The organism is Paraplanobispora takensis (assembly GCF_016863195.1).
GTDB lineage: Bacteria > Actinomycetota > Actinomycetes > Streptosporangiales > Streptosporangiaceae > Planobispora > Planobispora takensis.
Map to the genome: position 1 here is coordinate 1 of NZ_BOOK01000065.1, position 51,148 is coordinate 51,148.

The window sequence follows — 51,148 nt, forward strand, 5'->3', positions numbered from 1 at the left end:
CCGGCTGGGCTCGCAGGTGTCGGCTACGGATGTCCCGCCACCCGGCGTTGCCCGCGGGGCGCTCGAAAGGAGATCGGGCACGTAGGCCGGACGAGGCCGAACGGAACTCATCGAGCTTTCCGGCCTGCCGTCGACGCTTCCGGAAAGGTGATCACTTTGTCTGAGCCGCCTGCCATGATGACCCGCAATTGATCGAGGAGGTCACTGTGTCAGACATCCGTAGGTTCGGCTGGCTCTCCAGAAACGACGGTCCGCTGCACGACATCTACGGTGTGTCCTTCATCCGTGACCTCTCCCCTCACGAGGTGCTCATCCGTCTGGGCGTGGACACGGGCGCGATCGAGGAGACGACCTTCGACGAGTTGGACGAGCTCGTGACAGAGCAGGCACTGAGCTCGGAAGGTGAGGACATCGGTTACGTCGGCGCCGTGAAAGTGGACGACTGGACCGTGCTCATCGAGCCTTCCGGCTGGAGAGTCGCGGTCGACTCCGGTGTGCTGGAGCGTGTCTCACGGGGAACCGAAGTCGTGTCGATCAACCGGCACGACTACGCCTCGGACAGCTTCGTCCACGCGATCGACGGCGAGGTGATCGTGGCCTTCGACCCGCTGACACCACGTTTCCGTTCGGGGAGCGATTCCGAGCGCTGGGTCACCCAGATGCGTGACGTCGGGTTCGACCGGCGCACGTTCGACGACTCCATTCCCGATGATCGCATCGCGAGCGCATTCGCTCTGGCGAGCATCATCACCGGCATCAGCCTCTCCAAGGAGGTGCTGGACCTGACATTGCTGGGAGCGGCGGTCAGGGAGCAATGATCCGATTCTCGGCGATCTGTACGGCCGGCAGCCGCCTTGGGCCGGTTCCCGAGCTAGGACGATAACCGTCCCAATAGACCGGTGGGGAGCGTGCGCATATGGAGATCATGTATGCCGATGTCGACTGGCTCGCCCATGGCGACGCGCTCCTCGGCGTATGGTGCCTGACTTTCGTGCGAGGGCTCGACGAGGTTGAGGCACTGCAGCGCGTGGGCATCGAGGAAGGGAGCGTCCGGCCGCTCACTCACGGGGAGCTGATGGATGAGTGGCAGTTTCCCCCTACCCCTAACAAGGTCTTGGCGGGACGTCTGGGTGGCTGGACCGTGCTCATCGAGGTGTGTGCCTGGGCGGCGTTGGACGCTTTTCAGGCACTGTCGGCCGGGACGGAGGCCGTTTCGGTGCGACGGCATGATCACGCGACTGACAGCTTCGCGTACGCCGTTGACGGAGAACTGGCGACCGCCTTCGATCCGCTGCTTCCCGGGTGGCGATGGGGGAGTGATCCGGATCGTCTGATGGATCCGATGCGGGAGGTGGGTTTTGATCCCGCCTACGAACCGAGCCTCGAAGACGATGAAGGCGAGTTCGCTGGGCACGGCAGGCGCCCGATGCGGTGACGACCCGGAAGGCGGCCGGCCGAATGAAGATCGAAGCCCGCATCGAAGCCCGGATGAGGCAACAATGTCTGAGCCGGTCTTTTCATGCTGGGAGAGTGGTAAAGCCCAGGAGATTCGAACCCCTGACATCCTGCTTGCAAAAACGTACGCCGATCTTGGACGACAAGCGAAGCCGTCCCCGGTCTTCGGGAACGAAGCCGCGGACAGGATGTGGAAGGGTCCGGCCGTGACCGGAAGAGACCCCTCTCATGCTGAACGCCCGCTGCTCTTCCTCGACGTCGACAGGCCGCTTCTCCCCTTCGGCCAGGACCCGCAACACGCACCGCTATCAGTCTGTGACCTGGGATTTCACGTCTCGTACGGGTCAGGCAGAGCTATGGCCTCACGGACGGAGATCTCCCTGCGGGCTGCGACCTGCAGACGCTCCCGAACCTCTCGGGGCGTGCGCGGTCGAAAGCCCGGACCGTTGCAACCGCACGAGTGGAAGTCCAGCCCCGCGTAGAGGACGGCGTTCAATGCTCGCCAAGCCGGGCCGGCACATGCCGCAAGATTAGGCGAATGCCGGAGCGCCGCGCCGCCCACCCCGCCCTGCCTGGCGCTCCCATGTCAAGCGGGTGAGACTCGGAGATCGTTCAGGGTCGGCATGTGCGCATCCGCCAGTACGTCTACCTCGCCGTGAAGAGCGAGATCATGGACGCCGAGGACATGGCGGCCCGGATCGGGCTGGATCCGGACGAAACCATGGTGCGAGGTGCGCGCAGCACGAATCCGCCCCGCCCGGCGGCCCACGCATGGAAGATCGGGTGCCGCGCTCCAGGACTGCCGGTCGACGAGATGATCTCGCTTCTGAGGGCGCCGGCCCCAGCGTGACAGCGGGCCTGGGTGATGGCGATGCGGTGCAGGGCGGCGTCGAGCTGACGGTCGCCGCCGCGGTTGAGCCGATGGCGGTCGCCGTTGCCGCCGCAGACCGGAATCGGGGCGGTGCCGTTGTGCCGGGGGGGTAAGCCGGCCATGGGTGGTGACCTGCTTGAGTTCGCTCGCCGCGGCCACTACAGCCCGTCGGCTGGATCGGACGGGCTGCGCGCCGCCGATCATGACGGGATCGAGACCGAGGCTCCCGTCGGCTCTCTCGCCCACCCGATTCTCAACCGCAACGCTGTGAACCGGCCGGAAACCGATTTCCATCTGCTCAGAGCAGATCTGCCCCAGGCAGATCGTGTCGACGCCGGTCCTGATCGCCTCACATGATGGACGCATGAGCGGAGAATCGAATATCCCACTGTTCAACGAGCGGGTGAGGCGCGAACTCTACGACCAGCGTGTCCTCGTTCTCGACGGCCCTCTCGATGATGACAACGGGACGCTGCTGACCACGCAACTGATAGCACTCGCCGCGCAGGACTCGTCGGCGGATATCGCATTGTGGATTCACTCGCCGGGCGGGTCGGTTCCCTCGATGCTCGCGATCCGCGACATCATTCGAATCATTCCCTGCGACGTATCGACACTCGTCCTGGGCATCGCCTACAGCGCCGGGCAATTCCTGCTGTCATCGGGGGCCCGGGGGAAGCGCCGCGCCCTTCCGCACTCACGTGTCCTGATGCACCAGGGCTCGGCGGGAATCGGCGGCACCGCAGTCGACATCGAACTGCAGGCCGGGGACCTCCGGCATACTCGCGACACGGTGCTCGGTCTCATCGCCGAGGACACGGGGCAGCCCGTCGAGCGCATATTCGAGGACTCTCTGCACGATCGCTGGTACACAGCACAAGAGGCATTGGACTACGGCTTCATAGACGCGATCGTGCAAGATTTCGACGAAATCGCGCCGCGCAATCGCCAACGGCTCGGATTCGGCGTCACCGAAGGAGTCGGCCAGTGACCTCGTATACTATTCCGAACGTCATTACCCAGAATTCTCGTGGCGAGCGGATCATGGATGTCTACTCGCACCTGCTCACCGAGCGGATCATCTATCTGGGCACCGCGATCGACGCGGGCGTCGCGAACGCGCTCATCGCGCAGTTGATTTTCCTGGAGTCGGACAACCCCGACGGCGAAATACAGTTCTATATCAACTGTGAAGGCGGGGATCCGAGCGCGATGCTCGCGATATACGACACCATGCGCTATATCCGCCCACGGGTTTCGACAACCTGCGTCGGACAGGCCGTCGCGGTGGGTGCCGTCCTTCTGGCCGCGGGTGCCGAAGGAAAACGTGCCGCTCTCCCGCACGCACGAGTGATCCTGCACCAACCAGCCGCTCAGGGACGCGGAACGATCCCCGATCTCATCTTGCAGGCCGACGAGGTCGTCCGCGTCCGAGCGGACATCGAGCGCATCCTGTCGCGGCACACCGGACAGACGATCGAGACCCTACGCGCCGACACCGATCACGATCGCGTGTTCACCGCGGCCACGGCCTTGGAGTACGGGCTCCTCGATCAGATCATCGAGGAGCGTTCATAGGCCGGCGATAATCCCGGCAAGCCACGCTACGCGGCCAGAGCGTACGCCGCCGAGCAGGTGACACCTCTCGACGCGCTGCTCTGAGCAGACCGCACGCTCTCGGCGACGGCAAGGGTCAGATCGACCAGGGTCACATCCAGCGCGCCGGCGACCGCAGCGATCATTTCACTCGACGGCTCTTTGAGGCCTCGTTCCATCTCGGAGAGATACTGCGGCGAGACTCCGGCGCGACGTGCCGTCTCGCTCAGCTTCTCGCCCCGTTCGTGACGGAGGCCTCTGAGGCACTCACCGAGCGCGTGCCGCCACAGCGGCTCGCGAGCCGGAGACGGCTTGGAGCTGGTCCTATCGATCGCCGGACGTAGCGGTGGGATAGAAGAGGCCATGTCTCACTTTAGGTAGACGACGCGTTCGAGTTCGGCCGGATCCGCGCAGAGCGGAATCCTCCCGTCTCCTCCGGCTCGTCTGAGGGCGAATCGTGCGCTCACCGAGTGGTCACCACAGCGGAGACCATTCGGTGATGCCGATGACCGGTCCTGTCGGCCGGTGGCGTGGCCGGGCCGGATCGCGGCGATCAACGCCACCGGGCGCCGGGCCAGCCGTACGGGCCGCGAGCAGGACGGAGGACCCCCGCGAGTAGCCGCGACCGACGACCTTCCGGAGTTCTCCGGCTGCGGCTGCTCAGGCAGCTGCTGCTGTCCGCGATCCGGCGCGGTCGAGTGCCCTCGGCACAGCGGCTCCGATGTCCGGCTGCCTAGTGCGGTGACATCGAGGCGTCGATGTCGGCGACGCGGTCGTACCGGTCGAACTCCACGGTCGCCTCTAAGCCCGGCCCGGACAAGGTGAGCTTCGCGAAGTCGGGACTGAACACAGGATTGAGCTGTCGCCGCAGGCCATAGCTGTGCAGCGCGCGCCGGTGGTCCGTCACCCACATGTCGGTGAGTGCCTGCGCGATGACACGCATCGTGCGGGGCGGGTTGGGCGGCGGCAGCTGGAAGTCCGGATGCTCGATGAGGAAGGCGGCACGAGTGCCGCCTCCGGCATCGCCGTTGTAGGAGGTCCAGCGGCCCGTCACGGCCTTGGCGGCGTCGATGAAGAACCCGACGACCGTAGCCGGTTCGGTGGGTGAACCGGGCAGCGCGTCGAACGGGACCTCCGCGGAGGCGAGTTCGGCTATGCCGTGCCGCTCCCCGAAGTCGCGCAGAGCCGCGGACGCCGCCACCAGCGACTCGGGAAACCCGGACGGGTTCGCCCACGCCCACAGCCACGATCGCGGACCGGGAGCGGCGGTTCCGAGCAGCTGAAAGCCGGTGCAGGTGGTCGCGCGGGGGCCGATGAAATCGAACCGCTGCTGATGCATGTCAACGTTCCAGCTGTGATCGCCGACCAGATCCATGAGGTGAAGCTGGTGTTCGAGCGAAAGTATCGCCGCGTCGTCGAGAAGGTCCAGCAAAGTGATCGTTTCCGGCACGCGGGCAGCCTAACCAGCCAAGTTCGCTGGCGGCAATCGGGCTGGACGCCTTGGACCACGGGGGTGATCGGCCGAGCCCGGCCGCGTCGCCACCGTTGTCAGGCTCTGAGGTAGGCGAGGACGGCGAGGACGCGGCGGTGCAGGGCGTCGTCGGGTTGCAGGCCGAGCTTGGCGAAGACGTTGCCGATGTGCTTTTCCACTGTGCTGGCGGAGACCACCAGCCGTTCGGCGATGGCCGTGTTGGAATGCCCCTCGGCCATCAGTGCCAGGAGTTGCCGTTCACGTGCGGTCAGCGACCTCAGGACGTCGTCCCGGCGCTGACCGGCCAGCAACTGCGCGACCACCTGCGGATCAAGCACCGTCTCGCCTCTGGCGACCCGATCCAGTGCATCCAGGAACTCCTGGACCCTGGCCACCCGGTTCTTCAGCAGGTACCCGACCGCGCCGGAGCCATCGGCCAGCAGATCGCCCGCGTAGGAGGCCTCCACGTACTGGCTGAGCACCAGCACGGGAGCGCCGGGCACCCGCGAGCGGGCCTCGATCGCGGCGCGCAGGCCCTCGTCGGTATAGGTCGGCGGCATCCGCACGTCGACGATCGACACGTCCGGGCGATGCAGGAGCACCGCCTCGACCAGGGCCGGGCCGTCGCCGACCGCGGCCACGACGTGGTGACCGTCCTCGTGGAGCAGCCGAATCAGGCCTTCACGCAGCAGGACGGCGTCATCGGCCAAGACGATCCGGAGCGCGCCGCGCGCCGCTGATTCGTGCGGGTTCAGCAGCACGGCAGTTCCGCGGTGATCGTCGTCGGGCCGTCGTACGGGCTGGTGACCAGCAACCTGCCACCGCCCGCCTGCAGCCGCTCCTCCAGCCCTCGCAGGCCGTGGCCCTTGGCCACCGCCGCGCCGCCCACGCCGTCGTCCGTCACCCAGACGCGCATCCTTCCCTCCCCGTGGCGTACTCCGATGGTGCACCGGTCGGCATAGCTGTGCTTGGCCACGTTGGTCATGGCCTCGGCGATCACAAAGTAGGCGGCCGCCTCGACGGCGGCGTCCAGGCGGTGCTCCAGGGGGTCGGCGTCGAACTCGACGGGCACGGTCGAGCGCGCGGCCAGAGCGGACAGGGCCGCGTGCAGGCCGCGGTCGATGAGGATCGGCGGAGCGATGCCGCGCGACAGGGCCCGCAGCTCCTCCAGCGCCTCCTCGGTCTGGACGAGCGCGTCGGCCAGCGCCGTGCGGACCAGCTCGGGCCTGCTGACGAAGTTGTGCTGGGCGCGGCCCAGTTCGAGAGCCAGGCGGACCAGCCGCTGCTGGGGGCCGTCGTGGATGTCGCGTTCGAGCCGGCGCAGCGCCGCCGCCTCGGCGGTGACCGCGGCGACGCTCTGCGCGCGGGCGGTGTCGCGTTCCCGTTCCAGCCCGCTGACCCCGCGGTGCAGAGGGGATACCTCCGACAACAGCGTTCGCCCCAGCCTGGCCTGTACGGCGACGCAGGCACGGGTCACCAGCGGCATGGCGCACAGCATCGCCAGGCCGGTCACGGTTCCGAAGGTCAACCGCTCGGCCGGTGAGGTCAGGCCCAGGCTCAGGGCGAGATGGGATTCGGTGCCGCCCACGGTCAGCGTGATCGGGCGCATCGATCCAGCGGGCCGGAAGGAACCGCGCAGGGCGGAGGTGGCCGCACCGAGGCTGACGAACCACCACATCGCCGTCACCGTCGAGGTGACCAGGGCGACGGGGAGCGCGACGACCGCGTGCGCCACGCCGAGCCACCGCACCGACGCCGGCCCCCGGGCCAGGACGGACGGCCTGCCCGGCACCAGTCGGCCGGCCACGGCGGCACACAAGCCGGCGAGCACCACCAGCAGCCCGGCCGCGGCGGTCACAGGGGCGGTGAGCAAGTAGAGCGAGTCCACGATCGTACGACGGCCGAGGCGAAGGACGAACCTGACACCCGACCGCCGACCTGTGGGCGTCTCGGTCATGACCTCAGCCTATTGCGGGCGCCGGGACGAATCGGGCCCCGGCCGCACGCAGCGAGCATCGGGCGCGCGTAGGCGTCAGCGGTGGTTCGCGCTCCGGATCAAAAGGCTCTTGCGGGCCCGCAAGGTGTGGCAGGCCCCACCTGCAAGTGTCCGGTCCGCCCCGGTGACCGGGTGAGCGGTCGCGCGGAAGGGTGATCGGTACGGCACCGGCGCACCTCGCAGGTCGGCGGGCCGTACACACCCATTCGATCGAGTCGGGAAATCCCTTGCACACTCCTTCAGCCCAGCCGTCCGGCCGCCTGTTCGCCGTGCTCGCCACCCTCGTGGCGGTCCTCGCCACCGCCTTCGTCCTCGCCCCGCACACGCTGGCGGCCACACGAGCGACCGGTGGCTTCTCCGAGGTGAGCACTCTCCGCCGGACCCTCCGCCAGGCGTTCGCCGAGTACTGGAGTTCAGGCGAGCGCGACCCGACCCCGGGCTTGCAGACGGTCATCGACTACTGGTCCCGCTACCACCTGGTCAAGGCCGCAATCGCTGTGATCTTGCTGATCGTGCTCATCGTCCTCGGGGTTGTCGTGTGGAAGGCGTTTTCGAGGTCCGGCGGTCTCCGGGCGGCCGCTTTCGCCTCGGCCGGTGTTCTTGTCACGATGCTCGCGTTGTCCTGCGTGCTGCTGGTGGTGGCCAACATCCAGGGTGCTGTGGCACCCTTCGCCTCGCTGCTGCCGATGCTGGCGGCCGGCGGGAGCGGCGGAAGGCTCGGCGACACGCTCGGCCAGGTCAGGCAACGGCTGGCCGACTCCTCGACCACCGGCCCTCTCGAGGTGATGATCAGCGACTTCGTCCGGTATCACGCAGCGATGGCCGTGGCAGGCGCGGTCGTGGTGGCCGTCTTCGCGGGCCTGAGCGTGGCGTCGTGGAGGTGGTTGGCGAGAACGCCGCGCTCCGACAGGCGCACGAGACGCGTGCTGGGGTCCTACGGGGTGCTCTCCGCGGTGTTTCCGCTGTTCATGGGGGTGGTCGTGATGGCGAACACCGCCACCGCCATGGACCCGGCGCCTGCCCTCCTGGCCTTCTTCGAGGGCGGCTGGTGATGCGCCGCGGTTCGGCCAGGCGGCCCGAACACCTGCACCACCGTTTCAGCGCCGACCACCCCAGCCGTGAAGCCGGCCCGTCGCTTCTGCCCGGCTCCGGGCGGGCGCTCCGCGAAGCGCACTACGCGGGAGGCAGGACGCCGCGCCGTTCGCGAACGGCGCGGCGTCGGGAAACGTTGTTTCAGGCGTTCTCGGCCGCCTTCTTCAGGCGCTCGCCTTGAGGTCGCTGACGATGGTGAGCAGGTAGCCGTCGTCCTTGCTGGTCCCGCCCCGTCGGGCACGCGACGGGCACGGGAATCTTCTCGCTTGTCGCCCCGGCATCCGGCGGGTCGGGGCTGAGGAACGAAGTCCCGGACCGGTGATCGCCCCCACCCTGTACGGAGATCAGCCGCCACCGGGTGCTCGTAAGGGCGCAACCTGCAACCTTCATCAGAGGTTATGGACAGTACGGGCTAGGTTCGGCAGGCTTGCTCGGGATCATGACCGGGAACTGAGGTGGTTCTAAGTGAGTGGGTTCAGAGACCTTTTCGTATGGTTAGGCGAGGTACTGCCGTGGTTGTTCTCGCTGGCGGTATTGCTGGCGGCACTTTTCTTCGTGATCTACGGAGCGATACGGCTGGCGCTCGTACATGATCGCAATTACCGGGCGCGAGAGGTTGCGGATGCAGAGCTGAAGGAGCGCGTAGCGGCGGAGAGAGCGGCTCAAAAGCGTGAGGCGGAAGAAGCTGACGGCGTGTAGCGGCGGCGGGTCGGTAGCGGGCAGGTTGGGTACGGCGCGGTGGATATGCGGTAGGCGGGGCCGACCGGGACCGATCCCCAGGCCGCATGCCCGACGGTTCTCGCATAGCCGCATGCCCGAACGGTTCTCGCATAGCGGGAGCCGTGATGGCGGCGCGACGCGCCGCCCTTGATCAGCACTCCACCCGCGATCGGCAACGAGAGGTCGCCCGCAAGCTCGACGGCCTCGCCCATGGGGCACTCGGGAAACGATCGGGCACGCAAGCAGGACGAGACCGAATGAAGATCGAAGCTCAGGCGAGGCAACCGTGCCTGACCTGGTCTTTTTGTGTCGTGAGAGTGGTGGAGCCTAGGAGATTCGAACTCCTGACATCCTGCTTGCAAATCGGTCCGATCTCCGGCCGTACGGGCCGTGAGCTGGACGGAGGGCTCCCCGCGAGTGACCGTGACTGGCCGCTGTTGACCGCCCATAATGGCCCGCTAATGGCCCGGCAGCCTCTACTGCTGCCCAAGGCCCGGCGAGGTCGAGTGCCGCCGACATAGTGGTTTCACTGTCTGCTGCGACGCGGTTGATCACCATCTCCCTCCTCCGTACCTGACGACCGGTTTGGACGACTCCAGTATGGAATCTTGTGACCTGCTACGGCGCTGGTCAGGTAGTTGATCGCGTTCCCCGTGGCTCCACGCGATTCCCCGTGAACAACCCTCCTGACGGGCACACAGCGGGCACGGGTCCACCCTTCGGGAACCTGCACATCCCTCCCCTGCCGGATCTTCCCGTCTGCCTCGTCTCAGAGTGATCCACAGCCGTCCGGCATCTTCCGTGACTGTGTCAGGAAGAAGTCAGTGAAGATCCGTATCGGGCGAGGAATCTGTGGGCCCGACATCAGAAGAGTCGATGGACTCGCGTGATTCCTGCTGTTCCAGACGCTTGAAAAGGTCCGGGTGAGCACGCTGCAGAAGATCACGCACCTGCCGCTCCAGTTCGGGAACGTTCACTGTGGCGGCAGTGTGCACGATCTTCCAGTCGACACTGAAATACCGATGGACCACGTTGTTGCGCAGTCCTCTGATCAATTTCCAGGGGATCTGAGGGGTCACGTCCCGAGTCTCCTCAGAGATTCCCCCGACAGCCTCGCCGATGATCGAAAGCTGCCATATGACCGCATCACGACGCATCGAGTCGGCCGCCCACACCTCGGGTGAGACACCTTCGAGGTACGAGGCGATCTTCCTGGCAGCCTCCACGATGTCCACCAGATAGAGGCCCTCACGCTGCATACAGCACCTGAGCATCGTCGAGAATCTGATCGCGGATGACCCAGTGGAGACCTTCCTTGGAGACCACGTCAACCTTACGACCCAGCAGGTTCTCCAGTTCCTCCTGGAAGGCGAAGAACTCGATGCCGATGTCACTGTCCGGCTTCAGGACATAGAGGAAGTCGATGTCACTGTCGTCCCGGTCCTCTCCGCGGGCGACCGAGCCGAATACGGCCAGTTCGGCAATGCCGTACTTCTCACACAGCTCGACCAGGCGCTCGTGGACGGTCGTGAAGTCAATGCCCATGACACCTCCCTCGGTCTCATGCTGCCATCTCGACCGCGTCGCCACACGGTCAGCCTCATTTTCTCGCCATACCCGGGGACGAGACGAGTAAGGCCGGCGAGCGCCGGGCCACGCTCACCGGGCTGCCGGGAGGCGCAGCCCGGGTGGGCAACACCTGGCCTGCCACGGACGTGCCTCACGGGTGGGCAGGACGTGCCTCGCGGACGGGCTCACCGATCGATACGCGCGCCGTACCCGCTCTCAGCCTCGGATGTGCCGGTTCCGGCGAGTCGATGGCCTGGAGATCTGGACGACAGCCAGATGGAAGGCGTTTTGGATGGTGGAGCCTAGGAGATTCGAACTCCTGACATCCTGCTTGCAAAGCAGGCGCTCTGCCAACTGAGCTAAGGCCCCGAGACGCAAGCCGGTGAGCTGTGAGGATGGCGGTGACCGGCTCGCTTCAGTCGTACACCGTAGCAACAGGCCGGGCGTTCCCGCCACTCGGCGCTCGGGGCGGGGTCAGTGGACGGAGGCCGGCAGCGGGGGTTCGGTCTGGTCGCTGCCGAGGATGAGGCCGGGGAAGTCGGCGATGGAGTCGATGATGTGGGTGGCGCCGCCGTTGACGAGGCGATCGCGGCTGTGGACTCCGGTCAGGACGCCGGCCACCACCGAGGCGCCGGCGCGGCGGCCGCAGAGCATGTCGCTCTCGGAGTCCCCGGCGACCGCGACCTGGCGGACGTCCTCGACGCCCAGGCGCAGGACCGCGGTGAGGACCATGTCGGGCATGGGACGGCCGCGGCCGGCGTCTTCGGGGCACAGGGCGAGGTCTATCTTGTCGGACCAGCTCAGGGCGGACAGGACGCGGCCGAGGGTCGAGCGGCTGAACCCGGTGATGAGGCAGACCTTGACCTCGGCGCTGCGGAGCTTGTCGAGCGCCTCGACGGTGCCGGGCAGGGGCAGGAGCCCCGAGCGCTCGATCGCGCCCTCGTAGGAGCGCTCGAAGGTCAGGTTGGCCGCCTGGGCTTGGGCCTCGTTGTCGGGGAAGATGCCCCGGAACACATCGATCTTGGGGCAGCCCCGGGACCGGTGCACATGCACCATGGCGCGCGCGTACGCACCGGTCCCGGGCACGATGCCCTGCGTGGCGATCGCCTCGGCGAACGCCCGTTCGACCATGGCGACGTCACCGATCGTGGTGCCTGCCAGATCCAGACAGGCAAGCTTGATGGGAGTCATCCCTCCAACCTTGCTTAGGACCATGTGAGCACCCGAGTCGGTCGCCGCGTTGATCAGTTCTCGCTGCCGGTCGCCTCGGTCCAGAGATCGAGCTCGGCGCGGTCGGCCTGGACCTTGCGCCAGACCAGCAGCCCCCCGAGAGCGACAAGCGCCAGAACGAGCAGCTTCTTCACGGTGTGACCCCACTTCTTCGACGGTCTCACCTGCCGGGGTGAGACGACGCCCGGTTCCAACGGTTCCTTGCAGCCTAGCAAGGGATCGGCCGATGACCCGGTATGCGCACAATACGGGAGCGGTGAATCTCCGTTCACACCGTGATTTCCGTCACTCTTCGGTACGGCTCGCGCCTGCATGATCACGATCCGCCACGAGCTCGGCCTCGAACCCGTCCTCGTTCTCCAGATAGGCCGCGTAGTGGCCGGCTCCGCCGGCGTGGGGATGGCGGTCGGCGAACATCAGGCTCCAGCCGTACCGCGGGGCCGCCGCGACGAGGTCGTCCACCCGCCGCGTCCCGGCCACCCGGAAGGCCAGGTGATTCAGCCCCGGTCGGCATCGATCGTGGACGGGGGCGCTCAGCGCGGGCGACTGCTCGACGACGATGTACACCCCGTCCATCGCCCAGCTCCGGCCGGCCTCCCACTCCTGGAACGGCAGGTATCCCAGCTCGCCGAGCAGCCATCCCCACGACGTGACGGCGCGGCCGAGATCGGGGACCCACAGTTCGACGTGATGCAACATGACCCCAGCCTGCCGGACCGGGCCCGGCTAACGGGCGGGCCGGGCCAGGGCGTTCCTCATCGCGCGGTCGAGCCGTACGGAGATCAGATCGACCCCGTCCGCCTTCACGCCGGTGAGGTCGGCGCAGCTGAGATCGTCGGGGAAGTCCTTCACCGTGGTCAGCCCCCAGCCCGCGTAACGCTGTCCGCTGCCCGGCTCGCACAGCGCACCGGCGGGGGAGCACAGCGCGGGAGCGGGCAGACACGGCACGGGTGCAGGGGAGTGCGTCGCAGGCACGGGGCGGTACGGCATGAGCCTGGGGGGAGTACGGCGGAGGCGCCGGAGCCGGGCGTGGGGCGTACCGGGAAACGAGCAGGGAGACCGGGCGTCTTTCACTCACCGTCTCCCCCGAGATCCTCAGGATCTTATGGGTATGTGGTGTGGTGAGATGATTCGCCCGATCCGCAGACTCCCGGCCTGAGCCGTCCGGAGCTTCCGGCCTGAGCCGTCCGCGGGCTCCCAGCCGGAGCCGGGAGCCCGCCGTGGCCGCTCCTCCTCAAGGAGGATCACCCGTCGGAGAGGGTCATCTCTCCCCGAGGAGATCGCTGTACTCGGGGTGGAGGTCGATCCAGGACCTCACGAACGAGCAGCGGGGGATCACCTTCGATCCTTCGACCCGCGCAGCGTCCAGAGCCGCCCGGACGAGCGTGCCGCCTATCCCCCTGCCCTCGAAGGCCTTGTCCACCTCGGTGTGGGTGTAGACGATCACATCGTCCTTGCGGACGTACTCGATCTGGCCTACGTGACTGCCGTCGATCTCGGCTTCGAAGAGGTTCATCTCCGGTACGGCCGTGACCCTGACGGTCATCGTGGCCTCCTTCCGTCTTCTCCTCACAGATCAGCCAGCCGATCCTCCGGGGCGTTCATTCCCGGAGGCCGTGGCCGGTCGTCAGTTCGTGAAGGCGTCCTTGACCTTCTTGCCGGCGTCCTTGACCTTCTCGCCGGCCTGCCGGAGGCTGCCCTCGGTCTGGTCGGCGCGGCCCTCGGCCTGCAGGTCCCGGTCGTCGGTGGCGTCGCCGACGTTCTCCTTCACACGGCCCTTGAGCTCCTGAGCCTTGTTGGCGATCTTGTCGTCGGTTCCCATGATGATCTCCTTCGTCATACGAGGCGTTCACTGGCAACAGTGAGATCCCCTATCCCCACACGACGAAGGCAAACTCCGGCCCCGCTCACCCCGCCCCACCCGGCACCGCTCGACCCCGCCCCACCCGGCACCGCTCGACCCCGCCCACCCGGCACCGCTCGACCCCGCCCGCCCGGTCAGGCCTCGCACCTCTCCCCGAGCAGTTCGGCGAACAGGTTCTCCCAGTGCGGCATCACCCTGTCCGGGGCGTACTCCCGCACGGTCACCAGGGCCGCGGCGCCCATCCTGCGGCGCAGTTCCCGGTCGGCGACGAGGCGGCGGATCCCCGCGGCCAGGGCGTCCACGTCCTCCGGGGGGACGAGCAGCCCGTCGACCCCGTCGATCAGGACGTCGGCCGGACCGGTCGGGCAGTCGAAGGCCACCACCGGCAACGCGTGCGACATGGCCTCGATCATCACCATGGGCAGCCCCTCGAAGCGGGAGCTGAGCACATAGAGCGAGGCGTCCGCCAGTTCGTCGGCCAGCCGGTCGCTCTGGCCCATCAGGGTGATGACGCCGTCCATCCCGTACTTCTTGATCAGCGCCCGCAGCTCGGCCTTCTTCTGCCCCGTGCCGAAGACGCGCAGCCGCCAGTCCGGATGATCGCGGACGACCTGCGCGAAGGCCGGGACGAGCATGTCGAAGCCCTTCTGCGTCACCAGGCGTCCCGCGGCCACCGCCACCCGGTTCTCGTGGGTGGAAAGGCGCAGGCCGAGGGTGTCGATGGCGTTGGGGATCCGCAGGACCGGGGTTCCCGGCAGCACGCGCTGATAGTCCCGGCGGTCGGTGCCGGTCAGGACCACGACCGCGTCCAGCTTCCGGTAGTGGCGGATGATCTGCCGGCGGACGGCCTCGCGGTGCGTCGCCAGGTTCATGTGCTCCTGGGCGACCCGGACCACGCTCCCGGAGGCGCAGCGGGCCGAGATGAGGTTCAGGGCGGGGCGGGTGGTCACCAGGACGCCGTCCTGCAGCGAGGCGACGTAGTCGATGACGGCCCTCTCCACGCGCTCGGTGAAGTAACCCGCGGCGAACTCCCCGCGCGGGACCATGCGGCCGCGCACCACCCGCCAGAGCCGCCGGCCGAAGGAGTCGGGCCGGGTCCCGTCCCGCTGGTCCACCAGGGCGGTGAGAGCGACACGCGGATCCAACGGGAAGCGCGGCTCGTCGCGGCGCCGGACCACGCTGACGATCTCGACCTCGTGTCCCGCCTCGGCCATCGCCTCCGCCTGGTTGATCACGGTGCGGATCGTGCCGCCCATGCCGTAGGCGTGCAGGAGCATGTAGCGGATCTTCATGGCTTCGCCAGGTAGCCCCAGCTACGGCAGATGGGTTTCAGTTCCTCGGGGATCCCGTCCTCGCCGGGCAGGTCGCGGCCCTGCTGCACGGTGCCCGACTGGATCTTCTCCTTCCAGTCCCCCAGGCCCTTGGCGATCACTTCCTGCTCGCCGTACGAGAGCATCCCCGCCTCCCACGGGATGGCCAGGAACTCGCAGACGCGGCGGGTCTCCGTCTCGGGGTCGCCGGTCAGGTCCTCGTAGCGCACCGTCAGGCCGGCCAACGCCTTGCGCGCCCGCTGGACCGCCCGCATGTAGCGCAGCGCGTCCAGGGTGGCCTCGTGCGCCGTGCGCCTGTCCGGGCTGGCCTCGTGCCAGGAGGCGGCGATGGAGGCCGGGTGGCGCAGCAGGAAGATGAAGCGGGCGTCGGGCCAGCAGGTCGCGATGCGGCCGAAGGCGAAGGCGTTGGCGGGCGTCTTGTCCACGATGAAGGACTTGCCGCTGCGCACCAGTTCCCGGTGGAGCACCCGGTCCCACAGCAGGTGCTCCAGATCGGCCTGGTTGTGCCCGAGCGCCTCCATCGCCTTGCGCGACAGCGAGGTGCCGAAGCCCACGGTCAGGCGGCGCACGTGCAGCTCGTGCGGGGCGTGCAGCATGGAGTGGGCGCCCAGCACCGCCCTCAGCAGCGTGGAGCCCGACCTGACCGGCGACAGGATGAAGATCGGCGCGGTCAGCAGCCGGTCCGTCTGCGGATCGGCGGGCGGCCGGACGAGTTCCTCCGGAGCGGCGGAGACCGGCGCGGAGGCGGTGACGGCCGTGAGAGTCCTGTCCGCCCGGGCGAGCCGGAACCCGGTGAACCTGATCAGAGCGTCATTGACTGTGCGCTGCCAGTTCATGCCGAGGCAGGCTACTCGCCTTTCCTGTCAGTTCACTGTGTGTTCGCACCTGCGGACTCACAGGAAACGCCCATGTTCCGCCCCGGCCTCAGAAGGTATGGGGGGAAGATCCCCGAATGAGGGAAACGCACCCCGGACGGCCCGGGACGTCAGTGGGCCAGCGCCTCCTCGGCGGCCTCGGGAGCCCGCATCCGGCGCACCCCGGGGGAGAGCAGCGCGGCGAGGGCGACCAGGACGACCAGCGCGGCGCACGCCAGCAGCGCCGGCCTGGGCCCGATCAGGATGGCGACCGGTCCGGCCACCAGCAGTCCGATCGGGCCGAACATCAACGACCCCAGGGCGTCGTAGGAGCTCACCCGCGACAGCGCCTCGGCGGGGATCTCACGCTGCATGGTGGTGCTCCACAGCACTCCGAAGACGTCGAAGCTGACGCCCATCGTGACGGCCCCCAGCACGACCGCCCACAGCGGGGCTCCCACGCCGAGCAGCAGGTACGGCAGCGCGGCGAACATGGTGAGGATCGTGCCCACCAGGATGGGGCGGCGGGGCCGGAACCGCAGCGCGAAGACGACTCCGCCGAGCATGCCCACCGCCTCGCCCGCCAGGATCGCCGACCAGGCGGCGGCCCCGCCCAGGCTCTCCTTGGCCACCAGCGGGCCGAGCACGCCGTGCGCGGCCTGCACGGCCATCACCAGCACCGAGAACTGGGCGACGACCACCCACAGCCACTGCCGGGAGGCGAACTCGCGCCAGCCCTCCCGCAGCTCGGCCAGCACGGAGGGGGTCGCCTGCGCGGAGCGCGCCTCCGCCGGGGTCAGGCGCAGCGCCGCCAGGAGTACGGCCGCCGCCGTGAACATGGCGCCACTGATGGCCAGCGCCCAGCCCCCGCCGACCAGGACCACCGTGGCCCCGCTCAGCACGAGTCCCGCCACGCGGGAGATGTTGGCGCCCAGCCCCAGCAGGGCGTTGGCGGTCTGCAGCCGGTCGGCGGGCACGACGTCGGGGATGATGCCGGTCAGCGCGGGGTACATGGCCGCCATCGCGACGCCGCTGATCGCGGCCGCCGTCGCCATGACGGGGAGCGGGGTCCAGCCGGTGAGCAGCATCGCGGACAGGCCGAAGAACGCCACGGCGTTGAGGATCTCGCCGGCCATCATCACCCGCTGGCGCGGGAGGCGGTCGGCGACGACCCCGCCGACGAGCATGAACAGCACCGTCGGCAGCGCCTCGGCGGTGAGCACCACCGACAGCGTCGTGGCGGTCGCGCCGGGCATCCCCAGGACGCCGAAGGCCAGGGCCACCGGGGCGAAGGCCGTACCCAGCACCGAGACGGTCCGGGCGGTGAGCAGCAGGGCGAAACGGTGATCCGCGAGCATGGCGAGATCGCGGCGGTAGCTGTTCACCGGATGGCTCCTTCAGGAAGTCACGAAGGAGTCCATCTTGCCGCTTTTCGTCCTTGATGTCGCATCAATAAACCGGTGCGTCCGGGCCCGCGCCGGGCGGGGACCCCCTCCGGTCATCTCCAGATCACCCCGTCCATCCCTCCCCCGATCACCCGGTCGCGCCTTTTCCGATCACCCGTCCGGGACGGGCGGGAAAAGCCCTATCTCTCTTTACCGGGGCTTGTGGAAAAGGGCGTCCCGTTGACCGGAGCTTTCCCCGGTCCTACGGGTTGCTGATCCGGGGATCGGCACCATTGCGCTGCGCCGGGGTACTGCTGAGACAACACGAATTACGGACATACCGCTCGCAACGTCATGGGCGTGACCAGCGCGGAGGGGAAGAAAACAGGTGCCAGCGGGTTGCAAGGGGAAATCCTCATAACCGTGTCCCACCGGCCGATGGACATGCGATGACGTTGTTGGAGATGAGGGAGCGGAAAATGTCGGAAGGTCAGGCAACGCTCGCCGTACCGTCCGGTTCCGCTTCGAACCGGGGTCCGGTATGGCCGGTGGTCGTTATCACCGTACTGGCCGTATTCAATATCGCGTGGTGCGCCGTCAACCTGACGGGCACCGTGGCGCCGGTGCTGGCCTGGGTGCCGCTGCCGGTGTGCGCCGCGGTCACCGCCTACGCCACCTGGAGCGTCTCCCGGCTCTCCACGCTCGCCGTGCCCGTGCGCCTGCTGTGGCGGCGCCTGGCGCTGGCGCTGGTGCTGGTCGCCTTCGGCGTGATCGGTGACGCGATCGACACCGCCGGGCCCGGCGAGGCGTGGCCGTACGTCCGCCCGCTGTCCGTGGGCTTCTACTGCGTCACCGTCATGGTGGTCCTGTGGGCGCTGCTGCGCACGCCCGTCGGGAGCCGCTCCCCCGGCCAGTGGCTGCGGCTGGGGCTCGACACCGCCGTCTTCCTGCTGGCCGGCAGCCTGTTCATCGGCCACTACGCGCTGGTGGGCGGCACGGAGCTGGTAGCCGTCACCGGCTCGTGGTGGTCGCTGGCGAGCATCGTCGCGCTGTCCTGCTTCGTGATGCTGGCCGCCGCCAAGCTGGCGCTGACCGGCGTGGGTCCCCTGGACCGGGGCGCCCTGTGGCTGCTGACGCTGTCGATCCTGATCTCGGCCACGGTCAGCAGCGTGCTCACCCCGATCCTGGGCGACAACCCGAACGTCTACGCCTCCCAGATCGCCCTCCCGATCGGCTGCCTGGTCATGGCGCTGGCCGCCGAGCGGCAGCGCCGGGCCGTCGCCTCCGAGGCCAGGCCGACCGCGCGGCGCCCGTTCAGCCCGCTGCCGTACGTCGCGGTCGCGGCCACCTACGTCCTGCTGCTGCTGTCCACGCGCGAGGCGAACACGACGGTCCGGCTGGTCGTGATCGGCGTCATCGCCCTGACCGCGCTGGTGGTGATCCGGCAGCTGACCGCCCTGTACGACAACGCCCGCCTGCTGGACCGCCTGGACTCCAGCATCTCCGAGCTGGGCCGGCACGAGCGGCGCTTCCGCTCGCTGGTGCAGAACTCCTCCGACATCACCCTGATCACCGACTTCAAGAGCCGGGTGACCTACATCAGCCCGAGCGTCGAGCGGATCCTCGGCATGCCGGCCGACCACTGGCTCGGCCGGCCGGTCACCCAGTGCGTCCACCCGGACGACCTGCCGGTGATGCAGGACTTCCGCGAGAGGCTGATGGAGCGCGTCGGCGCCACCGCCTCGTGCCAGGCCCGGATGCGCCACGCCGACGGGTCCTGGCGCTGGCTCGACGTCTTCGCCACCAACCGGTTCGACGAGCCCAGCGTCGGCGGCATCGTCAGCAACGCCCGCGACATCACCGAGACCCGCCGCTTCCAGGACCAGCTGGCCCACCAGGTCACCCACGACGCGCTGACCCAGCTCGCCAACCGGACCCTGTTCGCCGAGCGGACTGCCGAGGAGCTGGCCGCCGGGTACGACGTCGTGCTGGCACTGATCGACATCGACGACTTCAAGGCGATCAACGACCGGCTCGGGCACGCGGTCGGCGACGCCCTCCTGGTCGCCCTCGCCGACCGCCTCAGGGGATGCGTACGGCCCGGCGACCTGGTGGCCCGGCTCGGTGGCGACGAGTTCGCCATCCTGCTGCGCAGCGTCCGCGGGCCGGAGATCGAGCAGGTCATCGAAGACGTCATGGTCGCCCTCGGCACCGCCGTGCACGCCGCGGACCACGAGCTGCTCGCCCAGGCCAGCATCGGTCTGGTCGACGGCGGCGCGGGCATGGACGCCAGCGAGCTGCTGCGCCGCGCCGACGTGGCCATGTACGCCGCCAAGGAGCAGGGCAAGAGCGGCTACCGCTGGTACAGCGAGAGCATGGACGCCCGAGCCGTCGAGCACGCCCGGATGGGCGCCGACCTGCAGCGGGCCCTGGCCAGGGAGGAGCTGTTCCTGCTGTACCAGCCGGTGGTCACGCTGCCCCACGGCGACGTCTACGGCGTCGAGACGCTGATCCGCTGGCGCCACCCGGAGCGCGGACTGGTCTCGCCCGCGGAGTTCATCCCCGTCGCCGAGCGCAACGGGATGATCGTCCAGATCGGCGACTGGGTGCTGCGCGAGGCGTGCCGGCAGATGGTCGAGTGGCAGCGGGACTACGGCGTCGCGGCCCCCTCCCGGGTGGCGGTGAACGTCTCGGCCCGGCAACTGCGCGAGCCGGCGTTCGCCCGGACCGTGGCCGACGTGCTGGCCGAGACCGGGCTGCGCCCGGGCGACCTGCTGGTGGAGATCACCGAGACGGCCGTGTTCGACGGCGGTCCCGCGGTGGAGACGGTCCAGGCCATCCAGTCCCTGGGGGTCGCGATCGCCCTGGACGACTTCGGCACCGGGCACTCCTCGCTCGGACTGCTGCGCACCTGCCCGGTCGACATCCTGAAGGTGGACAAGCTGTTCGTCGACGGGGTGGCCGGCACGGCCGAGGAGGCGGCGATCGCCACCTCGATCGCGCAGATCGCCCACGCCCTGGGGCTGGGCGCCGTGGCCGAGGGCGTGGAGACCACGGCGCAGGCGGCGAAGCTGTACCAGATGGGCTACCGCCTGGCGCAGGGCTTCCACTTCGCCCGGCCGCTGTCCCCCGGCGACCTGGCCGTCATGCTGGAGGCCCGCCTGCCGCGCCGCGGGCCCGACGCGATGGAGCCCCCGGCCCTGGCCAGCTGACCGGCACGCCGGGCGGGGCCCGCTTTTGACCGGCCGGGTGCGTCATCCGGCCGGTCAGGGGAACGGGACCCGTATGGACAACACCAATGGGACGAAACCTCTGGCCGTCGTGACCGGCGCGTCCAGCGGCATCGGTTACGAGCTCGCCAGGCAGTTCGCCGAGAACGGATTCGATCTCGTCGTCGCCGCCGAGGACGAGCGTCTCTTCCCCGCCGCCCGGTCGCTGGAGGACCTCGGCGCGGCGGTCTCCAGCGTGCAGGTGGACCTCGCCCACTACGAGGGCGTCGAGGAGCTCCACACCCGGATCGCCGCCTCCGGCCGCCCGGTGGACGCGATCGCCGTCAACGCGGGCATCGGCGTCAGCGGCGACTTCGCCCGGGAGACCGACCTGAACGCCGAGCTCAAGCTGATCAAGCTCAACGTGGTCTCCTCGGTGCACCTGGCCAAGCTCGTCCTGCCCGGCATGGTCGAGCGCGGTCGGGGACGGGTCCTGTTCACCTCCTCGATCGCGGGCACGATGCCCGGGCCGTTCCACGCGGTGTACGCGGCCTCCAAGGCGTTCCTGTACTCCTTCTCCGAGGGGATCCGCGAGGAGCTCAAGGACACCGGTGTCACCGTCACCGCCCTGCTGCCCGGCCCGACCGACACCGACTTCTTCCGCCGCGCCGACATGGAGGACACCAAGGTGGGCGCGGGGCAGAAGGACGACCCCGCCGAGGTGGCGCGCCAGGGCTTCAAGGCGCTGATGTCCGGCGACGACCACGTGGTGGCCGGGTCGAAGAAGAACGTGGTGCAGGCCGTGGCGGGCAAGATCATGCCCGAGTCCGCCCAGGCGAAGATGACCCGGCGGATGACCGAGCCCGGGAGCGGGGACCCGGACGGGGAGGGCGAGGACCGGGGCGGGGAGTAGACACTCCCCTGTCAGGCGGTCCCGGCAGGGGTTTTAAGTACGGCGCGCACCGCCGCCAGGCACCGCTCCACCACCGGCCGAGGATCGAAGGCGTAGGTGCCGTCGCCGAACAGCTCGAAGGTCATGTGCCCCCGGTACCCCCGGCGGTCCAGGTCGGCCAGATAGCCGGCCAGCGGGAGCTCGCCGTCGCCCCACGCCAGGTGCCCGGCGGGGCGGCCGTCGACGAGGTGCACGTGGCGGACGCGGTCGCCGAGAGCGTCGAAGTAGTCGTCGACGCTCTCGCCCGCGACGGCCATGCCCACGGTGTCGAGCACGGCGCCGAGGTTGGCGGCGCCCACCTCGTCGATCATCGTCGCGAGCGTGCGGCAGTCGTTGACGAGGTTCGACTCCACGCGCTGCAGGGGTTCCAGCACGCACGTCACCCCGAGCGCCCCGGCGTAGGCGGCGATCTCGCCGATCGCGTCGACGGAGCGGCGCCAGGCGGCCTCCACCGGCTCGTTCTCGAAGCCGCGGCCCGGGGTGAGCAGGAGCAGCTCCGCCCCGAGCTCCGCGCACAGTTCGGCCGCGCGGCGGAACACGGCGATGCTCTCGGCGCGCAGCCAGGTGACGGGGGAGGCCACGTTGACCGGGTACATCACCTGCTCGGGGGTCAGGCAGTGCACCGCGAGCCCCCGCGCCTCGGCGCCGCGGCGCACGGCCCGCGCCTCGGCGTCGCTCAGCCGGGGGATGTGCAGCTGCGGCGCGATGCCCCACAGCTCCAGCCGTTCACGGCCGAGCTCGGCGGCGTCGTCGAGGAAGCGCTCGAAGGGCTGGTGCTGGTAGGCGAAGTTCGAGGCGGTGATCTGCCGGGTGGAGAGGGTCATCGGGGCTCCTGCCGTACGTGGCGCGCGCTGCGGTCGAGAGGGGTCACTTTCCGATTCCGTCGGCGAGGCCCCTGACGATATAGCGCTGGCCGAAGAAGAACAGCAGCACCACCGGGACCGCCGCGATCACCATGCCGGCGAAGACGACGGGGAACTCGGTGCCGTGCTTGCTCATCAGGCTCGTCAGGCCGACCGGGAGGGTCTGCACGCCGCTGCCGCTGGTGAAGACCATCGCGAACAGGTACTCGTTCCAGGTGAACAGGATGTGCAGCAGCACCGTCGAGGTGATGATCGGCTTGCACATCGGCAGGGTGATCCGCCAGAAGGCGGTCCAGCGGCCGGCGCCGTCCATCTCTGCGGCCTCGTCGACCTCGCGGGGCAGATCGATCATGTAGGCGCGGATGAGGAAGGTGGTGAAGGGGATGCGGAAGGCGGTGTACAGGATGAGCAGCGCCCAGAAGCTGTTGTACAGGCCCATCGCCTGGAACATCTTCACCAGGGGGACCAGCGCCACGGTGGGGGCGAGCATGAGCCCGCCGAGGATGAGCGCGGTGATCGTCTTGTTGAACGGGATGTCCACGCGGGTCAGGCCGTAGGCGGCCCAGGCGCTGACGAACACGGTGGCCGCCGTCGAGGTCACGGTGACCAGCACGCTGGTGGTGAGATAGTCGCTGACCCCCCGGTTCCACGCCTTGCGGTAGTTGTCGAAGCTCCAGTCGACCGGCAGGGCGAACGGGTCGCCGAACAGCTCGGCGTTGGTCTTGAACCCGTTGAGCACCATCCACAGCAGGGGATAGAGCACCACGACCGCGAGGCCGAGGAGGAAGGCCCACACGAACACGCGGGCGATCACACCGAGGAAGCCCAGGCGACTCACCACTCCACCCTTCTCCTGCGGGTGACCCACAGCTGCGCCATGGCGACGCCGAGTGTGATCACGAAGAGCACCGTCGCGATCGCGGCGGCGTAGCCGAAGTTGTTGCGGACGAAGCCGCTGCGGTACAGCCAGGTCCCCAGCACCTGGGTCGAGTTGTTGGGCCCGCCCCCGGTCATCACCATGACCTCGTTGAACACCTGGAAGGCGCCCGAGATGGTGACGATCGCCATGAGCCCGGTCATCTCGCGGACCAGGGGGAGCGTCACGTGCACGAAGCGGCCGATCGGGCCGACCCCGTCGATGGCCGCCGCGCCGTGGATCTCCGCGGGGATGCGCTGGATCGCGACGGAGAACAGCAGGACGGAGTACCCGAAGCCCTGCCACTGGCTCATCGCGATGACCGCGAGCATCGCGGTGCCCTCCTGCCCCAGCCACGCCTGGGTGAACTGCTCCAGTCCCACCGCCCGGAGCAGGTGGTTGAGCGGGCCCAGGTTCGGTTCGTAGATGAAGTAGAAGAGCAGTCCCGCGACGGTCAAGGAGATGGCCGAAGGAAGGAAGTAGATCGCCCGCAGGCCGCGCCGCCACCGTTCGCTGCGGACGCTCTCGACCAGCGCGGCCAGCACGAGGGCGCCGAACACCTGGAACACGATCGAGATCACCGCGTACAGCAGGTTGTTGCCGAACGACGACCAGAAGACCGGGTCGTCGAGGAGCCTGCTGTAGTTGTCGAGCCCGACGAACTCCTGGCTTCCGCTGTAGATGTCCCACTCGAGCGTGCTGAACCCGAGGTTCTGCGCGAGCGGCAGGTAGACGAACACTCCGACCAGCACGAGGGCCGGGACGACCCACCCGAGCCCGAGCGTCCTTCGCACGATGGCGCGCACCGGCATGCTCTCCCTTCGGCCCTTGCGGCTACTTGGCCGAGGCCGAGGCCTGGCGCACGCTCTCGAGCACCTTCTCGGGGGTCGAGCCGCCGCTGATGAGCGCCTCCCCGCCGGCCAGCCACGCGTCGGCGACCTCGGGCACCGTGACCGTGTCGAGCCAGATCGCCAGCTGCGAGGCCTGGTTGACCATCTCGATGCCCTCGAACACGGCCTTGCCGGAGGTCTCGGCGGTGACGGCGCCGATGACCGTGCTGGGCTGGCCGTACGGGGCGGCCGAGAGCGTCTTGGCGTTCTCCGCGCCGGTGGCGAACTTCATGAAGTCGACGGCGAGCGCGACGCGCGGTGACCTGGCGTTGATGAGATAGCCCTCGGGCGCGCCCTCGATCGCCTCGGGGTCGCCCGCGGCGCCCTGGGGGACCGGCAGCGGGAAGATGCCGAAGTTCTCCGGCTTGAGCTCCCGCTCGTCGGTGACGTTCGCGAACTCCAGGATCTCCTGGTAGTACATCGCGGCCTTGCCGTTGAGGAACTTCTCCTGCGCGGAGCTGTACAGCACGCCGTTGGTTCCCTCACGGGTGTCGGTGCACTGGTCGACGAGGGTCTTGAACTGCTTGAGCGCGGTGACGTAGCCGGGGTGGTCGAGCGTGGCCGTCTTGGGGCTGAAGTCGGCCTGGAGGGTGGCGCTCGGCACGGTGTAGGCGAACAGCTGCTGCAGATAGTGCAGGGCGGGCCAGCCGTCCTTGTTGCCGAAGGTGATCGGCTCGTACCCCGCCTTGCGCAGCGGCGCGCAGCTGGCCAGCAGTTCCTCGAAGCTGGTGGGCACCTTCACGCCGGCCGCCTCGAAAGCGGCCTTGTTGTAGCCCATGAACTTGCCGTTGTTGTACAGCGGGATCCCGTAGTACTTGCCGTCGTAGGCGAAGGCCGACAGCGCCGCCTTGCCGAACGTCTTGCCCCACGGCGTGTCGGGCCCGATCACCTCGGTGAGGTCGGCGGCGCGGCCGCCGCGCACGAAGTTCTCCGCCCAGTTGCCGGTCCAGGTGAAGTAGACGTCGGGCAGGGCGTCGGAGGCGGTCAGGGTCTTGGTCTTGTCCTTGATGCTCTGGTCGGTCTCCTGGATGAGCTCGACCTTCACGCCGGGATGCAGCCGCTGGTACTCGGCGGCGACATCCTCGAAGTAGGAGCTGAGAGGCTCTCCGGCGAACTTGGTGAGGATGCTCAGGGTGCCGGAGAACTCCGGGGCGGCGGCGATGTCGGCCGCGGGGGCCTTGGCCGGCTCGCCGCCGCAGCCGGCGAGGACGAGCACCGACGTCCCGGCCAGGGCCGCGAACGTCGTCAGCGCGCGAGAGCGCATGGGCTCTCCTTTCTCTCGGGGGGAGAGGGGACCGCCGGTGCGAAGGCACCTCAGATCCGCCGTGGGGGTGTCCGTGACACGAACCGCTGGTGTCGGCTGACTGTACAGAGCTTCTGATACCGGTACCAGAGCTAAAAGCAAGATCTTCTTCTGCCGGTACGGCCGCAGCGGCTTCCAGGTCGAGAAATCCCAGTTCAACAGGGATAGAACAGCGCATGTAACGGTTCCGGTGTTGACGCGGGGCGACTCCTGTGCCAGCGTGACCCCCGCGTGATACCGGTATCAGGCCGCAGGGCGGCACCGGCCGCAAGCATTCCCGAAAGGACGCAAGATGCTCCGATTCAACGAGCCGGAATTCCTCAAGCAGATGGAGAGCGCGGTGGCGTTGCGCCCTCAGATCGAGGAACTCGTCGATCGACTCGTGGAGGAGGGGTTCGGCAATCTCTTCCTCGTCGGCGCCGGCGGCACCTACGCCCAGATGTGGCCGTACGAGCTCCTGGCCCGCCGCCGTTCCTCACTCGACGTGCGCGCCGTGATCGCCGCGGAGCTGGTCGCCTCCGGTGACGCGTCCCTCGGCGAACGCTCAGTGGTGATCTTCACCTCGGTCTCCGGCACGACCGACGACAGCATCCGGGCCATCGAGTACTGCCGTTCGAAGGGCGCCTACACGATCGGCTTCACCGGCTACGCCGACTCGCCCATCGCCCAGAAGGTCGACGTCGCCCTCATCTCCGAGCCGAAGACCTGGCCCTTCGACATGCAGATGCTGCTGTTCACGGGCCGGCTGCTCTCGCGCAGGGGCGAGTTCGACGACTACGAGGCGTTCGCCGACGAGCTCGCGAACCTCCCGCAGATCATGCTGGAGGTGGCCAGGCAGGCCGAGGCCGGGGCCGCCGCCTTCGCCGAGGCGCACAAGGACACCGACTACCACTTCCTCATCGGCGGCGGGAACCTGTGGGGGTTCACCTACCTGTACTCCATGTGCATCCTGGAGGAGATGCAGTGGCTGCGCACCACGCGGGTGCACAGCGCGGAGTTCTTCCACGGCTCCCTCGAACTGCTGGAAGAGGACACGAGCGTGATCGTCTTCCAGGGCGAGGACGAGGCCCGCTCCCTCACCGACCGCGCCGAGGCCTTCGCCCGGCGCGTCTCCAAGGACGTCACCGTCTTCGACACCCGCGACTACGCGCTCGACGGGATCAGCCCGCGCTTCCGCGGCCTGGTCGCGCCGATCGTGCTCGACACCGTGATGGGCCGCGTCAGCAAGCACCTGGAGAGGGTCCGCGACCACTCCCTCGACCTGCGCCGCTACTACCGCGTCATGGACTACTGAGTCATGGACCGCTGAGTCGCCGGCCACAGGGCCGCCGGCTGCCGGGTCATCGCCCGTCTCCCTTCCCCCCTTCCCGGGCCCCGCGCCGTGCCGCGCGGGGCCCGCGCACAGGAGAATCCATGAGAGTCCTCGGTTTCGGCGACAACATCGTCGACCGGTTCGTCGACCGCGGTGTCGACTATCCGGGCGGCAACAGCGTGAACGTCGCCGTCTTCGCCCGCCGCCTCGGAGTCGAGGCCGGCTATCTGGGGGTCTTCGGCGACGACGATCTCGGCCGCTTCCTGGCCGGGTCGATCGCGGCCCAGGGGGTGGCCGTCGACCGCTGCGTCGTGCGGGCCGGTGAGACCGGCGTCTCCACCCTGCGCGTCGACGACGGCGACCGCGTCTTCCTCGGCTGGAACGGCGGCGGCGTCACGGTGCGCGAGCCGCTCGTCCTCGACGAGGAACTGCTCGGCTACGCGGCGTCCTTCGATCTCGTGCACTCCAGCGTGTACTCCCGCAGCGAGACCGAGCTGCCCAAGCTGGCCGGGCTCGGCACGCTGGTGAGCTTCGACCTGTCCAGCGAGGAGGAGTACCGCACCCCCGGCTACCTCGACCGCGTCTGCCCGCACGCCGACCTGGTGCTGCTGTCGTGCTCCCACCTGGACGAGGCGGCCACGCACGCCCTCCTGGCCGAGGCCGTACGGCGGGGCGCGGGGCTCGCGCTGGCCACGCGCGGCGTGGCGGGGGCGATCGCCCACGACGGCCGCGCCACCCTCGCCGTCGAGGCCCGCCGGGTGGAGGACCCGGGCCGGATCGTCGACACCATGGGCTGCGGCGACGCCTTCCTCACCGGGTTCGCCGTGTCGCTGTTGCGCGAGGGCTGGTCCGCGGGGTTCCCGCCGCGGCCCGGCATGATCGAGAACGCCCTGCGCGAGGGCGCGGAGACGGCGTACGGGCAGTGCCTGGTCGAGGGCGCGTTCGGCTGCGGCCGGCCCACCGGACGACCGCCCGTGGCTAGCATGTGGCGAGCCTCCGAACGCGAGAAATGAGGACGCGATCCATGCCAGCTGATCGGGACCAGGCGCCGGGGCCGCCGACGATCTCCGAGGTGGCCGCCGAGGCCGGGGTCGGCCGCGCGACCGCGGCCCGGACGCTCGGCGGGTATGGATACGTCAGCCCGGAGTCGCGGGAACGGGTGCTCGCGGCGGCCGAGAAGCTCGGCTACCGCACCAACGCGCTCGCGCGGAGCATGTCGACGGGGGTCAGCCACACCCTCGGGGTGATCGTCGCCGACATCGGCAACCCCTTCTTCGCCGGGGTGGTCCGCGGGATCTGCGACACCTCCCGGGCCCGGGGCTTCGACACGATCGTGCTGAGCACCTACGAGAACCTCGACGAGGAGGTCGCGGCGACGAACGTGCTCATCGACAAGCGCGTCGACGGCGTCATCATCGCCTCGGCCGCCGTCGACCGCGGCGAGGTCGCCCACATCCGGGCGGCGATGGACCGGGGCATCCCCGTCGTGCTCGTCGACCGCGCGGTGTCCTCGCTCGACCTCGACGCGGTCGTCATCGACAACCGCGACGCGGCGCGGGAGGCGGTCGAGACGCTCATCGCGGCCGGGCACCGCCGGATCGGCTTCGTGTGGGGACCGCCCGCGGCGGGGGTCCCCGCGACCCGGCGCGGTCTGCTGGCCGAGGCCTCCCGCAACCTGTGGACCGACGGGGAGCGTCTGCGCGGCTATCTCGACGCGCTCGACGACGCCCGCATCCCCTTCGACCCCGAGCTGGTGATGGTCGGGCGCAAGACCGAGGAGCGGGCGACCCAGGAGGTCGCCCGCATGCTCTCGCTGCCCGACCGCATCACCGCGGTGTTCTGCACCGAGACCGACGCGGTGACGGGGGCCCTGCGCGCCCTGCGCGCGGCGGGCCTGTCCTATCCGCGTGACGTCGCGCTGATCGGTTTCGACGACAGCGCGTGGGCGGCGGTCATGGACCCGCCGCTGACGATGATCGAGCAGCCCGTGCACGGGCTCGGCGCGAAGGCGGCGGAGGTGCTCCTCGACACCATCGACGGGGCCGAGCCCCGCCGCGAGATGCACACCCTGCGCTCCCGCCTCATCGTGCGCTCGTCGGTCGCCCCGCCGCCCGCCCGCTGAAGGCGCTCCCCGCCGCCGAAGCCACCCCGCCCGCCGAAGTCGCCCCGCCCGCCGAAGTCGCCCCGCCGCCCGAAGGAGTCTCACCCGTCCCCGTCGGCGTCGTCGTCCCGCCGGCGCAGGCCCCGCTGCACCGCCTCCAGGAACACCTTCGCGACCAGCCCGACCAGGATCAGGCCGCCGATCATCTGCGTCGTCGTCAGCATCCGGGAGAGCTGCGTGCGGGGGACGATGTCCCCGAAGCCCACCGTCGCGAACACGGTGACGGTGAAGTACAGGGCGTCGGCACGGGTCAGCGGCTCGGAGAAGCTGCTGGGATCCTCCATCGACATGAGGTGATAGGCCGTGGCGAACAACAGCAGGAACAGCATGACGGACGTCACCAGCGCCTCGATCGCCCGCATCCGGGGATGGTCCGCGCGCGTGATGGCGTACGCCTGCCAGGCGACGATCCCGCAGAGCAGCAGCAGGCCGGCGACCAGCGCGAAGAGCGAGACGACCGTGAACTCCCCGTCCATCGGCAACGTGAAGTAGCCGGTCAGCAGGCAGGCCGCGATCCCCGCCGATCGCAGCGCCGCGCGCAGGACCAGCCGCCGCCGGACCCGCCGCGGCAGGTCGCCGTCCCCGTGCCCGTCCATACCGCCACCTCCTGATGGCACCTCCTGATGGAAGGGTCACCGCCGCACCGCGCACGGGCGTCCCCCGCAGCGGGCGAAAAGGCGCCCGGCGCCGGACGCGCGGGACGCCGCGTGCACCGGACCCGGAGAGAACGCGGGCGCCGGGCTGTCAGGCGGCGGAGCGCTCCCCGACGGGACGGCGGCGGAGGGAGGGATCGGTCAGCACCGGCGGGCGCCAGGCGCCGTCGGGCTGGTAGACGTTCGTCCCGGGCGGAACGATCTCGTCGATCCGGTCGAGGGTCGCGTCGTCGAGGGTGAGCGAGGCGCCCTTCAGCAGCGACTCCAGCTGCTCCGTCGTCCGCGGCCCCGTGATCACCGAGGTGACGCCCGGGTGCGCCGCGGCGAAGGCGACGGCCAGCTCGGGAAGCGTGCACCCGATGTCGTCGGCGACCTCCAGGAGCCGTTCGACGACGTCCAGCTTGGCGGCGTTCACCGGGATGGCGGGGTCGAAGCGCGCCGGCATCAGCGCCGCGCGGCCGGTGGTCAGGTCGATCGGCCGTCCCTTGCGGTAACGGCCGGTCAGGAATCCCGAGGCCAGCGGGCTCCAGGTCAGCACGCCCATCCCCAGCCGCCGGCAGACCGGCAGCACGGAGGTCTCGATCCCCCTGGCCAGCAGCGAGTACGGCGGCTGCTCGGTCCTGAAGCGCATCAGGCCGCGGCGCTCGGCGACGTGGTACGCCTCCACGATGTCCTCGGCCGGGAAGGTGGAGCAGCCGAAGGCGCGGATCTTGCCCTGGCGCACGAGGTCGCTCAGCGCGGAGAGCGTCTCCTCGATGTCCGTCGTGTGGTCGGGGCGGTGGATCTGGTAGAGGTCGATCCAGTCGGTCCGCAGCCGCCGGAGGCTCTCCTCGACCTCCTTGACGATCCAGCGGCGGGAGTTGCCGCCCCGGTTGGGGCCCTCGCCCATCGGGAAATGCACCTTGGTGGCGAGTACGACGTCGTCGCGGCGTCCGCGCAGGGCCTCGCCGACGATCTCCTCCGACTCACCCGCCGAGTACATGTCCGCGGTGTCGACGAAGTTGATCCCCCCGTCGAGGGCGGCGTGGATGATGCGGGCGCACTCGTCGTGGTCGGGATTGCCGACGGCACCGAACATCATGGCGCCCAGGCAGTGGACGCTCACCTCGATGCCGGTGCCGCCGAGAACGCGATAGCGCATGGTCATGCTCCTTGCCTGTCGCGGACAGCGACGATCATGCGGCGTACCTTAGGTGCTGGAGTCGGCTCCAGGGCAAGCGCCTCTCCCGGGAGGGCGCGATTTTTTTATCGGAAAAACCACTTGGCCTTTTCGCGGGGGCGACCTACTCTTAATTCCAGAGAACAGCATTCCAGCGAACAGCCGGACGACCGGAAGGACGAGTCATGAGCGCATACCGGACCACTCTGCTTCCGCAGCCCGGTCTGCCCGCGCGACCCGCCACCGGCGTCGGCGGGCTCGCCCCTCCCGAGGCTTCCGTGTAATCGCTTCGCACACGGCAGCCGCCCCGGGAGACCACCCCGACGGGCGGCTTCGTCGTTCCGGGAGTGTTCCGAAGGTGTTCCGGGGGCCCGGTTCCCCCGGTTCGAACGGCATCGGAAACGGAAATCCCCCATGCCTGGAAAAGAAATCCACAGGCATGCCAACATGACAATTCAATAGTGCGATGAAACATTTCCTCGGGCTGATGGTGAAACGGGATCACGCCTGCCTTGCAAGCAGGAGTTCAGGGTTCGATTCCCTGTCTGTCCACGAGGCACCCCGCGCGGCCGCCGGGCCGCGCGACCTTTCCGAGTGTGGGGTAGCTTGGTCGGCCCGTCTGCTTTGGGAGCAGAAGATCGCAGGTTCGAATCCTGTCACTCGGACTCGGGGTGCCCGCGCCGCAGAAGCCGAACCGGTAAGGCGGCTGGCTTCCACCCAGCAGGACGGGGTTCGAGTCCCCGCTGCGGCTCTGCCCTGAAAGGAGAGGGCAACGGGCTGCGTGCTCGGCGACGGGAGTGGCGTCCCCCGCCGGGTTCACGGCCCACCCCGCGTCCGTACGGCTTACGCCGGCCGGATCGGACGTGCAGTTCTCGCGCCCGGCGCGAGCATGCGTGATGCCGGATCGTCCAACAGGCAGGACACCCGACTCTGGATCGGGAAACGGAGGTTCGATCCCTTCTCCGGCAGCCACGCGCCCGTGGGTGAGGTGTCAGCGGAAGCACGCGACCGTGCCGAGGTCGAAGGACGGGTTCGAGTCCCGTCGCCCACTCGCCGCTCTGGTCCAACTGGGAGAGACGCCGCGTTCAGAGCGCGGAGGGTCCGGGTTCGAATCCCGGGAGCGGTACGACGGTTCGCTCGTTCGCGGTCCCCGTCATCCGAGCAGGCCGCTGATCGCGATCATCAGCGGGATGGAGGCCATGGTGCTGGCCAGTACGGCATGGCGGGCCAGCCGCTTGGCCGCGCTGTAGTGCACCGCGTAGACATAGACGTTCTGCGCCGTGGGCAGCGCTGCCAGCAGCGTGGCCGCGAACAGGGCCCCGCCCTCCAGGCCGAGGGCGAAGCGGCCGACGAGCCAGGCCACCCCCGGCTGCACCAGGCACTTGAGCACGACGACCAGCACGACGTCACGGGAGTGCCCGCTCTCCTCCACCCGCCGGGCGCTGCTCAGACTCAGGCCGTACGCGATCAGCGACACCGGCACCGCGGCCGCCGCCACCAGCTCGACCGGCCGCATGAGCATGACCGGCATCTCCACGCCGGTGAGCGCGACCGCCAGCCCGAGCACCGTGGCGACGGTGAGCGGGTTGCGCAGCGGGCGCATGAGCGCCTTGCGCACGGACGTCGTGCCCGAGGCCTCCCGGTCCAGCAGCAGGAACGCCACCGGCGCCATCACCAGGAGCTGGAACAGCAGGACCGGCGCGATGAGGGCGCCGTCGCCGAGCACGTAGACGCTGACGGCGATGCCGAGGTTGCCGGCGTTGACGTAGGAGGTGGACAACGCGCCGATGACCAGCTCCGCCCGTCCCCGGCGCCACAGCAGACCCGCCACGACCAGGAAGACCGCCTGGACCGACAGCACGCCGGCGAGGTTCGTCACGAGCACCGGCGAGAAGATCGACCCCAGGTCGGCGCCGGCGACCGTGGTGAACAGCAGGGCGGGCGTGGCGACGAGGAAGGTCAGCCGGGACAGGGCCAGCTCGTCCTGCGGGCGCAGGGCGCCGCCCACACCGACCAGATAGCCGAGGAACGCGACCGCCACCAACGTGGCGACGGCTCCGACGACCTCCGACATCCCGCAAGGACTCCACTCACACCCGGTCGACCACCGCAACCCCCGACGGCCCGCGGGTCGGCGGGGACGCGCCATCGGCACGGCGCCCCTGTCGACGCTGCCGGATCCTACCCACCCGGCCGGAGGCTCCCGCCTCCGCCCCCGCGAGTCGGGAGCCGTCACTCCTCGCCGCCCGGTCCCGCCGGGAGACGGCGGTCGCGGGCGATGGCGCCGAGCCAGCGGGCCGACGGCTTGGGGGTGCGGGCGAAGGTGGTGCGGTCGACGGCGACGAGGCCGAAGGTGGGTCGGTAGGAGCCCCACTCGTAGTTGTCCAGGGCGCTCCAGTGCAGGTAGGCCCGGACGTCGGCGCCCTCGCGCATCGCGTCCGCCAGACCGGCCAGCGCGGCGCCGGTGTAGGCGATGCGCCGGTCGTCGTCGTCGGTCGCGATGCCGTTCTCGGTCACCAGGATCGGGACGTCCGGCCCGACGACCCCGGCGGTGTGGCGCACGGCCTGGCCGAGCGCGGCGGGGTAGTACTCCCAGCCGGTGAGCGTCTTGTCCGCCTCCTCGGGGACGGGCAGCGGGCCGTCGGCGGCGACCCTGGTGCGGGTGTAGGACTGGACGCCGATCCAGTCGTCGCCGCGGGCGGCCTCCAGGAACCGGTCCTCGCGGGGCCAGGCGTGGGCCCGGCAGGCGTCCTCGGCTCCGGGTTCGGGCTGGTAGACCTGGTTGGCCACGGTCCATCCGACCCGCAGATCCGGGCAGGCGGCGCGCAGGACCTCGCGCGCGGCGTGGTGCGCGCCGATCAGGCCCGCGCTGAGGTCGTCGTCGGGTTCCAGGCGCGCGAAGTCGGTGTCCGCGCCGCCCTTGCGGATGAGGGTGTGCATCAGGGCCACCATGTTGGGCTCGTTGACGGTGGCCGCGTAGCGGACCGCGCCGTCGAGGATCGGGGCGACCGCGGCGGCGTAGGCGGCGAACCGCTCCGTCGCCTGCGGGGCCGCCCAGCCGCCGAACCCGGTGAACCAGCGGGGCGAGGTGAAGTGGTGCAGGGTCACCACCGGCTCGATGCCGCGCTCGCGCGCCCCCTCGATCACGCGGCGGTAGTGCTCCAGCGCGGCGCGGGAGACGTGGCCGGGCTGGGGTTCGATCCTGGCCCACTCGACGCTGAAGCGGTAGGCGGTGAAGCCCAGGTCGCGCAGGAGGTCCAGGTCCTGTCGCCAGCGGTGGTAGCCGTCGACGGCGTCCCCGCTCGGCTCCCGGACCGGGCTGCCGGGGCGGTGCTCGAACGCCCACCAGTCGCTGTTGACGTTGTTGCCCTCGATCTGGTGGGCGGAGGTCGAGGCCCCGATCAGGAAGCCCTCGGGAAACACGAAACCACCGGTCGGCATGGTCGTCCCTCATCTCTGTGACCTGTGACAGAACAAAAACCATACATCGATCGGTTTTCGGGATACAGTCCTCGCATGACGTCGGAAACACGCTGCGCCACCTCGCGGACCTGGCGGATCGGCACCGCCGAACCGGCCCTGGAGGAGACGGCCGAGACGCTGCGGGAACTGCTGTCACCGCATCTGGCCGCCCTGGCCGCGGGGGCGCAGGACCGCTCACCCGGCACCCTCCGGCTCGTCCTCGGGCAGGTGGGGCGGCGGCCGGACGCGCTGGGTGTCCCGCCACGCGGGGACGGCCACGCCGACGAGTGCCACGAGCTGGTGATCACTCCGGACGGGATCGTCTGCAGGGCCCGCACGCCGCAGGGCGTCTTCCGCGGCGCCGTCGCGGCGGTGCGCCTGCTCTCCGCCGCCCCCGGCGGGGACCTGGCGTGCCGGCGGACCGAGGACGGGCCGCGCTATGCCTGGCGGGGACTCATGGTGGATCCCGCCCGATGCTTCCTGCCCCTCGATGAGCTGTTGCGCCTGGTCGACCTGGCCGCGCTGTACCACCTGAACGTGCTGCACCTGCACCTGACCGACAACGAGGGCTGGCGGCTGGAGATCGCGGGCCGGCCCGGGCTGACCGCGGCGGAGGACGGCTCCTTCTACAGCGCCGCGCAGTACCGGGAGCTTCAGGCGTACGCGGCCGCCCGGTTCGTGACGATCGTCCCGGAGATCGACCTGCCCGGTCACACCGCGGCCGTCCTGCGCGCCCATCCGGAGCTCGGTACGGTGCCGCGCCCCGCCTGGTTGCCCGCGGACGCCCCCTTCTCGCCGCCGCTGGACCCCTGCGACCCTGGCACCCGCGCGTTCCTGGCGGAGGTGCTGACCGAGGTCGCCCGGCTCACCGACGGCCCCTACCTGCACATCGGCGGGGACGAGGCGTTCGGCATCGACGAGGCCTCCTTCGCCGAGGCGATCCGGTTCGCGCGCGAGACCGTCCGGGTGGCCGGAAAGCGGCCGCTGGGCTGGCAGGAGTCGGCCCGCGCGGGCATCGGGCCCGGCGACATCGCGCAGTGGTGGGTGGACGTCCCCATGATGGACCTGCCCGCCGACGAGGCGGAGCTGGCCGCCAGGCCCGAACTGGCCGGCACGGGCCGGCCGCTGGCCTTCTTCACCGCGGTGGCCCGGTTCTTCGCCCCTGCCGACGGGGACCTGGCCCGCATCGTCGACGGGGGCGGCCGGGTCCTGCTCTCCCCCCAGTCCCACCTCTACCTGGACCGCCCCTACGACGCGTCGATCGTCCCGCCCGGCCAGGCCGAGGCGGCCGCGCGGCTCGGCTTCTCCTACCGCCCGCGGGACGTACGGCACGCCGCCGCCTGGGATCCCGCCGCCTACGGCCTCGCGCCCGACCGGATCGCCGGGATCGAGGCGACGCTCTTCGGCGAGTCGCTGCGCGGCCTCGACGATCTGACCACGTTGCTGCTGCCCCGCCTGGCCGGGATCGCCGAGACGGCCTGGACGGGCTCGCCGCCCGCCTGGGAGGCGCATCGCGAGAGCCTGGCCGGCCAGTCCCGGCTGTGGCGGGAACGGGGGATCACGGCCCTGCTGTCCACCGAGATCGACTGGCGCTGAACACCGGACGGGGGTGCGCATCCGCCCGGATGCGCACCCCGCTCCATGGGCCGGTGGGGATCATGAGCGGGCCGTGCGGGCCAGCTCCCGCCTGCGCCTGCGCTGCTCGTGCACGTCGGCCGTCGGCGCCGACAACATCAGCTCCCGGGTGTAGGGGTGCTCGGGCCGGGCCGTGATCTGGTCGGCCTCGCCGACCTCCACGATCTCACCGCCGCGGATGACCGCCACCCGGTGGCTCATGAACCGGACCACCGACAGGTCGTGCGAGACGAACAGGTAGGACACGCCCGTCTGCTCCTGGATCTCCAGCAGCAGCTCCAGCACGGTGCGCTGGGTGGTCAGGTCCAGGGCCGAGACCGGCTCGTCGCACACGATCAGCTTCGGCCGCAGGGCCAGCGCCCGGGCGATCGCGACACGCTGGCGCTGGCCGCCGGAGAACTCCCGCGGCAGCCGCTGGGCGGCGTCGGCGGGCAGGTGCACCCGCTCCAGCAGCCCGCCGACCCGCGCTCGCGCCTCGCGTGCCCGGATCCCCTGCCCGAGCAGCGGTTCCGACAGCGTGTCGCCGACGGTGAGGGACGGGTTCAGCGACGTGTACGGATCCTGGAAGATCACCTGGAGGTCGCGGCTGAGCTCGCGCCTGCGCCGCGCGGTCGCGTGCTCGATCCGCTCGCCGTCGAAGGTGACCGACCCCGACTGGACCGGTACCAGCCCCAGGACGGCCCGGCCGAGCGTGGTCTTCCCCGACCCCGACTCGCCCACGAGGCCGAGCGTCTCGGCCGGACGGACGTCCACGGAGACGCCGTGCAGGACCCGGATCCGGGGGTCGCGCCGGCGCCGGCCCGGGAAGGAGACCTCCAGGTCCGCCACCGCGAGCAGGGGCTGCTCTTGCGTCGGCTGCTGTTGCGTCATGGGACCACGACCTTCCTGGGCTGCCAGGGCTCGCGGGCCGGGACGTGGTCGAGCACCGCCTCCAGCAGCGTTCGGGTGTAGGGATCGGCGGGGGCGTGCAGCACCTGCTCGGCGGTTCCGGTCTCGACGATCCGGCCCTCCCGCATCACCGCGACCCGGTCGCACAGGTCGGCGACGACGCCCAGGTTGTGGGTGACGAGCAGGACGCCGAGCTCGTGTTCCCGCTGCAGCCGCCGCAGCAGCTCCAGGATCTCGGCCTGGACCCGCACGTCCAGCGCGGTGGTCGGCTCGTCGGCGATGAGCAGGCGCGGCTCGCACGACATCGCCCCGGCGATCAGCACGCGCTGTGCCATCCCGCCGGAGATCTGGTGCGGGTAGGAGCGGAACGTCCGCTCGGGGTCGGCGATCTCCACCAGGCTCAGCAGGTCGAGAGCGCGCTGTACGGCCTGCTTGCGCGACAGGCCGAGCCTGACGCGGATCGGCTCGACGAGCTGGCTGCCGACGGTGAAGGCCGGATCGAGGTTGCTCATCGGCTCCTGCGGCACGTAGGCGACCATGCCGCCGCGCAGCGCGCGTCGCCGGCGTTCGGGCAGCCCGACGACCTCCTGCCCGTCCAGCAGGATGCCGCCCCGCAGGATCCTGCCTCCCTCGGGCAGGATGCCGAGGACGGAGAAGGCCGTCTGAGTCTTGCCGGAGCCGGACTCCCCGACCAGCCCGACGATCTCGCCCGGTGCGACGTCCAGATCGACGTCGTGCACGACCTCGCGGTCGCTTCCGTCGGGCAGCCGGTAGCCGACGGCCAGGCCGCGCACCGACAGCAGAGTGGCGCGTCCGGCGGGCCCGTGGTCCTCGGCGGCGGCGGCCGCCGGGTCGGCAGAGGCCGCGTCCGCGGGGTCCGCAGGGACCGTGTCCGCGGGGACCGGCGCCGCGGCGGGAACCGGGACGGCGCGGCGGCGCGCCCGGCCGGAACCGCCGCCGGTCCGGTCCTCCAGGACGTCGCGCAGCGCCCCGGCCAGCAGGACCAGCGCCCCGCTGGTCAGGCCCAGCGCCAGTCCCGGCCACAGCATGAGCGCGGGTGAGCGCTGGATGTTCTGGAACGCCTCGTTGAGCATCGCGCCCCAGGTGGGGGTGTCGCCGCTGCCGATGCCGAGGAACTCCAGGCCCGCCTGGAGCCCGATGGCGATGCCCGCGACGAGGGCGATCTGGATGATGATCGGCCCCCGCACCACGACCAGGACGTGCCTGGCGATGATCCTGGCGTCACCGAGCCCGGAGACCCGGGCCGCGTCGACGTACAGCTCCCCGCGCACCTGGACGACGATGCCCCGGACCAGCCGGAAGAAGGCGGGGGCGACCAGGACGCCGAGGACGACCATGAGCACCCAGACAGTGGAGCCGAGGACCGCCCGGGAGGCGAGCAGCACGATCATGGCGGGCAGCGCCATGACGAGGTTGGCGATCCAGCTCGCCAGGCCGTCCAGCCGCCCGCCGCGGTACCCGGCCACCAGCCCCGAGGGCACGCCGAGCAGCAGCGAGACGGCCAGGGAGATCAGCGCGCCGCTGAGCGTGGTGCGCCCGCCGTACAGCAGGCGCGACCAGATGTCGCGTCCGGCCGAGTCGAAGCCGAGCGGGTGCCCGCCGGAGGGCCCGGCGAAGGCGTGCCGCAGGTCGGAGGCGTCGGGCGGCTGGGAGACGAGCACCGGCGCAAGCAGTACGGCCAGCGCGATCAGCGCCAGCACGGCGGCCGAGACCAGCCCGAGGGGGTTGCGCGCCAGCCGTCCGAGCGCGCCCCGCCGTACCGTGGAGGGGGCGTTCACGCGGCCCTCGCCTTCGTTCATGCGGTCCTCGCCTTCGGGTTGAGCCAGCCGATGAGGATGTCGACGAGGAGGTTGATGAGGACGACGCCGATCACGGTGAACACGACCAGCGCCATGATCACCGGGATGTCGCCCCGTGTGGTGTAGTTGACCGTCATGCTGCCGAGACCGGGCAGGCCGAAGATCTGCTCCACCAGGACCGCGCCGCCGAGCAGGCTCACGAACTGCATGCCGAGCACGGACAGGGCGGGGGCGGAGGCGTTGCGCAGCACGTGCCGGAAGACGATCCGCGACGACGGCAGGCCGCGGGCCCGCAGGGTGCGCACGTAGTCCTGGCGCAGCACGTCGATGACGGAGCCGCGCACCTGCTGGGAGACGCCTGCGATCGACCCGATCGACAGCGACAGGACCGGCAGCGTGATGGTGGACAACCAGCCGGAGAACGACTCGCCGAGGTCGACGTAGCCGATGGCGGGGAACCAGCGCAGCTGGACGGCGAACACCACGACGATCACCAGGGTGACCAGGAAGCCCGGCAGGGCGTAGCCGGCCACTCCGAGGACCTGCACCACCCGGTCGACCGCGCCGCGCCGCACCCCGGCCCACACGCCGAGCAGCAGGGAGACGACGGCGGTGACCAGGGTCACGCAGATCATCAGGCTGGCGGTCACCGGCAGCCGGTTCATGATCGCCTGGGTGACGTCCTCACCGCTGAACCAGGACGTGCCGAAGTCGCCGCGCAGGGCGTGAGCGAGCCAGTCGGTGTACTGGACCATGACGGGACGGTCCAGTCCCAGCTCGTGGTTCTTGGTCTCGATCGCGGCCTGGCCGGCGCTGTTGCCCAGGAGCTGGCGGGCCACGTCCAGGTCGGGCAGGGACAGCAGCAGATAGGACAGCAGGGAGATGACGAACAGCAGGAGCACGCCGGCCGAGAGCCGGCGTGCGATGAACATCGGCATGGGGACCGTCTCTGTCCGGTACGGCTACGCGGGGGCGTAGTTGTAGATGGAGGGGACGGCCATTCCCGCCTGGGGCACGGCCTTGACGTCCTTGTCGGAGACCAGCAGGTTCGTCATCCGGAAGAACGGCACGAACCATCCCTCCTCGACGAGGTGGGTGTTGAGCTCCTGGAAGTCGGCCTTCGCCGCCTCCGCGCTCTTGCCCTGGATCTCGGCGACCAGCTTGCCGACGGTCTCGTCGGTGGTGCCGAACATGTTGAAGGTACCGGGCAGCACCAGCGTGCGGACCACGATCCAGTCGTTGGAGGACTGGCCGATGTTCATGACCATGCCCGAGTACTCCCGGTCGATGAAGATCTTCTTCATGACCGAGGTGTCCGCCTGGTCCCAGACGAGCTTGACGCCCACCTTGCCGAGGTCGGTCTGCATCGAGGCGGCCAGGGCGTCGTTGACGATCGCGGTGATGCGGGGCAGGTGCATGGTGAAGCCGTCCCCGTAACCCGCCTCCTGCAGCAGCGCCTTGGCCTTGGCCGGGTCGTAGGGATAGCGCCCGTCGAGCTCCTTGACGTATCCCGTGCTGGAGGGCCCGAAGACCTGGGCGGTGATCTCGCCGCGGCCCTGCCGGATGGCGCTGAGCATGGTCTCGCGGTCCAGGGCGTGGTTGAGCGCCTGGCGGACCTTGGCCTCGCGCAGGGCCGGGGTCACCTTGCCGCCGCGGTCGAACAGCAGCAGCCCCTGGAAGTCGAAGGGGTAGTCGGCGACGGTGACGCCCGGGTCGGACTTGATGCCGGCCTGCTGGCCGACGTCCTGGAGCACGGCGGTGTCGATCTGGCCGGTCTTGATGCCGTTGACGATGGCCGTCTCGTTGTCGAAGACGCTCATCGTGATCGTGTCGTAGGGCAGCTTGGCGCCCCAGTAGTCGGACCTGCGGGTGTAGACCCACTTGGTGCCGATGACCGTCTTGGCGCCGTCCAGCCGGTAGGGGCCGGTGCCGTTGGGCTTGGTCTTGAGCTCGTCGGCCTTGGCGAAGGCGGCGGGGCTCGCCATCAGCCCGGCGGAGTCGCTGAGATAGAACAGCAGTCCGGGGTCGGGCCGCTCCAGGGTCAGCTTCACGTGGGTGGCGTCGACGACCTCGACCGACTTCAGACCGGCGAGGTTGGCCGCGTCCGGTCCGCCGGCCTTCTTGAAGCGGTCGAGGTTCGCCTTGACGGCCGCCGCGTCGAACGCCGTGCCGTCCTGGAAGGTCACGCCGCCGCGCAGGGTGAGCGCCAGTTCGGTGTTGGAGTCGTCGTAGGCCCACTCCGTGGCGAGCATCGGGCTGTAGGAGCCGTCGGGCTCCCGCTTGATCAGCGTGTCGTAGACCGGCTGGAAGAACGGCAGGCCGCTGCCGACCGCGGTCGCGGGATCCATGCTGGTCGTCTTGGTCAGCGTGGCGATGTTCAGCGTCGTGGGGGCACCGGACGTGCCGCTCTCCGGGCCACCCTGCGCGCCGGCGCATCCCGAGAGCGCCAAGACGAGGGCGGCCGTGACGGTCGATGCATATTTCCGCATGTCACTACTCCCGATGAGGGGGCGGAAGACAGGCTCCGCCGGGGGGATGTCGGGAGCATACACACGAAACTAACCACGTGGTAGGTTTTACCGCACCGAAATCTACCAGGTGGTAAGTTTCGGCCCGGCGGGGGTGAGGCGGCGACGCCGTACCGTTGACAGCGGCCCTCGAAGGACCCCCGAGCCGCACCCCCAGGAGAGACCTCCGTGAGCGACCAGACCCAGGCACCCGCCGTGCGACCGTCGAAGGGCGAGCGCACACGCGCGCGGATCCTCGCCTCCGCCGCGGAGCTGTTCGCCGCGTCCGGATTCCACGCCGTCTCGCTGCGCGACATCGCCGCGCACGTCGGCCTCACGCACGCCGGGCTCCTGCACCACTTCCCCGGCAAGGAGTCCCTGCTCATCGAGGTGCTGAGCCATCGCGACCGGGAGGACGCCAAGGTCCTGTTCCGGGTCGACCCCGAAGACAGCCCGCAGGAGTTCCTGCGGCTGATCGTGGGCGTCGTTCACCGCAACATGCGCACCCCAGGCCTGGTCAGCCTCTACGCCAAAATCTCCACCGAGGCGGTCGACCCCGCCCACCCCGCGCACACCTACTTCGTCAGGCGCTACGCGCTCCTGCGCGGCCAGCTGACCGCGGCCTTCACGGCGCTGGCCGCCCGCACCGATCCCCGGCCCGACTACGACCCCGAGCTGACCGCCCAGATGCTCCTGGCCGTGATGGACGGGCTGCAGACCCAGTGGCTGCTCGCCCCCGCCACGGTCGACATGCACGCGGCCGTGGTGGCCTTCTGCGCCCGGATCGGACTGGACTTCAGCGACGCCCCGCCCCTCCCCGACCACCGCTCCGATCCGGAGCCGTCCCCCACGTCCATCATGAGCGCAGAGGCCGAAACATGAACCTCCCCCACGACCTCACCCTGGCCGAGAAGGCGTCGCTGACCTCCGGGAGCAGCACCTGGCAGACCACCCCCGTCGACGGGCGGGTCCGTGCGATCACACTGACCGACGGCCCGCACGGCATCCGGCGCCAGGACCCCGCGGCCGGTGACGCCCTCGGGCTGAACGCCAGCCTTCCCGCCACGTGCTTCCCGCCCGCCGTCACACTCGGATCCTCCTGGGACCCCGAGCTGGCCCGGCGGGTGGGCGCGGCCCTGGCCAGGGAGGCCTCGGCGCTGGGCGCCGACGTCGTGCTCGGTCCCGGCGTGAACATCAAGCGGTCCCCGCTGTGCGGCCGCAACTTCGAGTACCTCTCCGAGGACCCGCTCGTCAGCGGGGTGATGGGCGCGGCCGTGGTCGCCGGGATCCAGTCGCTGGGGATCGGCGCGTGCGTCAAGCACTTCGCGGTCAACAACCAGGAGACCGACCGGATGCGGGTGAGCGCCGACGTCGACGAGCAGACGCTGCGCGAGATCTATCTGCCCGCCTTCGAGCGCATCGTGCGCGAGGCCGCGCCGTACGCGGTGATGACCGCCTACAACAGGATCAACGGGGTCTACGCGAGCGAGAACCATTGGCTGCTGACCGAGGTGCTCCGGGGCGAGTGGGGCTTCGACGGCCTGGTGATGTCGGACTGGGGCGCCGTCAACGACCGGGTCGCCGCCCTGGCCGCCGGGCTCGACCTGGAGATGCCCCCGACCGGCACCGACGGGCAGATCGTCGAGGCGGTCACGGCCGGCCGCCTGGAGGAGTCGGCGGTCACCGCCGCCGCCGAACGCGTCATCCGGCTGGTACGCCGGGTGGAGGACGCACGGCGCTCCGCGGGCCGGGACGAGGAGACGCCGCGTTTCGACGGCCAGGGTGAGGAGCCGCGGCGTTTCGACGACTGGGACGAGGACGCCCACCATGAGCTGTGCCGCCAGGCCGCCCGGGCCGGTGCCGTACTGCTGAAGAACGACGGCGGCCTGCTGCCGCTCGACCCGGCCGGCTCCCAGCGGATCGCCGTCATCGGGGAGTTCGCCCGCACCCCCCGCTACCAGGGCCACGGCAGCTCGCACGTGGTGCCCACCCGCCTGGACACCCCCTGGGACGCGCTGCGCGCCGCCGCCGGTCCCGGCACCGAGCTGTCCTTCGCCCCCGGTTTCACTCTGGACGGCACGCCGGACGCCGCCCTGGTGGCCGACGCCGTGTCGGCCGCCGCGTCGGCCGACACCGCGCTGGTGTTCCTCGGCCTGCCCGAGGCCGCCGAGTCCGAGGGGTTCGACCGCACCACGATCGACCTTCCGGCCGGCCAGATCGCCCTGCTGCGCGCGGTGTCCGCCGCCTGCCCCCGGGTCGCGGTGGTCCTGGCCAACGGCGGCGTGGTCGGGGTGGCGCGGTGGCAGGACGCCGCGTCCGCGATCCTGGAGGGCTGGCTGCCCGGCCAGGCCGCCGGGACCGCGCTGGCCGACCTGCTGTTCGGTTTCCACAGCCCCTGCGGCCGGCTCACCGAGACCATCCCGGTCAAGCTCGCCGACGTCCCCTCCCACCTGAACTTCCCCGGCCGGGACGGGCATGTGGTCTACGGCGAGGGCCGCTACGTCGGATACCGCCACTACGACACCCTCGACGTCCCCGTGGCCTACCCCTTCGGGCACGGACTGAGCTACACCCGCTTCTCCTACGACGACCTCGCCGTCGTGGAGAACGGCGGGAACACCTGGACGGTGGAGGCCACCGTCACCAACACCGGCGGCCGGTCCGGCCACGAGGTCGTGCAGCTGTATGTGGCCTTCGAGGAGCAGGCCCCGTCCCGGCCCCGGCACGAGCTGCGCGGATTCACCAAGGTCGGGCTCGAGCCCGGCGAGTCCCGCCGGGTCTCCTTCACCCTGACGGGCCGGGACGTCGCCCGCTGGTCGCCGTCCCGGCGCGGCTGGCGGATCGACCCGGGCAGCTTCGTCGTCGAGGTGGGCGCGTCCTCGCGCGACATCCGCCTGCGGGCCGAGGTGTCCACCGCCGGGGACGGGCTGACGGACGAGCTCGGGCCGATGTCCACCCTGGGCGAGTGGCTGGCCCACCCCGTCGGCGCGGAGCTGCTCGGCGCCCGGATGCGACGCGCCGCCGGCCTGCTCGACGCCTCCGGCGGCCACTCGGCGCTGATCAACCTGGCGCTGGGGATCCCGCTGATCAAGTTCTCCACCTTCGGCATCGGGCTGACCTCGGACGTCGTCACCGAACTGGTCTCCGCGGTCCGGAACGCGCCCGCGGAAGGCGCCGCCCCTGACGCGTGACCGGAGGACACCCTTTGCGACGTCTTATGACGTCTTGCGACAGCGGTCGTCCTGCCCCGCGGGCTCCTCACCGAGGGCCCGCGGGGCAGGCCGTAGGGTGTGGCCATGACGAAGCGGGGCCCCTACCGCAAAGGCGAGGCCAAGCGGCTGGAGATCCTCCAGGTCGCGCTGCAGATCTTCGCGGAGGAGGGTTACCGCGGGACCTCCCTGCGCAAGGTCGCCGCCAGGTGCGGGCTGAGCCTGCCGGGGATCATGCACTACTTCGAGTCCAAGGAGGACCTGCTGATCCAGGTCCTGCGGATGCGCGACGACGTCGAGCGGGAACGGCGCGCGGAGTACCGCGGGCTGGAGGACGCTCTGGCTACCCTGGGCGAGGGCATGCGCACCCCCGGCCTGGTGGAGCTGTTCGTCTCCATGGCGGCCACGGCCGGGGACGCCTCCCACCCGGCGCACGACTTCTTCCCCTCCCGCTACGCGACGCTGCGCGAGGCGGTGACCCGCCGCGTCCAGGAGGCGATGGACGCCGGCCGGATCACCTCCGCCGTCCCCGCCGACCGCGTCGCCGTACTCCTTCTGGCCGTCGCCGACGGCATCCAGCTGCAGTGGCTGTCGGACCGATCCATCGACATGCGCGAGCCGATGGCCGACGTGCTCGGACTGCTCAGGCCCTCGCCCGGGGAACACGTTGACACCTGAAAACCGAGCATCGTACGGTTTTCAGGTGTCAGGCCACCCCGCGTGAGGGGAGCGCCTGGAAGGCGCCCCACGCGACGGGAGACAGGGCATGACCGAGGTTCACGGCACCGTACGGCCCGGGTTCGAGGGCGTCCGCGACGGATTCGCGCGCGGGCAGGAGGGTGACGAGGGCGCCGCCCAGCTCGCCGTCTACCAGGACGGGCACCTCGTGGTGGACCTGTGGGCGGGCGCCGACCCGATCGGCGGCCGCCCGGTCGGCGGCGACTCGCTGGGCGTCGTCATGTCGGTCACCAAGGGAGCCGTCGCCACCTGCGCCCACCTGCTGTCCCTGCGCGGCGAGCTCGACCTGGACGCCCCGGTCCGCGCGTACTGGCCGGAGTTCGCGGCCGCGGGCAAGGCCCACATCAGCGTGTCGGACCTGCTCTCCCACCGGGCCGGGCTGTCCGGGTTCGATCCGGAGACGCGGATCGGCCCGGCCAGCTATCTGGACTGGGACGCCTGCGTGGCCGCGCTGGCGGCGATGGAGCCGCTGTGGGAGCCGGGGACCGCGGTCATGTACCACACCCTCACCTACGGCTATCTGGTCGGCGAGGTCATCCGGCGCGCCACCGGCCGGACGGCCGGGACCGTCCTGGCCGATCTTGTCGCCGCCCCGCTCGCGCTGGACCTGTGGATCGGCATGCCCGAGTCCGAGGAGCCCCGTTTCCTGCCGCAGTTCTCCCTGCGGCCCCAGCCGGGCGAGGAGGAGGTGCTCGCGTTCCTCGCCGACCTGGGCCTCGACCGTACCGACCGGCTGGTGCGGAGCACCGCCGCGACCTTCCACGGCATCACCGAGGCGATGGAGGCGTTCAACCGGCCCGAGGGGCGGGCCGCCGAGATCCCGGCCGCCAACGGCGTCGCCGACGCCCGCTCTCTCGCCCGCATGTACGCTGCGACGATCGGCGAGGTCGACGGCGTCCGTCTCCTCGACGGGGACGGCGTGGCACGGGCCGTCGCGCCGCAGACCGACGAGCTGCCCGCCCCACCGCCCTTCCACCGCCTGCCCGCCACGGAGTCCTCCCGCTTCGGGCTCGGCTACGAGCTGCCCCGCCCCGGCCTGCCGATGCTCGGCGAGGGTTCCTTCGGTCACGCCGGAGCCGGAGGGCGCCTCGCCTACGCCCAGCCGCGCACGGGTACGGCCGTGGCCTACCTGTGCACCAACATGGCCTGGAACCCGGCGGCCGGCCCCGATCCGCGCTGGCTGCCGTGGACGGAGGCCCTGGAGCACGCCGTCGGCCCGGCCGCCGTCTAGAGTCCCGCCGGTTTTCCACAGGGCGGAGGATTGCCCTCGCCTAATATATCTGTTAGATATCTCTGACAGAGACAAGGAGGTGCCGATGGCACGGCGAAGCCAGACGGAGACGGCGGTCCTGGGAGGACTGAGCATGCAGCCGATGACGGCCTACGCACTGCGGGAGGCCATCCGGGACGTGCTCGGCCATTTCTGGAGCGAGAGCTTCGGGCAGATCTATCCGACGCTCAACGCCCTCGAACAGCAGGGCCATGTGGAACGCCGCGAGGGGCCGCGCTCCGGCTCCTCGACCTTCGTCATCACCGCCTCCGGCACCGCGCGCCTGCGCGAGCTGCTGAGCGAGCCGATCGCGGCATCGCCCCCGCGCAACGGGCTCCTGCTGCGCCTGTTCTTCGGCCGGACCCTGGGCGTGCGGAAGTGCCGGGAACTGCTGCTGGAGGCGAAGGCCGACGCCGAGCGGAGCCTGGCCGAGTACGACGACCTGGCCCGCACGCTCTCCGCCGAGGAGGAGGGCTCCCCGGACCTTCCGTACGTCCTGATGACCGTCTCCGCCGGCGGGCACGGAGCCGAAGGCGTCATCGCCTGGGCCGACGAAGCCCTCGCCATGCTCGCCGGCATCCCCGCGGACGACTCCACGAACGACGCCACCCCCACGGACGGAGAGTCATGATGACCACGCAGGCCGATCCCGTGGACGTCGCCGGGCAGCGCCGTCCGGTCTCGCGGCTCCGCGCCCGGATCAACTTCGCCGTCTTCTCCGCCGTCGCCGTCGGCGGTGGCTGGCTCTTCGCCGCCATGGACCGGGCCACCGGGCAGATCGTCGGCACCGGGAGCGTGACCTCCACCAGCGGCGGCACGAACGGGCAGGGACTGTGGATCGCCGTCCCGGCACTGACCGCGCTCGTGCTCCACTTCGTCAGCCGGGACGGCGCGGGGCCCCTGGGTCTCACGCTGCGGTTCGCGGACCGGGCCCGCTGGTTCGGGTTCGCGGCGGGGCTCTCCCCGGTCACGACCGCCGTCGCGGTGGCGGCGGCCGTCGTGACCGGCCTCGCGACCTTCTCCGGCACCCCGCTCGCCGGCAAACCGCCCTTCGCCGAAGCCTTCGTCACCACGCTCGGCTTCCTGCTGGTCAAGAACCTGCTGGAGGAGTTCATCTTCCGCGGGTACGGCACGCGCACCGCGATGGCCCTCGGCCTGCGCGGCATCGCCCCGCACCTGCTCGTCGGGCTGGTCTGGGGATTGTGGCACCTCCCGCTGTACGCGGTCTGGATGTCCCCGGCGGACTTCCGCCAGAGCACGTCGCTGCCGTGGGCGTGGTACCTGCCGATCTTCTTCGCGGGCATCATGGCGCTGGCCGTCCTCTACGGCGAGATGCGCGTGCGGACCGGTTCGATCTGGCCCGGCGTGGTGCTCCACACGGTCAGCAACGCGCTCGTGACCCCCCTGCTGATCAACGGGCACCTGAGCTTCGAGGGGCACGGCGACGTGCTGTTCGGCATCGCCCCGAACTCGGTCCTCTCGATCCTCCTCTTCGGCGGGACGGGACTCCTCCTCCTGCGCCACCGGACCCGGAACGGCGGCCGCCCGGAGAGCTGAGCACGGCCGGGCCCCCCGTCCGGAGAAGGACGGAGGGCCCGGCCGTGCCCAGCTCAGTGATCAACCCGGGACCGGAACCCCCACCGGAAACCCGGTCGTCCTGCGTCCCCGCGCGATCAGCCACAGCGACCACGCCTGCAGCAGCCCGATCGCCGTGAGCCCCGGCAGGGTGAACAGGACGCCGGACACGTCGATCGGCAGGAGCATGAGAAGCTGCGAGGCAGGAGCGGTGACGGCGAACAGAACGATCGCCTCCAGCCCCTGGCTGCCCGACTGATGCGCGGTGATCGCCACGTAGGCGACCGTGCCCAGAACGATCAGCGCGTAGGAACCGGCGACGGACAGGGCGAAGGTCCCCCGGTCGTAACGGGTGACGTAGCGGGTCAGTGCTCTTGTGAGTCGCATGCTCCGAGTCTGTTCGCCCCGAAGCCCCCGGCCGTGAGTAGGAATACTCAGCCGGCGCCGGACGAGGTGCTCGTTTTCCGCATCCCACCGCGGGAAACGGCCCCTGGTCTGGGTGGGACCATCAGGACTTGAACCTGAGGCCTCTGATCGTAAGGGCGATGGGTCGCAGGGGGTTGCATCCTGTACCCCGGTACAGGCTTACCGTCGAGCTGTAGGGGCCGCTCGCGGCGGAGACGGGCGGCTGTGGCACTGGGAGGGCTCATGGAATGGGCGCCGGCGGAATGCACCCTGCCCACCGAGGAGCGGCCGTTGCGGCTGGCGGAGTTCGACACGCTGTTCGCCTCGGCGCTGCGCGGGCTGGAACGGGTGGCTCCGACGCACCTGCGGCTGGTCCTCGACGGCGGAGTGCAGGTGGAGGAGACGGCGCGGGATCTGACGGCCCGGGAGAGCGGTTGCTGTTCGTTCTTCACCTTCACCCTCACCCCGGGCGGTGAGCGCCTGGCCCTGGACGTCGAGGTGCCGGCAGTCCACGCCAAGGTGCTCGACGGGCTCGCGACGCGGGCGATCGAGGCAGCTCCGCAGGTGGCGTCATGACCGGTGCCTGGCTGCGGACCGGCGAGGTCGCCGAGGCCGCGGGCGTCAACGCCCAGACGTTGCGGTACTACCACCGGCGGGGCCTGCTACGGGAACCGCGGCGCAGCAACGGCGGGCACCGGCTGTACCCGCCGGAGACCGTGACCGCCCTGCGCGTGATCAAGGCGGCGCAACGGCTGGGCTTCACCCTGGATGAGGTGGCCGACCTGGTCGAGGCGGGCGGGCACCGCCACGGCAGGCCTGACCGCGGATTGCAGGCGCGGGCGGTGGCAAAGCTGACCGAGGTGGAGCAGAAGATCGCCGACCTTCAGACGATCCGGGAGACGCTGCTTCAGGCGGTGGATGCCGGATGTGACGACCTGATGGCGTGCGCGGCCAGTTCATGCTGTCCGCTGCCGTTCGCCGAGCTGACCGAAGGAGGACGACGTGCCGACGTCGACTGACCCGAAACAGCGTCGGCGGCTGCTACCGGCAGGGCTGGCAGGCATGGCGGCGCTGGCCTGCGCGGCGTGCTGCGCGCTTCCCCTCCTGCTGGCCGCTGGAGTGATCGGCGGAGCCGGGGCGGTCGCGATCATCGACATCATGCCGACCGTGGCCGTGGTGCTGGCGGCTCTGGCCGTTGCGGCGTGGGGCCTGGCCTGGACGGCACGTCGCCGGAAGAAGACTTCCGGGTGTGCGGGTGGGACCGGTTGCGGTTGCCGGGGCGGCATGCGCCGGCACATCGAGGTCGATCCTCTACAGTCACGGCCGTGACTGTCGCGCGTTCCCTGCTGTTGTTCGTAGTGGCCGCCCTGGCTGAGATCGGGGGGGCCTGGTTGGTCTGGCAGGGGGTGCGAGAGCAGCGCGGGCTGTTGTGGGTGGGGGCCGGGGTCATCGCGCTGGGACTGTATGGACTGGTGGCCACCTTCCAGCCGGATGCCAACTTCGGCCGCATCCTGGCCGCCTACGGGGGCGTGTTCGTCGCGGGCTCGCTGGTGTGGGGCATGGTGGTGGACAAGTTCCAGCCGGATCGCTGGGACATCATCGGCGCGGCCGTCTGCATGCTCGGCGTGCTGGTCATCATGTACGCCCCACGTGGGTGACCTGAGGAGAGCGGTCAGTTCTGGGCGGAAGAGCTGCCCGGACCGGTCAGCCGGCTCAGGGCGGCGAAGCCGTCGTCGGTGGATCCGGTCCAGCAGGCGGCGTCCGCGAGCTTTGCTCTGTCAAGGACCATCGAAGAAGCGAAATACGGGATCACACAGCCAACCCGCGAGGGGACGTGGATGGGGATTCTGCTCACCTGCGTCTGGGGATGCCTCCGCACAGATAGATCGACTCCTCCAGCAGCTGCGGCGTCATCGTGATCCCGGTGAGACGCTCGGCCAGCATGAACGACGGCCCTTCGTGGGGGTCGGCACCATGCGGGTGGAGGGAGTCGATCCGCTCCATGGTCTCCGCCAGTTCGTCCGGCATCTCCTCTGAGTAACCTTCCCGATGCGGGAACTCGAACCGGATCTCTCCGTCTTCCGTCCAGTGGGAGTACCCCTCCTCGTGCAGGAACTCGAACCGGATCTCCCCGTCGTCGATCCAGTGGAAGTAGTCCATCCATTTGGACTCGAGGTAGAAATGGCAGACGAGGCGGGTGCCCGCCGACAGTGGCCGGATGGCCCCTTCGCTGGTGCCGAGCATGTCGCCGGTCTCGACCATGAGCGCCCATTCGCCGACGGCGACGACACCGAAGGCGTCCCGCTCGTGAGAGCCGGAATGGGAGTACCGGATCAGCTCGTCAAGCGTCATGCGCGAGCAGGCCTCGACCCGCACGCCGAGCCGGTTCACCACTTCCTCAGGCGTCAGACCGCGAACGTAGGTGAAGCAGTGGGCATCGGCCAGCTCGGGGAAGCGCTCACGGGAGAACCAGGAATAGTCGTCGGGAGTCGCGATCACCCCGTCATACTCGCAGCACCCGGCTACACCGTGGGCGACGCCGTACGGGACCGGCTGGAGTTCGGGCTCGACGGGCGGCAGCCTTCGTGAAGAAGGCGATGGACCTGATCTCTCCCGGTGAGGCCAAGAGGGCTTAGTCACTCACTCAGTCACCAGAAAGATCAAAAAGGCCACTTCCCGCTGTGGGAAATGGCCTCTGATCTGGGTGGGGCTATCAGGACTTGAACCTGGGACCTCTTCCTTATCAGCACGGTCAGCGAGGGCCGAACCCCGCTTCCGGCTGCGTCT

General features: G+C 70.0%; 53 protein-coding genes, 7 tRNA genes and 1 pseudogene. 30 read left to right on the forward strand and 31 right to left on the reverse strand.

From position 1 onward, the window contains the following. Positions 1 to 206 precede the first annotated feature (206 nt). The 3 genes from Pta02_RS35865 (at position 207) to Pta02_RS35875 (ending at position 2,305) form a co-directional block, all read left to right on the forward strand. Entirely contained in the window at positions 207 to 818 is a 612-nt protein-coding gene (locus Pta02_RS35865) for a DUF6461 domain-containing protein (protein ID WP_203879473.1), read from the forward strand. 98 nt (positions 819 to 916) lie between these two features. Next, a complete protein-coding gene (locus Pta02_RS35870) occupies positions 917 to 1,435 on the forward strand; it encodes a DUF6461 domain-containing protein (protein ID WP_203879474.1) in 519 nt (172 codons plus the stop codon). A gap of 645 nt (positions 1,436 to 2,080) precedes the next feature. Further along, positions 2,081 to 2,305, forward strand: a complete 225-nt coding sequence (locus tag Pta02_RS35875) for a DUF4279 domain-containing protein (protein ID WP_203879475.1) — start codon at positions 2,081 to 2,083, stop codon at positions 2,303 to 2,305. 8 nt (positions 2,306 to 2,313) lie between these two features. Here Pta02_RS35875 and Pta02_RS42405 read toward each other — a convergent pair. Then, positions 2,314 to 2,421 (reverse strand): annotated as a pseudogene (locus tag Pta02_RS42405) (IS110 family transposase); the annotation flags it as partial. A 25-nt stretch (positions 2,422 to 2,446) separates the two neighbouring features. Between Pta02_RS42405 and Pta02_RS35880 the strand changes: the two are divergent. Genes Pta02_RS35880 through Pta02_RS35890 form a run of 3 tightly spaced genes read left to right on the forward strand, consistent with a single transcriptional unit; the run spans position 2,447 to position 3,904 of the window. Further along, on the forward strand, positions 2,447 to 2,683 hold the full coding sequence (locus Pta02_RS35880) for a hypothetical protein (RefSeq protein ID WP_203879476.1): 237 nt from the start codon (positions 2,447 to 2,449) through the stop codon (positions 2,681 to 2,683). 7 nt (positions 2,684 to 2,690) lie between these two features. Further along, complete coding sequence (locus Pta02_RS35885; protein ID WP_203879477.1) at positions 2,691 to 3,317, forward strand: ClpP family protease; 627 nt, start codon at positions 2,691 to 2,693, stop codon at positions 3,315 to 3,317. After that, on the forward strand, positions 3,314 to 3,904 hold the full coding sequence (locus Pta02_RS35890; RefSeq protein WP_203879478.1) for a ClpP family protease: 591 nt from the start codon (positions 3,314 to 3,316) through the stop codon (positions 3,902 to 3,904). Before Pta02_RS35885 ends, Pta02_RS35890 begins: the two co-directional genes overlap by 4 nt. Positions 3,905 to 3,930: 26 nt before the next feature. Here Pta02_RS35890 and Pta02_RS35895 read toward each other — a convergent pair whose 3' ends face one another. From Pta02_RS35895 to Pta02_RS35910, 4 genes are all read right to left on the reverse strand, one after another. Continuing rightward, complete coding sequence (locus tag Pta02_RS35895) at positions 3,931 to 4,287, reverse strand: helix-turn-helix domain-containing protein (RefSeq protein ID WP_203879479.1); 357 nt, start codon at positions 4,285 to 4,287, stop codon at positions 3,931 to 3,933. A gap of 368 nt (positions 4,288 to 4,655) precedes the next feature. After that, positions 4,656 to 5,372, reverse strand: a complete 717-nt coding sequence (locus Pta02_RS35900; protein ID WP_203879480.1) for a DUF6882 domain-containing protein — start codon at positions 5,370 to 5,372, stop codon at positions 4,656 to 4,658. Positions 5,373 to 5,470: 98 nt separating this feature from the next. Further along, positions 5,471 to 6,154, reverse strand: a complete 684-nt coding sequence (locus Pta02_RS35905) for a LuxR C-terminal-related transcriptional regulator (protein ID WP_239131497.1) — start codon at positions 6,152 to 6,154, stop codon at positions 5,471 to 5,473. Beyond that, on the reverse strand, positions 6,145 to 7,350 hold the full coding sequence (locus Pta02_RS35910; RefSeq protein WP_203879481.1) for a sensor histidine kinase: 1,206 nt from the start codon (positions 7,348 to 7,350) through the stop codon (positions 6,145 to 6,147). Before Pta02_RS35910 ends, Pta02_RS35905 begins: the two co-directional genes overlap by 10 nt. Positions 7,351 to 7,616: 266 nt before the next feature. Between Pta02_RS35910 and Pta02_RS35915 the strand changes: the two genes are divergently transcribed. Together Pta02_RS35915 and Pta02_RS35920 are read left to right on the forward strand one after the other, a co-directional pair. Next, a complete protein-coding gene (locus Pta02_RS35915) occupies positions 7,617 to 8,441 on the forward strand; it encodes a hypothetical protein (protein WP_203879482.1) in 825 nt (274 codons plus the stop codon). Positions 8,442 to 8,946: 505 nt separating this feature from the next. Further along, entirely contained in the window at positions 8,947 to 9,180 is a 234-nt protein-coding gene (locus Pta02_RS35920; protein ID WP_203879483.1) for a hypothetical protein, read from the forward strand. 842 nt (positions 9,181 to 10,022) lie between these two features. On the opposite strand, the gene Pta02_RS35925 is transcribed toward Pta02_RS35920, so the two are convergent. The 12 genes from Pta02_RS35925 to Pta02_RS35975 all read right to left on the reverse strand — a co-directional run bounded on the left by Pta02_RS35925 (position 10,023) and on the right by Pta02_RS35975 (position 17,434). Further along, positions 10,023 to 10,460: a HepT-like ribonuclease domain-containing protein gene (locus Pta02_RS35925; RefSeq protein WP_203879484.1), complete on the reverse strand. Its 438-nt coding sequence runs from the start codon at positions 10,458 to 10,460 to the stop codon at positions 10,023 to 10,025. Then, complete coding sequence (locus Pta02_RS35930) at positions 10,450 to 10,746, reverse strand: nucleotidyltransferase family protein (protein WP_203879485.1); 297 nt, start codon at positions 10,744 to 10,746, stop codon at positions 10,450 to 10,452. Before Pta02_RS35930 ends, Pta02_RS35925 begins: the two co-directional genes overlap by 11 nt. A gap of 317 nt (positions 10,747 to 11,063) precedes the next feature. After that, positions 11,064 to 11,139: transfer RNA gene (locus tag Pta02_RS35935), tRNA-Ala, on the reverse strand. A 105-nt stretch (positions 11,140 to 11,244) separates the two neighbouring features. Continuing rightward, complete coding sequence (locus tag Pta02_RS35940; protein WP_239131498.1) at positions 11,245 to 11,961, reverse strand: HAD-IA family hydrolase; 717 nt, start codon at positions 11,959 to 11,961, stop codon at positions 11,245 to 11,247. Positions 11,962 to 12,014: 53 nt separating this feature from the next. Further along, complete coding sequence (locus Pta02_RS41630; RefSeq protein ID WP_211264163.1) at positions 12,015 to 12,134, reverse strand: DLW-39 family protein; 120 nt, start codon at positions 12,132 to 12,134, stop codon at positions 12,015 to 12,017. Positions 12,135 to 12,285: 151 nt separating this feature from the next. Beyond that, positions 12,286 to 12,699, reverse strand: a complete 414-nt coding sequence (locus Pta02_RS35945; protein ID WP_203879487.1) for a VOC family protein — start codon at positions 12,697 to 12,699, stop codon at positions 12,286 to 12,288. Between the two features lie 27 nt (positions 12,700 to 12,726). Then, on the reverse strand, positions 12,727 to 12,948 hold the full coding sequence (locus Pta02_RS35950) for a hypothetical protein (RefSeq protein ID WP_203879488.1): 222 nt from the start codon (positions 12,946 to 12,948) through the stop codon (positions 12,727 to 12,729). 313 nt (positions 12,949 to 13,261) lie between these two features. After that, the gene (locus Pta02_RS35955) at positions 13,262 to 13,546 is read right to left on the reverse strand and encodes a GNAT family N-acetyltransferase (RefSeq protein WP_203879489.1); all 285 of its coding nucleotides are present in this window, start codon (positions 13,544 to 13,546) and stop codon (positions 13,262 to 13,264) included. A gap of 81 nt (positions 13,547 to 13,627) precedes the next feature. Continuing rightward, complete coding sequence (locus Pta02_RS35960) at positions 13,628 to 13,822, reverse strand: CsbD family protein (RefSeq protein WP_203879490.1); 195 nt, start codon at positions 13,820 to 13,822, stop codon at positions 13,628 to 13,630. A 176-nt stretch (positions 13,823 to 13,998) separates the two neighbouring features. Then, positions 13,999 to 15,156 carry a glycosyltransferase family 4 protein gene (locus Pta02_RS35965; protein ID WP_203879491.1) on the reverse strand — a complete coding sequence of 386 codons (1,158 nt, stop codon included), beginning with the start codon at positions 15,154 to 15,156 and terminating at the stop codon, positions 13,999 to 14,001. Continuing rightward, complete coding sequence (locus tag Pta02_RS35970; RefSeq protein WP_203879492.1) at positions 15,153 to 16,031, reverse strand: sulfotransferase family protein; 879 nt, start codon at positions 16,029 to 16,031, stop codon at positions 15,153 to 15,155. Before Pta02_RS35970 ends, Pta02_RS35965 begins: the two co-directional genes overlap by 4 nt. A 149-nt stretch (positions 16,032 to 16,180) precedes the next feature. After that, positions 16,181 to 17,434, reverse strand: coding sequence for an MFS transporter (locus Pta02_RS35975; RefSeq protein ID WP_203879493.1), 1,254 nt, complete (start codon positions 17,432 to 17,434; stop codon positions 16,181 to 16,183). A gap of 548 nt (positions 17,435 to 17,982) precedes the next feature. Here Pta02_RS35975 and Pta02_RS35980 point away from each other — a divergent pair. Both Pta02_RS35980 and Pta02_RS35985 read left to right on the forward strand, forming a co-directional pair. After that, complete coding sequence (locus Pta02_RS35980) at positions 17,983 to 20,646, forward strand: putative bifunctional diguanylate cyclase/phosphodiesterase (protein WP_203879494.1); 2,664 nt, start codon at positions 17,983 to 17,985, stop codon at positions 20,644 to 20,646. Between the two features lie 73 nt (positions 20,647 to 20,719). After that, the gene (locus tag Pta02_RS35985; protein ID WP_203879495.1) at positions 20,720 to 21,556 is read left to right on the forward strand and encodes an SDR family NAD(P)-dependent oxidoreductase; all 837 of its coding nucleotides are present in this window, start codon (positions 20,720 to 20,722) and stop codon (positions 21,554 to 21,556) included. A gap of 11 nt (positions 21,557 to 21,567) precedes the next feature. Here the strand turns inward: Pta02_RS35985 and Pta02_RS35990 are convergent, their stop codons facing one another. Genes Pta02_RS35990 through Pta02_RS36005 form a run of 4 tightly spaced genes read right to left on the reverse strand, consistent with a single transcriptional unit; the run spans position 21,568 to position 25,528 of the window. Continuing rightward, positions 21,568 to 22,419: a sugar phosphate isomerase/epimerase family protein gene (locus tag Pta02_RS35990; protein ID WP_203879496.1), complete on the reverse strand. Its 852-nt coding sequence runs from the start codon at positions 22,417 to 22,419 to the stop codon at positions 21,568 to 21,570. 43 nt (positions 22,420 to 22,462) lie between these two features. Then, positions 22,463 to 23,296, reverse strand: a complete 834-nt coding sequence (locus Pta02_RS35995; RefSeq protein ID WP_239131499.1) for a carbohydrate ABC transporter permease — start codon at positions 23,294 to 23,296, stop codon at positions 22,463 to 22,465. Further along, positions 23,293 to 24,180 carry a carbohydrate ABC transporter permease gene (locus Pta02_RS36000; protein ID WP_373872433.1) on the reverse strand — a complete coding sequence of 296 codons (888 nt, stop codon included), beginning with the start codon at positions 24,178 to 24,180 and terminating at the stop codon, positions 23,293 to 23,295. Before Pta02_RS36000 ends, Pta02_RS35995 begins: the two co-directional genes overlap by 4 nt. Positions 24,181 to 24,208: 28 nt before the next feature. Next, complete coding sequence (locus tag Pta02_RS36005) at positions 24,209 to 25,528, reverse strand: ABC transporter substrate-binding protein (protein WP_203879499.1); 1,320 nt, start codon at positions 25,526 to 25,528, stop codon at positions 24,209 to 24,211. 331 nt (positions 25,529 to 25,859) lie between these two features. Here Pta02_RS36005 and Pta02_RS36010 point away from each other — a divergent pair, with 331 nt between their 5' ends. The 3 genes from Pta02_RS36010 to Pta02_RS36020 all read left to right on the forward strand — a co-directional run bounded on the left by Pta02_RS36010 (position 25,860) and on the right by Pta02_RS36020 (position 29,001). Next, positions 25,860 to 26,861, forward strand: coding sequence for an SIS domain-containing protein (locus Pta02_RS36010; protein WP_203879500.1), 1,002 nt, complete (start codon positions 25,860 to 25,862; stop codon positions 26,859 to 26,861). 119 nt (positions 26,862 to 26,980) lie between these two features. Then, complete coding sequence (locus Pta02_RS36015) at positions 26,981 to 27,892, forward strand: PfkB family carbohydrate kinase (protein ID WP_203879501.1); 912 nt, start codon at positions 26,981 to 26,983, stop codon at positions 27,890 to 27,892. A gap of 11 nt (positions 27,893 to 27,903) precedes the next feature. Continuing rightward, on the forward strand, positions 27,904 to 29,001 hold the full coding sequence (locus Pta02_RS36020) for a LacI family DNA-binding transcriptional regulator (protein WP_203879502.1): 1,098 nt from the start codon (positions 27,904 to 27,906) through the stop codon (positions 28,999 to 29,001). A gap of 80 nt (positions 29,002 to 29,081) precedes the next feature. Here the strand turns inward: Pta02_RS36020 and Pta02_RS36025 are convergent, their stop codons facing one another. After that, on the reverse strand, positions 29,082 to 29,636 hold the full coding sequence (locus Pta02_RS36025; protein ID WP_203879503.1) for a potassium channel family protein: 555 nt from the start codon (positions 29,634 to 29,636) through the stop codon (positions 29,082 to 29,084). 148 nt (positions 29,637 to 29,784) lie between these two features. After that, the gene (locus Pta02_RS36030) at positions 29,785 to 30,834 is read right to left on the reverse strand and encodes an aldo/keto reductase (protein WP_203879504.1); all 1,050 of its coding nucleotides are present in this window, start codon (positions 30,832 to 30,834) and stop codon (positions 29,785 to 29,787) included. A gap of 499 nt (positions 30,835 to 31,333) precedes the next feature. Here Pta02_RS36030 and Pta02_RS36035 point away from each other — a divergent pair. From Pta02_RS36035 to Pta02_RS36060, 6 genes are all read left to right on the forward strand, one after another. Continuing rightward, positions 31,334 to 31,404, forward strand: a tRNA-Ala gene (locus Pta02_RS36035). Between the two features lie 38 nt (positions 31,405 to 31,442). Further along, positions 31,443 to 31,517 (forward strand) — tRNA-Pro (locus Pta02_RS36040). A gap of 14 nt (positions 31,518 to 31,531) precedes the next feature. Continuing rightward, positions 31,532 to 31,603 (forward strand) — tRNA-Gly (locus tag Pta02_RS36045). Between the two features lie 146 nt (positions 31,604 to 31,749). After that, positions 31,750 to 31,824, forward strand: a tRNA-Gln gene (locus tag Pta02_RS36050). 7 nt (positions 31,825 to 31,831) lie between these two features. Further along, positions 31,832 to 31,903: transfer RNA gene (locus Pta02_RS36055), tRNA-Gly, on the forward strand. A gap of 1 nt (position 31,904) precedes the next feature. Continuing rightward, positions 31,905 to 31,978, forward strand: a tRNA-Leu gene (locus tag Pta02_RS36060). 27 nt (positions 31,979 to 32,005) lie between these two features. Here the strand turns inward: Pta02_RS36060 and Pta02_RS36065 are convergent. Together Pta02_RS36065 and Pta02_RS36070 are read right to left on the reverse strand one after the other, a co-directional pair. Beyond that, complete coding sequence (locus Pta02_RS36065) at positions 32,006 to 32,926, reverse strand: AEC family transporter (protein WP_203879505.1); 921 nt, start codon at positions 32,924 to 32,926, stop codon at positions 32,006 to 32,008. A 158-nt stretch (positions 32,927 to 33,084) separates the two neighbouring features. Beyond that, positions 33,085 to 34,293 (reverse strand): glycoside hydrolase family 1 protein, encoded by a 1,209-nt coding sequence (locus Pta02_RS36070; protein ID WP_203879506.1) that lies wholly within the window; start codon positions 34,291 to 34,293, stop codon positions 33,085 to 33,087. Positions 34,294 to 34,368: 75 nt separating this feature from the next. On the opposite strand from Pta02_RS36070, the gene Pta02_RS36075 reads away from it, so the two are divergent. Further along, on the forward strand, positions 34,369 to 35,910 hold the full coding sequence (locus Pta02_RS36075) for a family 20 glycosylhydrolase (RefSeq protein ID WP_203879507.1): 1,542 nt from the start codon (positions 34,369 to 34,371) through the stop codon (positions 35,908 to 35,910). 60 nt (positions 35,911 to 35,970) lie between these two features. Here the strand turns inward: Pta02_RS36075 and Pta02_RS36080 are convergent, their stop codons facing one another. Genes Pta02_RS36080 through Pta02_RS36095 form a run of 4 tightly spaced genes read right to left on the reverse strand, consistent with a single transcriptional unit; the run spans position 35,971 to position 41,146 of the window. Next, positions 35,971 to 36,819 (reverse strand): ABC transporter ATP-binding protein, encoded by an 849-nt coding sequence (locus Pta02_RS36080; RefSeq protein ID WP_203879508.1) that lies wholly within the window; start codon positions 36,817 to 36,819, stop codon positions 35,971 to 35,973. Next, positions 36,816 to 38,657: a dipeptide/oligopeptide/nickel ABC transporter permease/ATP-binding protein gene (locus Pta02_RS36085; protein ID WP_203879509.1), complete on the reverse strand. Its 1,842-nt coding sequence runs from the start codon at positions 38,655 to 38,657 to the stop codon at positions 36,816 to 36,818. The genes Pta02_RS36080 and Pta02_RS36085 overlap by 4 nt, the downstream gene beginning before the upstream one ends. Then, on the reverse strand, positions 38,654 to 39,589 hold the full coding sequence (locus tag Pta02_RS36090; RefSeq protein ID WP_239131500.1) for an ABC transporter permease: 936 nt from the start codon (positions 39,587 to 39,589) through the stop codon (positions 38,654 to 38,656). The genes Pta02_RS36085 and Pta02_RS36090 overlap by 4 nt, the downstream gene beginning before the upstream one ends. A 30-nt stretch (positions 39,590 to 39,619) precedes the next feature. After that, positions 39,620 to 41,146 (reverse strand): ABC transporter substrate-binding protein, encoded by a 1,527-nt coding sequence (locus tag Pta02_RS36095; RefSeq protein ID WP_203879511.1) that lies wholly within the window; start codon positions 41,144 to 41,146, stop codon positions 39,620 to 39,622. A gap of 207 nt (positions 41,147 to 41,353) precedes the next feature. Here Pta02_RS36095 and Pta02_RS36100 point away from each other — a divergent pair, with 207 nt between their 5' ends. From Pta02_RS36100 to Pta02_RS36125, 6 genes are all read left to right on the forward strand, one after another. Continuing rightward, positions 41,354 to 42,046, forward strand: coding sequence for a TetR/AcrR family transcriptional regulator (locus Pta02_RS36100; RefSeq protein WP_203879512.1), 693 nt, complete (start codon positions 41,354 to 41,356; stop codon positions 42,044 to 42,046). Further along, positions 42,043 to 44,355 (forward strand): glycoside hydrolase family 3 C-terminal domain-containing protein, encoded by a 2,313-nt coding sequence (locus Pta02_RS36105; protein WP_203879513.1) that lies wholly within the window; start codon positions 42,043 to 42,045, stop codon positions 44,353 to 44,355. Before Pta02_RS36100 ends, Pta02_RS36105 begins: the two co-directional genes overlap by 4 nt. Positions 44,356 to 44,460: 105 nt before the next feature. Next, positions 44,461 to 45,051 (forward strand): TetR/AcrR family transcriptional regulator, encoded by a 591-nt coding sequence (locus Pta02_RS36110; protein ID WP_203879514.1) that lies wholly within the window; start codon positions 44,461 to 44,463, stop codon positions 45,049 to 45,051. Positions 45,052 to 45,139: 88 nt separating this feature from the next. After that, positions 45,140 to 46,342 carry a serine hydrolase domain-containing protein gene (locus Pta02_RS36115; protein WP_203879515.1) on the forward strand — a complete coding sequence of 401 codons (1,203 nt, stop codon included), beginning with the start codon at positions 45,140 to 45,142 and terminating at the stop codon, positions 46,340 to 46,342. 85 nt (positions 46,343 to 46,427) lie between these two features. Further along, positions 46,428 to 47,012, forward strand: coding sequence for a PadR family transcriptional regulator (locus Pta02_RS36120; RefSeq protein WP_203879516.1), 585 nt, complete (start codon positions 46,428 to 46,430; stop codon positions 47,010 to 47,012). Next, complete coding sequence (locus tag Pta02_RS36125) at positions 47,009 to 47,938, forward strand: CPBP family intramembrane glutamic endopeptidase (protein WP_203879517.1); 930 nt, start codon at positions 47,009 to 47,011, stop codon at positions 47,936 to 47,938. The genes Pta02_RS36120 and Pta02_RS36125 overlap by 4 nt, the downstream gene beginning before the upstream one ends. A gap of 60 nt (positions 47,939 to 47,998) precedes the next feature. On the opposite strand, the gene Pta02_RS36130 is transcribed toward Pta02_RS36125, so the two are convergent. Beyond that, positions 47,999 to 48,343: an SCO4225 family membrane protein gene (locus Pta02_RS36130; protein ID WP_203879518.1), complete on the reverse strand. Its 345-nt coding sequence runs from the start codon at positions 48,341 to 48,343 to the stop codon at positions 47,999 to 48,001. A 261-nt stretch (positions 48,344 to 48,604) separates the two neighbouring features. Here Pta02_RS36130 and Pta02_RS36135 point away from each other — a divergent pair, with 261 nt between their 5' ends. From Pta02_RS36135 to Pta02_RS36150, 4 genes are read left to right on the forward strand one after another with little or no spacing between them, the layout of a single operon-like run. Then, positions 48,605 to 48,937 (forward strand): hypothetical protein, encoded by a 333-nt coding sequence (locus Pta02_RS36135; RefSeq protein ID WP_203879519.1) that lies wholly within the window; start codon positions 48,605 to 48,607, stop codon positions 48,935 to 48,937. Then, on the forward strand, positions 48,934 to 49,380 hold the full coding sequence (locus tag Pta02_RS36140; RefSeq protein ID WP_203879520.1) for a MerR family transcriptional regulator: 447 nt from the start codon (positions 48,934 to 48,936) through the stop codon (positions 49,378 to 49,380). Before Pta02_RS36135 ends, Pta02_RS36140 begins: the two co-directional genes overlap by 4 nt. Then, entirely contained in the window at positions 49,364 to 49,690 is a 327-nt protein-coding gene (gene merT / locus Pta02_RS36145) for a mercuric ion transporter MerT (protein ID WP_203879521.1), read from the forward strand. Before Pta02_RS36140 ends, merT begins: the two co-directional genes overlap by 17 nt. Then, positions 49,687 to 50,019, forward strand: coding sequence for a YnfA family protein (locus tag Pta02_RS36150; protein WP_203879522.1), 333 nt, complete (start codon positions 49,687 to 49,689; stop codon positions 50,017 to 50,019). The genes merT and Pta02_RS36150 overlap by 4 nt, the downstream gene beginning before the upstream one ends. Positions 50,020 to 50,212: 193 nt before the next feature. Here Pta02_RS36150 and Pta02_RS36155 read toward each other — a convergent pair whose 3' ends face one another. Continuing rightward, complete coding sequence (locus Pta02_RS36155; protein WP_203879523.1) at positions 50,213 to 50,860, reverse strand: DUF6461 domain-containing protein; 648 nt, start codon at positions 50,858 to 50,860, stop codon at positions 50,213 to 50,215. Positions 50,861 to 51,148: the final 288 nt, after the last annotated feature.

Coding starts and splice junctions, on each gene's coding strand:
- Pta02_RS35870 (WP_203879474.1), top strand. CDS start 917: ATGGAGATCATGTATGCCGATGTCGACTGGCTCGCCCATGGCGACGCG.
- Pta02_RS35880 (WP_203879476.1), top strand. CDS start 2,447: ATGGGTGGTGACCTGCTTGAGTTCGCTCGCCGCGGCCACTACAGCCCG.
- Pta02_RS35885 (WP_203879477.1), top strand. CDS start 2,691: ATGAGCGGAGAATCGAATATCCCACTGTTCAACGAGCGGGTGAGGCGC.
- Pta02_RS35895 (WP_203879479.1), bottom strand. CDS start 4,287: ATGGCCTCTTCTATCCCACCGCTACGTCCGGCGATCGATAGGACCAGC.
- Pta02_RS35910 (WP_203879481.1), bottom strand. CDS start 7,350: ATGACCGAGACGCCCACAGGTCGGCGGTCGGGTGTCAGGTTCGTCCTT.
- Pta02_RS35925 (WP_203879484.1), bottom strand. CDS start 10,460: ATGCAGCGTGAGGGCCTCTATCTGGTGGACATCGTGGAGGCTGCCAGG.
- Pta02_RS35930 (WP_203879485.1), bottom strand. CDS start 10,746: ATGGGCATTGACTTCACGACCGTCCACGAGCGCCTGGTCGAGCTGTGT.
- Pta02_RS35940 (WP_239131498.1), bottom strand. CDS start 11,961: ATGACTCCCATCAAGCTTGCCTGTCTGGATCTGGCAGGCACCACGATC.
- Pta02_RS35945 (WP_203879487.1), bottom strand. CDS start 12,699: ATGTTGCATCACGTCGAACTGTGGGTCCCCGATCTCGGCCGCGCCGTC.
- Pta02_RS35955 (WP_203879489.1), bottom strand. CDS start 13,546: ATGACCGTCAGGGTCACGGCCGTACCGGAGATGAACCTCTTCGAAGCC.
- Pta02_RS35960 (WP_203879490.1), bottom strand. CDS start 13,822: ATGGGAACCGACGACAAGATCGCCAACAAGGCTCAGGAGCTCAAGGGC.
- Pta02_RS35965 (WP_203879491.1), bottom strand. CDS start 15,156: ATGAAGATCCGCTACATGCTCCTGCACGCCTACGGCATGGGCGGCACG.
- Pta02_RS35970 (WP_203879492.1), bottom strand. CDS start 16,031: ATGAACTGGCAGCGCACAGTCAATGACGCTCTGATCAGGTTCACCGGG.
- Pta02_RS35985 (WP_203879495.1), top strand. CDS start 20,720: ATGGACAACACCAATGGGACGAAACCTCTGGCCGTCGTGACCGGCGCG.
- Pta02_RS35990 (WP_203879496.1), bottom strand. CDS start 22,419: ATGACCCTCTCCACCCGGCAGATCACCGCCTCGAACTTCGCCTACCAG.
- Pta02_RS36005 (WP_203879499.1), bottom strand. CDS start 25,528: ATGCGCTCTCGCGCGCTGACGACGTTCGCGGCCCTGGCCGGGACGTCG.
- Pta02_RS36010 (WP_203879500.1), top strand. CDS start 25,860: ATGCTCCGATTCAACGAGCCGGAATTCCTCAAGCAGATGGAGAGCGCG.
- Pta02_RS36015 (WP_203879501.1), top strand. CDS start 26,981: ATGAGAGTCCTCGGTTTCGGCGACAACATCGTCGACCGGTTCGTCGAC.
- Pta02_RS36020 (WP_203879502.1), top strand. CDS start 27,904: ATGCCAGCTGATCGGGACCAGGCGCCGGGGCCGCCGACGATCTCCGAG.
- Pta02_RS36025 (WP_203879503.1), bottom strand. CDS start 29,636: ATGGACGGGCACGGGGACGGCGACCTGCCGCGGCGGGTCCGGCGGCGG.
- Pta02_RS36030 (WP_203879504.1), bottom strand. CDS start 30,834: ATGCGCTATCGCGTTCTCGGCGGCACCGGCATCGAGGTGAGCGTCCAC.
- Pta02_RS36065 (WP_203879505.1), bottom strand. CDS start 32,926: ATGTCGGAGGTCGTCGGAGCCGTCGCCACGTTGGTGGCGGTCGCGTTC.
- Pta02_RS36070 (WP_203879506.1), bottom strand. CDS start 34,293: ATGCCGACCGGTGGTTTCGTGTTTCCCGAGGGCTTCCTGATCGGGGCC.
- Pta02_RS36075 (WP_203879507.1), top strand. CDS start 34,369: ATGACGTCGGAAACACGCTGCGCCACCTCGCGGACCTGGCGGATCGGC.
- Pta02_RS36080 (WP_203879508.1), bottom strand. CDS start 36,819: ATGACGCAACAGCAGCCGACGCAAGAGCAGCCCCTGCTCGCGGTGGCG.
- Pta02_RS36085 (WP_203879509.1), bottom strand. CDS start 38,657: ATGAACGAAGGCGAGGGCCGCGTGAACGCCCCCTCCACGGTACGGCGG.
- Pta02_RS36090 (WP_239131500.1), bottom strand. CDS start 39,589: ATGTTCATCGCACGCCGGCTCTCGGCCGGCGTGCTCCTGCTGTTCGTC.
- Pta02_RS36095 (WP_203879511.1), bottom strand. CDS start 41,146: ATGCGGAAATATGCATCGACCGTCACGGCCGCCCTCGTCTTGGCGCTC.
- Pta02_RS36105 (WP_203879513.1), top strand. CDS start 42,043: ATGAACCTCCCCCACGACCTCACCCTGGCCGAGAAGGCGTCGCTGACC.
- Pta02_RS36110 (WP_203879514.1), top strand. CDS start 44,461: ATGACGAAGCGGGGCCCCTACCGCAAAGGCGAGGCCAAGCGGCTGGAG.
- Pta02_RS36115 (WP_203879515.1), top strand. CDS start 45,140: ATGACCGAGGTTCACGGCACCGTACGGCCCGGGTTCGAGGGCGTCCGC.
- Pta02_RS36120 (WP_203879516.1), top strand. CDS start 46,428: ATGGCACGGCGAAGCCAGACGGAGACGGCGGTCCTGGGAGGACTGAGC.
- Pta02_RS36125 (WP_203879517.1), top strand. CDS start 47,009: ATGATGACCACGCAGGCCGATCCCGTGGACGTCGCCGGGCAGCGCCGT.
- Pta02_RS36130 (WP_203879518.1), bottom strand. CDS start 48,343: ATGCGACTCACAAGAGCACTGACCCGCTACGTCACCCGTTACGACCGG.
- Pta02_RS36135 (WP_203879519.1), top strand. CDS start 48,605: ATGGAATGGGCGCCGGCGGAATGCACCCTGCCCACCGAGGAGCGGCCG.
- Pta02_RS36140 (WP_203879520.1), top strand. CDS start 48,934: ATGACCGGTGCCTGGCTGCGGACCGGCGAGGTCGCCGAGGCCGCGGGC.